This is a genomic window from Chitinophaga sp. (assembly GCF_036569185.1).
Classification (GTDB): Bacteria; Bacteroidota; Bacteroidia; order Chitinophagales; family Chitinophagaceae; genus Chitinophaga.
Window position 1 is genome coordinate 1 of sequence record NZ_DATCRD010000026.1, and the last position, 57671, is coordinate 57671.

Consider the following 57671-nt stretch of genomic DNA (forward strand, 5'->3'; position numbering starts at 1 on the left):
GTGCAGGATATCACCGGGAAGCCGGCGCGGGATTTTGCCTCCTTTGCTGCAGAATACGCCCCGGCGTTCTCCTAGATGCGGAGATTGTCTGACTCAGGATTAAACTGATTACGCTGATTACGCTGATTTTATTTTTTGGGATTTTATAGATGATTTTAAAGGATTGGGGGAGAAAAGGTGAAATATTCGCTTATATCTTCCCAAATCCTTAAAATCAAAAATGATCAAATCAGCGTAATCAGCGTAATCAGTTTAATCCTGAGTCAGACAAAATCCGCGAATTTTTCCGCGAATTATCCGCCCAATTGCTTATTTTAGTCATCAAATCGAGAATCCAGTGGGCAATGAAGAAGCTGTTCTGTTGCAAAGACTGCAGCAAGGGGATACCGAAGCGTATATAAAACTATATGATCAGTACTACCCCTCACTTTACACTTATATACTCCACTTCATTAATATCCCGGAACTGGCCGAAGATGCACTACAGGAAGTGTTTATAAAGATCTGGGAGATTAGGGAGCGCATCAACCCTGAACTATCGTTCAGCGGTTACCTGTACCGTATTACCCGGAACCATGTATTTAAACTCTTAAAGAAGATCAGCGCCGATGCAGCCCTCCGTTTACAGGTGATGCAGGAATTACAGCAGCAGACCGAAGATGCAGATACGCAGCTGCTCTGGAAACAATACGAATCTTTACTGCACCAGGCCATAGCGCAACTGCCACCCCAGCGGCAGAAAGTATTCCGGCTTTGCCGGGAAGAAAGCAAAAGCTACGAAGAAGTAGCCATAGAACTGGGCATTTCCCGTAATACCGTAAAAGAACATATGGTGCTGGCCATGAAAAGCATTAAGTTCTTCTTTTACACCAATACAGACGGTATTCTTCCCCTGCTACTGGTTTCCGGCATCCTGATGAATCCCTCCAGGTAATTTTTTTTCTCCCCCACCCACCCTACCTTCTTTTTTTGGGATAGTAATATATATGCCCACAGGAAAGAACAATGAATATTACCGGTTATTGCTGCAACGCTGGCAACAACGGACCTGTAGTCCGCAGGAAGCCCTTGAGCTGATGGACTACCTGCGGGACGATGCTTCCGGCCGTACCCTCCTGAACGAAATGCAGGCGGCATTCCGGCAGGTAAAGCCTGCTGATGGCACTCACTCCGGCGAGCCCGGCGACAGGGTCAGGAAGGAGCTGTTACAGCATATACAGGGCACGCCGGTAGTACCGCTCTCCCCCCGGAGGAATGATGGCCGGTTTAAACTGGCTGCAGCTGCAGTGATACTCCTGGGCCTCTCCATTCCGGCTGTATACTTTTTGCGGCAGCCGGCAGCCACCAAAGTAGCTACCACCGTGAACAAGACCGCACCGGCAACTGTAATGCCCGGCGGGCATAAAGCGGTGCTCACTCTCGCCAACGGGGAAAAAATAATACTGGACAGCGCCGGTATACAGCAACTGGCACAACAGGGCAACAGCGCCGTTCATAACCAGGGCGGGCAACTGGTATACGTTAAAACACAGGGAACCAACAGTGCGCCCATTTATAATACGCTCACCACCGGCCCCGGGGAAACCTACCCGCTGGTACTGGCCGATGGCAGCAAAATATGGCTGAATGCCGCTTCTTCTATCCGCTTCCCCGCCACCTTTGCCGGGGAAGAACGCCGGATAGAGCTTAGCGGGGAAGCGTATTTTGAAGTGGCGCATGATGCCCGCCGGCCTTTCCGCGTACTGGTGAACCAGGCAACGGTAGATGTATTGGGCACCAGCTTCAATATCAACTCCTACGCAGATGAAGCCACTATCAATACCACCCTGCTGGAAGGCGCAGTGAAGGTAAACAGTAAGAAAGAAAGCATACAACTGGCGCCGGGTGAACAATCGCAGATAAGCCCCAACGGCCATGTAAAAAAAGTAACCGGTGTAAACACCGCTGAAATAATCGCCTGGAAAGAAGGCTATTTCCAGTTCGAGAGCACGGATCTGACCACTGTACTGCGACAGTTCTCCCATTGGTATGATGTGGAGATTGTATATGAAGGCCAGCTCAGGCCCAGGAAATTTTTCGGGATGATCAGCCGCCGCAGCAGCCTGGTGAATGTTTTAAAAATGCTGAATGCCAACGATGTCAATTACCGCTTAGAAGGGAAAAAACTGATTATACAGGGCGATTAAAGCCTGGAGGTGAACAATTATATCAACCAGTATGACGGGAATGTTCATTGTAACAAAGACTTGTAAAAGAAGATAGCACAACCAAACCATTCTCTCAATCAAAACTCAGCACAAGTATGCAATTACGTACTATTGCCAGTTCCCGGTGTAAAAGCAACCGGCGTCCAACCAAACATCTAAAGGTCAGCCAGTTCCTGGCCCTGCTATGTTTCGCTACCACGGCACAGGTGAGCGCAGCCCCGGACCAGGTAGTAAGCCTGTCGATGAAAAATGCTACCGCCAAAGAGGTGTTCCGGGAAATCAACAAACAAACCGGCCTCAATATCCTGGCAGATGAAGCCTTGCTGGAAAAAAGCGGCAGGGCCAATATCACGGTAAGCAACATGCCTGTAAACGATGCGTTGAATCTTTTTATGCGCAACCAGCCCCTTACTTACAGTATTGAAGGAGGCGCTATCATTGTAAAAACAAAACCGGTACTGCAACCGGCTACTACGCCACCGCCGCCCATCGAGGTACATGGCGTGGTTACCACTGATAAAGGTCAGCCGCTGCCCGGTGCTACGGTAACGGTAAAAGGTACCAAACTCGGCACCGTTACCAATACCGACGGCAGCTTTAAGATCAACGCCAACCCCGGCGAAACACTGGAAATTTCCATGGTGGGCTTTAAAACCTGGTCGGTGAAATTTGACGGCAAAACCACCAGCTTTAAAGTAACGCTTTCCGAAGAAGTATCTAACCTTACCGACGTTGTGGTAGTGGGTTACGGTACTACTAAAAAGAAAGACCTCACCGGTGCTATCAGCTCCATTTCCAGTGAAGATATGAACCTCGGCGGCGTAACCAGCAATGCTGCACAGGCCATCCAGGGCCGCGCGGCAGGTGTGCAGGTGAGCCAGTCGAACGCCGCGCCAGGCGGACAAACCATTGTGCGCATCCGCGGTGGTAACTCCATCAAATCCACGAACGAGCCGCTGTACGTGGTAGATGGCTTCCCTTCTGAAACAGGAAAGGACATCAATCCCAATGACATCGATGATATACAGATCCTTAAAGATGCCTCCTCCACCGCTATTTACGGGGCCCGCGGCGCTAACGGCGTGGTAATGATCACTACCAAAAGAGGTAAGAGCGGCCGCGCCGCCATCCAATATGATGGCTATTATGGTACGCAAAGGATCGTGAAGGAATATGATAAAATGAATGGCCTGGAAAATATGCAGGTCACCAATGCCAAAGCCATCGAAAAAGGACAACCTGCCTTTTATACCCCCGCCGACCTGGCCAGCGGGCGTGACAACGACTGGTTTAAACTGGCCACCCGCCCGGGTATCGTGCAAAGCCATAATTTAAGCGTGAGCGGCGGTACTGCGGAAGACAGGGTAGCATTGTCCGGCAGCTACTTCAAACAGGATGGCGCACTGAAAAATACTTCTTTTGAAAGGTATTCTGTGAGATTGAATTACGATAAGCAATTCGCAAAACGGTTTAAAACAGGAGCCAGCGTATATGCTTCACATGCTTATACCAACTTCAAAACCTATGATGGCAACATTGTGCCCTCCAACGTAATGTACGGCGTGATCACCGCCTCCCCGGCTATTCCTGTGTACAACGACGATGGCTCCTACGCCCGGTTCAAAGGAAGGGATAACCCGCTGGCATGGCTCATGGCCCCTACCAACGACCGGTTCGAGAACAAAGTGAACTTTAACGTATATGCCGACTACCAGATCCTGGACGGCCTTAACTTCCGTGTGAACGGCGGTACGGAATATACCACCACCAAAGAAGGTACCTATCTGCCCCGCGACCTGGTAGATGGCGAGAAAGTACAGGGCAAAGCCAGCCTGAATGACCTGGCTGTTTCCCGCAACCTGGTGGAAGCCTATTTTACCTACCGGAAAATATTTAATACCATCCACTCCCTCAATGTAGTGGCAGGGGTATCTTACCAGTCCGATAAATACCAGAAACATTATTCCCTGGTACAGAAATTCAGCACGGATGCTTTCCTTTACCATAACCTGGAAGCAGGTACCGAGCGACTGTCAAGCACCAGCAACACCATACCCTCAAAAATGGCTTCTGCCTATGGAAGAATCAACTACTCTCTGAAAGATAAATACCTGGCTACAGTAACAGTGCGCCGCGACGGATCATCAAAATTCGGAGGTAACAAACGCTTTGGTATTTTCCCATCAGGCTCCCTCGCCTGGAGAGCCGGTGAAGAAGATTTTATCAAAGACCTGAACATTTTTTCCAACCTGAAGGTAAGAGGTGGTTACGGCGTTACCGGTAACGACAGGATCGGCGATTATATTTACATGTCGCTTTTCGGGCCTACCAACGTATCCCTGGGCGAAGGCAGCGATAGCTATGGTGGAACGGTAATTACCCGCCTGCCCAATGAAGACCTGCAATGGGAAAGCACCGCACAGCTGGACCTGGGTATTGATATGGGCTTTTTCAACAACCGGGTTTCCGCTACTATCGATTACTACCGGAAAAAAACCAACCGGCTGATCTTTGATATGCCTATCGGCGACTGGAATGGTTTTGCCGTACAAACGGTGAATGCCGGCAGCATCGAAAATAAAGGGGTGGAATTATCTGTTACTACTGAAAACATCATCAATCACGCATTCACCTGGAACACCACGGTGAACATTGCCTACAATAAACAGAACTGCCTCGACCTCGGCGGCAGACCATACGTGATCACACAAACCGCTAATCTCTATGGCGGCCGTGGTATGGACTTTACCAAACTGGAACCGGGGCGCGAACTAAGTACGTTCTATGGTTACATCTATGATGGCGTCATAAAAACCGGTGAAGCGCATCCTGCACAGCCCAACTCCAAACCGGGCGATCCGAAATTCAGAGATATCAGTGGTCCCAACGGTAAGCCCGATGGCATTATCGATGCCAACGACCGTACCTATCTTGGCCATGCCAACCCGCATTATATCTATGGTATCAATAACAACTTTGCCTATAAAGGTTTTGAACTGAACATATTCCTGCAGGGCGCACTGGATTACAGCCTGTACAACGGTACCGGCCTGGTGCTGGAATCAGGCCCCGGTAAGGCTGCGCTGAACAGGTGGACCACCAACAACGAAAACACCGATATACCGAGAGATGGATACGCCATTGCCTACGGCGGTTTGATGAATTCCCGCTTCGTGGAAAACGCCTCCTACCTGCGTTGTAAAATGCTGATGCTCGGTTACAATATCCCGGTAGCCAAAACTTTCCTGAAAAGCCTGAGAGGCATTAAAGTATACGGCTCCGTACAAAATTTATTCACGATCACTAAATATACAGGATCAGACCCCGAGGTGAACAGCAATCTCAATAGCAGCGGCAGCAACGCCAACCTGTCGTCAGGATTGGATTACACTGCCTTCCCTGCTTACCGCACCTTTACCGCGGGTCTTAAATTGAACTTTTAACCTGTAAATTCCGGAACAAATGAAATACGCATATATCGCACTCACCACCTTGCTGCTCGGCGCCAGTTCGTGCAAGAAACTGGTGGAACCTAAAGTATACAGTTACCTCACGGATGCCAATGCCTTCCTTACGCTGAGCGATGCCAAAGCCGCTGTAAACGGCGTTTATTCAAGGCTCAAACAACCCAGCGGCAGATCAGATGCCTGGATGTACTACGCAGGGTTCCAGGTTACCATTTCAGATCTTACCACGGATATAGGCCATGCCAGTTCCGGCGGAGACGTAGGACTGATGTCCGACTGCCAGTGGGCGCCGGCCAATACCTACCTGGCCTTCGCCTGGCAACATCAGTATAAACTGGTGTCGGACGCCAACATCTCCCTCTATTATATTCCTAAAATGACCAGCATTACAGATGCACAGAAAGAACAGTTCACCGCGGAGCTCCGCTTCCTGCGCGCACTTGGCTACGTGGATCTGACCGATGCTTTCGGACCGGTAATAGTTGTAACGGAAGAAACAGTGGCGAAAAATATCGCGCAACCTGATTATGAAGCCGCATTACCTACCACACCGGTAGCAGACATCAATAAGATGATCATCAGCGACCTGGAATTTGCAGCGGCCCATCTTCCTGTAAATTATTTAAACAACAGCATCTACAGCAGTAACGATATAGGCCGCGCTACCAAAGGCGCCGCATTGTCGCTGTTATGCAAACTCTATATGCGCGAACATGAATGGCAAAAGGCGCTGGACCTTACCACGCAGATCATGACGCTGGGATATGGATTGTATCCAAGCTATGCAGGGCTGTTTGCAGAGAAAAATAAATGGTGCCAGGAAAGTATCTTCAGCGCGCTGGCAGATCCCCTGGTAGATGCCGTGGAAATCATGAACCACTTCGGCCCGATCAATAATCCGCAGGTAACAGACCGCTGGCAGTATTTTGCTTTAACCTGGTATTTCTGGAATACTTTTGGTGCCAACGACGACCGCAAAAAAATGTTCTATTCCGACTACATAGGCACCGATGGTTTGCATTATATGCAGGCTCCTCCGGGACAAACCAATCCGCCGGATGGATACTACTACATGCCGGATGTAGCTACTACCAAATTCGCCGATCCGAATGGCTCCACTACTTACTATGATGGCCACGTATTCCCCATTCTCCGCTATGCGGATATCCTGTTGTGCAGGGCCGAAGCGCTGAATGAGCTGAATGGCCCCAACAGTGAGTCCATCGCGCTTATTAACCAGGTGAAAGACCGCTCCCATGCCACTAATCTCGGCGCAGCCGGTACCTTTACCAAAGAAAGCCTAAGGGATGCTATTTTACAGGAACGGGGCTGGGAATTCTTTTTTGAATGCAAACGCCGGCAGGACCTGATCCGTATGGGGAAATATGAAAGCGTGGTAAATAAATACCTTACTGCGGTAGGAAAAACACCCACCATTAACCTGGCGCGTGACAAATATTTTCCTTACCCGCAGGCGCAAACGGATCTTAATAAAAATCTCAGCAATAATGGTCGCCGTCAATAACGGTTACTGTTTTTCTAAATTATTCAGTATAGATGATCTCATTGAATAAATTACAACGCCTGCTGCCATTGCTGTCAATGGCGGCAGCGTTGTTGCTGTTTACGACCGGCTGCGGGAACAGTGACGGCAACGATATTATTTCCATTACGCTACTGCCGCAGGGACAAAACGCCATCAAGGTAAAAACGGCTATACTGTGCACCGATACCGTAGATGCAGCCGTGGAATACTGGCAGAAAGGACAGGAACAGCAACGCACCGTTACGCCATTATCTGAGCACCGGGTCAGCCATAGCATGGTGCTCACTAACCTGTTGCCTGAAAAGGCTTATGAATACAGGGTTCTAACCGGTCATGGCAAAGATCTTTATCCCAGTAAGACCTATACGTTCAATACATTTGGTTTACCGGTGTGGATGAAAGATATGTTCAGCGTGATATGCCCCGACAGCTCCGTGCTGCCATCCGCTTTTAAGAAAGGCTATGTAATGCTTACCCGCCGCGATGATCCAGGTACTCTTTTCCTGCTGAATGCCAAAGGCAATATTGTATGGTATCACCAGGTAAGCGGCACTGGTTTTAAAGTGGCAAATTTTACGGAGCATAATACTTTTCTCACGCTGCTGGGTGGCCCCGGTTACGAAACCAGCTACGGCGACCAGATCCTGGAATTGTCCATTTCCGGTGATACACTCGCAAATCTCAAAAAAGGCCAACAGGATTTTAAACAAACCATCCATCATGAAATACTGTTGAACCAGGCCAACCAGTTTGTAACGCTTTGCGTGGAAGAAAGGATCTGTGACCTCAGCAGCAAAGGCGGCAGCAAACAGGATACTGTAAAAGGCGATGGTATCCTGGTGCTGGACAGGCAAGGTAAACAGGTATGGAAATGGACAGTGTTTGATGTGCTGGATCCGCTGAACGATAAAAACATCTTAAAAGAAAAACAAGACTGGATGCACGCCAACTGCATTGCGTTTGATACAGATGGCAACTACCTCATTTCTTTTTATAACAACGGGCAGATATGGAAGATAGATGCCCGCACGGGTAAGCGCCTCTGGACATTCGGGAAGAACGGCGACTTTAACCTGCCGGCGGCCTCGCTGTTTGACCAGGCGCATGCACTGCATATCAATGAGCACGGCGAACTGATGTTCTTCGACAACGGTGTCAGCAAAAAAACATCAAGAACACTTTCCTTTAAGCTGGATGAAAACAACAAGCAGGCCACACTTCGCATTAACAGTATCCTGCCACCGGAAAACTACAACGAACGGATGGGCAGCAGCTATTTAGTAAGCGATACTACCCTGCTGCAATGCGCCACCAAAAGGAATACCGTTATACTGACCAATTTCCAGGGAAGATTTCTCTGGCTGCTGAGAACGGGCATGTCGTCGTACCGGGCTTCTTTTATCCCGGCGGAAAAACTGGCGCCCTACATTATTCAGCCGGGTTATGAACAATAATTGTGCACTACAAAAAAAATTATACATGAGAAGCTTCATTGTGATTTGCGGAATCTGTTGCTGGGGGATAGCGATGATATCTTCCTGTGGATCAGCAGTAACAGGAGAAACAAAAGCCGCCACGCCTGTACAACCGGATAGCGTTTCCTATATCAGTATCGATACTGCGCTGATACCCAATGATCAATTCGGCGAATCGGTAAAGTATGGCCGGGAACTGATGCTCAATACTGCCCGTTATATTGGGCCGGATGGCAGCGCGGGAAAATATCTCGGCAATAAAATGAACTGCACCAACTGTCACCAGGATGCAGGCACCAAAGCGTTTTCGTTTAACCTGATGTCGTCGCACGACAACTACCCCCAATACCGCGGCAGGGAAGGCAAAGTGCTTACACTGGCAGAAAGGGTGAACAACTGCGTTATGCGGCCGCATAATGGCAAGCCCCTGCCGCTCGACAGCAAAGAGATGGTGGCATTCCTTTCTTACTTCAAATGGATCAGCAGCTTTGTGCCTAAAAACAAACCTTTTAAAGGCGCTAAAAACCTGCATCTTACTTTCCCCGATATAGCCGCCAACCCGGAAAACGGCCAGGTGCTTTATCAAACCAACTGCGCCCGCTGTCATGGCCCTAACGGGGAAGGCCAATGGAATGCAGATAAAAGCACTTATGTATATCCGCCGCTTTGGGGCAACAGCGCTTACCAGCCAGGCTCCAGCATGCACCGTGTTATCAAACAGGCAGAGTGGCTGAAAAACAATATGCCTTATGATAAAGTATCACCAGGCAAACCCTTCCTCTCCGATAAGGAAGCAATGGACATAGCCGCGTTTGTAAACAATGACAGGATCCATTCCCGGCCCAATCCCAAAAGCTTCGACTATCCGCATATCGCTGAAAAGGCCATCGATTATGACCACGGCCCCTTCGCTGACACCTTTTCGGTAGCGCAGCACAAATTCGGCCCTTACCAGCCTATCATCGACTACTGGAAGGCGAAAGGGTTAAAGCCGGTATACTAGCGGAGGATCGCCTTCGGCGATGCGGAAATTGTCTTGGAACAGGATTAAACTGATTTCGCTGATTACGCTGATTTGATTTTGTAATGATTAAAAAAAGATTTGAGAAGATTTAAGCGGATATATTCGCTTAAATCTTCCCAAATCTTTTAAAATCCAAAGTAATCAAATCAGCGTAATCAGCGAAATCATCATAATCCGGAGTCAGACAAAATCCGCGTTACAAACTCACTACTCCTTTCACCGGTGCCGGCGCTTCCTGGTGCAGATCGAACACTACAATTTCATTGGCGCCTTTTTTCAGCCATGGTGCAGGGCAATACAGGTTCTTCTGCGGGCCTATTTCCCAGTACCGTCCCAGGTTGTGGCCATTCACCCAAACAATCCCTTTCCTGTAACCGGACATATCGATGTAGGTATCACCGGTTTTATCAAGGTTAAAAGTGGCTTTAAAAAACTGTCCTGGTTTGGCAGCGTTATTGGAAGATGCGCTCAGTTCCTGCACAAACTTTTCTGTCATAGGCAAACCATACACCTCCCAGTTCATCAGCGTCATACCGTTAAGGACTACACGATCCGTGATGCCTTTACGGTCTATCAGTGCATCTGCAAAGTTAATGCGGCCCATTCCCTCTACCAGGATCTCCAGTACAGGATTTTGCACATCACTTTTAGGCAGGTCAATTGTTCTTTCTCCAAGGCGGCGGTCAATTTTCCCCACATATTTGCCATTGAGAAATACCGTAGCATAATCGTGCAGGTCTTTGATAGTCAGCTTGCCACTCTTATGCCCGATCAGCGTGGTTTTATACACCATGAACCCGTAGTCCTGCCCGTAAGCCTCAAATGGCTTTGGCTGTGGCGATTTAACCGGTTGCGGTAAATGATCCCATACGGAAGTAAAAGGGGTGAGATTAAATGCAGGGATCGCAATTGCAGGAACAGGTTTTGGAATAGCAGGTAATTTTTTACCCTTCGGGAGATAGGAACCGATCAGTTTACGCAGCGCTTCGTACTTAGGCGTCGCATTTCCCTGTTCGTTGATGGGCGCATCATAATCGTAACTGGTTACATCCGGTTCATAGCCCTTTCCACCGGAATTGGCGCCGGCAGTATAGCCGAAATTGGTACCTCCATGAATAACGTACAGGTTGAAGGAGCGTTTGGTATCCATGAGGAACTTCACTTCTTTGGCAATGCCATCTATACCTGGCCGTTGCCATTGCTCGCCCCAGTGGGTTAACCAACCAGGGTAAGATTCGCTGCTGAAGGCAGGTACGTCGGGGTTTTGTTTTTTTGCAGCCGCAAAATCAGCTTCAGAACCACCGGAGTCCAGTCCTATGGCTGCACCTTCCACGCCACCGGCTTCCAGCATATAGGCTGTGGCGCCATCTGCTGTATAGAATGGTACATTGATGTCATTCTTCACCCACATCTCTTTCAGCGTATTTAAATATTCCTTGTCGTTGCCATAACTGCCATACTCATTTTCAATCTGCACCATTACAATTGGTCCGCCATTGGTTACCAGCAGCGGTTTTATTTCCGCAGCCAGGCGGTCTACATAAGTAGTGACCGCCGCTATATAACGCGGATCCATACAGCGCACTTTTATATCCGGTGTTTGCAGGAGGTAAGGTGGCAGGCCGCCAAATTCCCACTCAGCGCACACATAAGGGCCCGGGCGCAGCAATACCCACATGCCTTCTTCCTGGGCTATCTTAATAAATTCTGCGATGTTGTGATTACCGGTACTGAAATCAAACTGCCCTTTCACAGGCTCATGATAGTTCCAGAAAACATAGGCGGCAATAGTATTACAACCCATTGCTTTCGCCATCCGGATACGATGACGCCAGTACTCATGCGGAATACGGGCCGGGTGCATTTCCCCGCTGATTACCTGGAATGGTTTCCCATCCAGCATAAAATCAGTTTTACTTAATGCAAAAGAATGCTTGCTTTGCGCCTGCACTGCCTGCCCCATCCAACAGGATAACGCCAGCATGCCGCTTAGGATTACTTTCTTCATTGTTCAAATAAGTTGCAGATAAGCGTCCAAAATACGCCAAAAAATTGATTCCGGGTATTTTTTGTAAGCTTACCTGCTTTCTTATTGCACGCTGATGTCTGCCACTACGGCCTGGTGGTCCGAAGCATATACTTTCAGCACTTCGTCGTACCCTGTAACGCTGCTGTAACGGGTTACAGAAAAACGGTTCACCGGCGTGGTCATAATGTAGTCGATGGTGCGGCCGGGATTATCTGAAGGAAAGGTAAAAGCACATTGCTGCAGGCAGCCTGGGCTCATAAAGCTGCGCATTATATCTATAGTGCGGGAACCGGGAATAGCGTTAAAATCACCGCCAAGGATCAGCGGCAATGAAAGCCCTGCCACTATCTTTTTAATCTCCGCAGCCTGCAGTAAACGACTGTCTTCCTGTGCCAGGTGATCCAGGTGGGTGGCCGCAAAGTAAAACTCATGATCCTCTTTCTTTACGCGGATCATGGCTATGGTCCGGAACTCGCCCCCCACATCTGCCGCTACGGGTAAGGCATAGCGCTTGCTTTCGAGGATCGGGAAGCGCGACAGCACAGCATCTCCATACTCCCCTCCTGCCACATCAATGGCTTTTGTAAAGTACCATTCCATACCGGTAAGCCGGGCCAGTTCCTGTGCCTGGTGCACATTAACACCGGTACGTCTTGTATACACGTCTACCTCCTGCAACGCCACCAGGTCGGGCTTTTCACGGTTAATGACCCTGGCCAGGGACTCCAGGTTGGCAGGCGCGCCCGCGGAAGCACGGGCGCCGTAAATGTTGTAAGTCATCACTCTTACCATCGTTTTAGGTGGCGCCGGCTCCGCGGGTGTAGGCTTGTCTTTATCAGACCTGTTACACGAAAGCATAACGCCTGCCAGGCACAGGGACCAGGGAAATTTCTTTATCATAGCCTTATTCAGTTGATCAGAATGCGTTGATCTCCACCATATTGGTCAGGTAGCTGTCGCCCTGGCTGGCATTGACCGTTAATTTTATAAACCGTGCTTCATGTGCGTATGCCAGGTAAACGGTGCTCACTTTATCATTGGCCAGTGTAAAATTTTCTGAATAAATCCAGGTATTGCCATCAGCGCTCAGCTCCACGATAATATTTTTAGGGTTACCTGTAGCTTTTACTTCCCCGGTATTTTTGTCTGTTCTGCCGGTGATGCTGATACCGTGGATTTTCCGGCTCTCCTGCATATCTACTGTAATGTAATGCGGCGGCCCTGGCTTGGCAGCTTTCCATTGAGTGGTCCAGAAAGTATTTATATCCCCATCAAATGCGTGAATAGCATGCCCATTGGAGGCTCCCTCCCCGGTAGGCTCTTCAGAGGAAAAGCCGGTTACTTTCCATTTGCTGCGGTCTATAGCAGGAAACGGGTTGGAAGCATAATGGCCGTTGATCAGGAAATAAGCGGTGCGCAACTTTTCGTTTACACTCATATTCGTTTCAATGGTTACCGGCAACAGGTAACTGCCTACTCCATCCAGTTTGTCTACATGCACTACCAGGTTTAAAGGAGCCGTGCTATACCTACCGGCCGGAATCACTGCGCTGACCTGCTCCAGTTCATAGCTGCCTTCCGGCAACATGGGATAACTGGTGAAATTATTATTATTGAAGTGATCTATGAGCGAAGCATCCACGCTGAATTTCACCGGGATATCTGATGCCGGTGAATGCGGGCCTCCGTAGCAGGCGCCATAAACAATACTGTCTGCTTTTCCGGATATCTCAAATGAGTAAACAGCGGGAGAGATAACTGCCTGTGGCATGTATACCACGGCGGTGCTGTCGGAAATATCTCTCAGTTCCATGCTGTTGTTCCGGCAACTACTCCAGGCGGTAGCCGCGGCCAGGGAATATATCAATAACTTTATTTTCATCTTCATAAAATTGATCATCAGGAAATAAATTACCAGCCGGGATTTTGTACCAGTTTCCTGTCGCGGTCTATTTCCGATTGAGGAATAGGGAACAGGTAATAGTTCTTCAGGAAAACCCTTCTTTCAAATACCGTTCTCTGGTAAAAAACGAGATCGGTGAGTTTGGTGCCTGCATCCACATTCATTCCGTAGAAGTTGCCGCCATCGGTTTGTTCAGCGATCTTCCAGCGGCGGGTATCAAAATAACGCAGGCTTTCCAGCGCCAGTTCCACCCTTCTTTCATGCCTGATTTTTGTGCGCATAGTGGCTTGTCCCAAACCGGCAGCAACATCCGGCACTCCTGCCCTGTTGCGGATCTCGTTGAGATATTTCAGGATGTCGGGGTTACCTGGTTCGTACTCGTTCAATGCTTCTATATAGTTCAGTAATATTTCCGCATAACGCACCAGTACAAAAGGCCGCGCCACGTACTGACTGATCCTGGGGTTACTGTCAGGATGCACGTTTTTCCTGGCTATATAACCGGTGCGGGGAAAATCCCAGGAGCCTTTTTTACCGGTGTTGCCGGTGAAATAAGTTTGAATCACTTTGTCGCCTTCACTTTTATTGATCCAGAGACTTCCGTTATAGCTAACATTTACATAAAAGCGGGGCTCCCGGTTTACATACATGTTGTAAGTCCCGGCAGTAGTGTATTTGGTAGCGGCAGTAGAAAATCCTGTTTCCACGTAACCCGATCCTGCTTCATAAATGCCTTTCCCATTTTTCATTTCAAATTCATCTACCAGTTGCTGTGTAACGGCAACTGCCGCATAGCCGCTTGCTAAACGCGGCGTTACAGAACGTTCCCAGTCTTTCAGGTTATTCGTGGTCCTGGCAAAAATCACTTCTGAATTCCAGGGATCCAGGAATACATCGCGGGTAGACAGGTAGGGATCAAAAACACCGCTGGTATCATTCTTACGGTACAGGGCAAAGCTGAAACCGGTGATCACATCGCGGGCCGCATCAGCCGCCCGTTTCCATTTTTCACGGTCGTATTGTGAACTGATCAGTTGTTTACCATCCAGGTTGCGGAAGCCGGCATAGTCGGCGTTGCCGTTGAACTGCGGACTGGCAGCCAATAACAGCACCCGGCTTTTAATGGCTTTGCAGGCAGCCTGTGTTGCACGGCCATAATCGTTTTCACCCTGTGCGGTAAAGTGTTTGGGTAATTTCTGCGCAGCAAGGTCCAGTTCGGAAACAATATAGTTCACGCATTCATCGTATGAATTGCGGGGCTTCTGCATTTCCTCATCTGTAGGCAGCAGGTCGCCGGCAATGGGAATATCGCCCAGGATAATAGCGGGCCCATACTGGCGTATGATGCCATAGTAAAAGAATGCCCGCAGGAAACGCGCTTCGGCTTTATACTGGTCGATAAGATCCTGCCCGTTGGGAAGCGCCAGTATTTCCTGGTTACCATCTATATGCTGCATAAAATAAGTAGCAGAACGGATGCCCTGGTAAAACTTTGTCCAGTTATTCATATAGTCTGAGGCAGCGCTCCAGTTGCCCAGGTTCATGGGATAGGTATTATAGCCGGAGCCGGGCCTGTCGTACGTAATATCCGCATCATCTGAACAACCTTCCCATGCGGAGGTATTGCGGTAGGCTTCGTTGGGAATAGTGATGTAGATGTTAGCGAGATACTCTTCGGAATATCTTCTCCGGTTAAATACCTGCTCAATGGTAATACGATCGCCGGGTACCTGGTCAAGAAAATTACTGTTACAGGAAACCGTTAGCATGGATGCGCTCACCAATAAAACGTGTGCGATCTTTTTTATTTTCATCGGGAGAGAATTATTAGTTTTTGAATGATGGTTTCTTATCAGAAGTTGACAGCCATCCCGGCAGAATATGATTTGGTACTTGAATAGGCTGCGCCTCTTCCGTTTCCTACTTCTACGTCCCAGAGTTTGAAGGGCGAGAAGGTAAGGATGTTAACGCCCTGCAGGAAGATGTTGGCGGATTTGAGCCTGATGCGTTTCATCCAGGCGTCGGGCAGGTTATAGCTCAGCTGCAGCGTTTTCAGGCGGATATAGTCGCTGTTCTTAATCCACCAGGTGCTGGCGGCGTAGTTGTCGTTCAGCGAACCGGCCATCAGGCGGGGATAGAAAACATCCTGCCTGGGATTTTCTTCCGTCCACCGGTCGTTGATATTACTGAACAGGTTACCCCTGCTGAGGCCCTGTTGGAAAGGCATGGTACCTTCGCCGTTCAGCAGTACATCCACATGGGCTGCACCCTGGAACAGGGCCGAGAGTGCAAACGCTTTATACCCGAGTGTAAAACCAAAGCCGTAAACAATTTCAGGTACATCGCCGTAGCCGATTGGCGCCTGGTCGTAAGAGTCGATCACACCATCGCCGTTAATGTCTTTATACTTAATGTCCCCGGCACGTACATCGCCTGGCTGCCGCGGTGAGTTCTGTACTTCTTTATCGCTTTCAAAAAGGCCCAGTGCAATGTACCCGAAGCGTTGTCCTACGCGTAGCCCTTTACTCTCAAGCCATGGGTATTTCCAGCTGGGATCATCGTTTTCCACCACCTTGTTCCTGTTATAGGTGAAATTGCCCAGCAGTTGCAGGGAGAAAGCGCCGATGCGGCGGTTATAGGTTACAGACGCATCTATCCCTTTGTTATCGATCACGCCTACGTTTCCAAACGGCGCGTTGATCATGCCTACATAAGCCGGCAGGGATTTGCGGCGCAGGAAAATACCACTGCGGTATTCCCGGAACAGGTCTACCTGTAAAGTGAGATCGTCGTGCAGCAGCCCTATATCGAAGCCCAGATTGGTTTTACGGGAGGTTTCCCATTGTACGTCCACTGCGTATTCTCCAATTTCCTTACCGGTAAATTTCTGGTTGATGCTCTTACCAAAATAATAATCGCTGGTATTGGCTACGGTAGCCAGGTAGGCAAACCTTCTGCCGTCGATGTTGCTGTTACCCACTATACCATGTGAGAAGCGGATCTTGAAAAGTGATACTGTATTTTTTATACCGGAGAAGAAATTCTCTTCAGATACTACCCAGCCCAAACCGGCGGAAGGGAAAAAGCCATAGCGGCTATCAGGATAAAAGTTTTCTGACCCGTTGTAACCAAAGTTCACCTCAGCAAAATACCGGTTACGGAAGCCATAGGTAAAGCGCCCCGCCAGCCCCTGGAAGCGATATGGTAAAGAGGTTTCCAGGTCACCTGCATAAGTATTGGCCTTATCGCTGCGGTTGTAAAGCAGCATACCGGATACATCATGTTTGCCAAAGCTCCTGTTATAGTTGAGGCCCAGCTCAGAATAGAACGTGCGCTCACCCTGGTTGCTTTTGGTATACTGGAGAAATTCGGTGCCTATTGCTACCTGGTCGAAGGTAAGGTTTCCATTTGCATCACGGCCGTTGGCCAGCCAGGTATCAGGTATTTTCGTATAGCGGTTACTGGTATAGTTATAGGCGTCAAATGAAAACATACCGGTTACAGACAATCCTTTCGTAAGAAAAGGCAGCTCCTGGGTAAGCCGCAGGTTAGAATACACCTGGCTTCTCCATTGGTTGGCATAGCCGCCCTGGGTAAGACTAGCCCATGGATTGGATAAACTGCCGGAGCGTATATCGGCTACTTTCCCATCCGGGTAACGGGTGGGGATCTGTACCGGCGTCATAAAATATGCATCCGTAAAAATTTCGGATACACCGGTGGTGGGCAGGTTCACATTACTCAGGTAGCCCTGTATACCTAGTTTAACAGTAGTGGTGGAAGATGGTTTCAGCGTAATATTGGAAGTAACATTATAACGTTTCAGGAAGATAGAGGAATTATATTTCGTAAGCTCATCTGTTTTATACATCCCCAGCTCATCATAGTAACCAAGACCAATATAGTATACCGACTTTTCAGAACCGCCGCTGATGTTGGCATTCGCGTTCCTCACTTTTCCGTTGTTACGGAAAAGCTCTGCAAACCAGTCGACATTCGGATACAGGTAAGGATCGCTGCCGTCGGCGGTTTTCTGTATCGCTTCATCGGAATATACCGGTGCGCTGCCCCGTGTGGTCAGGGCTTCATTCGATAATTTCATATAGGTAGGCCCATCTGCAAAGGAAGGCAGTTTGGCAAATTGTGTGATGCCTTCTGTATAACGCAGGTTATACGCAGGCTTTCCCGGCTTACCACTTTTTGTGGTGATGAGGATAACGCCATTGGCGCCACGCACCCCATATACCGCTGTAGCAGATGCATCTTTGAGCACAGAGAAGCTTTCAATATCTTCCGGATCTACGTTGGAAATACTCCGGGGCACGCCGTCTACCAGTGTTAGCGGGGCGCTGAACCCCTGCGTAAAAGTGGAGATACCACGGATATAAATATTGGCATCATTGTAACCTAATTCCCCGCTGCGTTGTACGGATACCATACCGGCCACGCGGCCACCGAGTGATTGCGTAAGATTGGATACAGGTTGTTTCAGCTCCTTTGGTGAAATAGTAGCCTGCGCGCCTACCAGGCTGATCTTCTTCTGTTCTCCGAAACCTACTACCACTACTTCTTCCAGGGCAGAGGATGCTTCCTGTAATACCACATCTATCTTTTCCCGCTGATGCACAGGGATCTCCTGTTTGCGGAACCCAATGAGGCTAAACACCAGTACAGCATCATCATCTACCGATAAAATAAATTTCCCGTTGGCATCAGTACCCGTGCCCAGGCGGGTGCCTTTAATGGCAACCGTGACGCCTACCATTGGCTGACCGGTGGTATCAATTACGATACCGGTGATCTCTCTTTTACCTTCTGCCAGCTGGCTGCTAACAGGCAATTGCTCTTTTACAGCCACCGAAATATTCTGGCCGGATGTTCTGAACTGCAGTCCGGTGCGGCTTTCTATGTCCTGCAGCAACCTCGCTACGGCCATATTTTTGTAGTTCACGGTTAACTTCTTTCCAAAGGCTTCCAGCGATTTGTCGTACAGAAAACGGAAAGAGGTTTGTTTTTCAACAGCACGGAAAATGGTAGTCACGGACGCATCTTTCAGCTGGATAGTGACAGTTTGTGTTTTCGGGTCCTGCACCTGCGCATGTACCGGCAACATATAAACGGCTGCCGCCAGGAATGAGCACAGGATGACCCTCACGGCCTTTTCCAGGCCGCGTGAAGCGGGCAATAAAATTAGGATCATACGTTAGGTTTTGTTAGCGTAGTATGTATTAAAACAGGATTAAGCGATTTACTTTTTATTGATACGGATTATATTTCCCTGGCGATGATATTGCAAATGATAAATAAAACAGATAGACTCCAGTACTGATTCCAGCGAGGTATTGGCCTGTTGCCCTGACAATACATGCCTCCCTGTTTCCGGTGCATCCAGCACAATGCGGACACTGTACCATCTTTCCAACGCAGTGGTTACTTCCGCCAGCGTAAGGTTATTCATATTGATAATTCCCTGCTGCCATGAATTCATATTATGCGGCTCCTCCCGGAAACTGGCAAACTGGTTGGCGGCGCTGTCGTAGCTGGCTTTGCTTCCCTTACCAAGCACAAGCTCCTTCCCCGCCGGCGCCGTTACTTTTACCTTTCCGCTGGCCACACTCACTACCAGCTTTTCACCGGGATAATGTTTCACATTAAACGATGTGCCCAATACTTTCGTTTGTACGTTACCGGTATATACTATAAAAGGTGTATTGTCCGGATGGATTTCAAAAAACGCTTCGCCTTCCAGTATTACATCCCTGGACGTTGCTGCAAATGTGTTACTGTAACGGATAACGGAGCGTGCATTCAATATAACGGAAGAACTATCGGGCAGGGCTATACGTTTTATTTCCCCATCACCTGCCGCAATGACGGTATACACCGGTTGATGACGTGGCCATAATAATACCAGTCCCAGCAACACCAACAACATGGCGGCATACGGTAACCAGCGACGGAAATAACCGCGTTTCACCGTTGTATCTTTTTGCACAGCGGACTTTACCACTTTATTTTTCAACTCCGCCGGCAAGGGTTGCGGCTCGCTTTGCAACCATTCTTCCGCCGGCATCAACACGCGATGATCCTGCTCTTCAAGTAACTGTAAAAGTAAACGGAGCTCATCTCCGCTGGCGGTATCATGTTGTACTTTATCTATCAGCTCCTGTAACAGGCCGGCGTCACGTTTCATCATATACAGTTAACTTCTGCCTATATATACACTAAAAAAAGAGGGGCTACTTAGTGGAAGAAAAAAATTATTTCAGGAAGAACAAGATCAGTAAGATGATATAGGAATCTTTCAGTTCAGCCTTTATTACTTTCAGGCTGCTATGAATATGAGATTCAACCGTACGTACAGAGATGCCCAGTTTATCGGCAATTTCGCGGTGCGACAATCCTTCTTCCCTGCTCATCCGGAAAACCGCACGCTGCTTGTCTCCCAGCGAATCCAGCACATCCTGGTACTGCCGGTACAGCTCATTGTAATCCAGTCGCTGCAAAATACCGTCTGCCGGTTGCAGCAGTGCATTTTCCGGGTCTGTGGTCATCAGCCGGCGATTCACTTTATTACGGATAAAATTCAGGATATGATTTCTGGCAATGGTGAATAACAATACCTGCACATCAGCAGTCTCATCCAGTTTTGTGCGGAAGTGCCAGAGTTTGAGAAAAATATCGAGCAATAATTCTTCTGCATCTTCCTCAATTCCCACCTTCTTCCTGCAATAGCCCAAAACCCTGGGCCCCAGCAGATCCAGCAGGGAGCTAAGCGCTTCTTCATCGCCTTCACGGAAACGACGCAACAGGATTGGTGAAATAGAAGTAGTAGAATTGTCCATGCAGGAGACAAAATTAATAAGCCATTGTTAACGTAAGGTTATGATATGATTAACAGCGTGCGGTCGATTATTTTTCATTGTTCGTCTGGTGGAATTCGCCCATCAATATTAATAAAAATAATTTTGCGGAGAAAGAAATTTCAGATGGGAGCCAGGGAAAAAAGCAGGGGTATTTTTGGGGAGAAATGGAGTGACAGCTTTTTATCTGCCAGGAGAACAAACAAGGGAAACCGGTAATGGTAACCGGTTTCCCTTGAGCTATTTAAATATTGCCTTTCTTCAGTTCTTTCACTGCATGATCGCATGCCCGCGCAGTAAGCGCCATATAAGTGATAGAAGGATTTACGCAGGAAGAGGAGGTCATGCAGGCGCCATCTGTTACAAATACATTTTTGGCGGCATGTACCTGGTTGAAATCATTGAGCACAGATGTTTTTGGGTCCTTACCCATGCGGGCAGTTCCCATCTCGTGGATACAATGTCCTGGCGGAGGAGCGCCATCATAGCCATGCACATTTTTCAATCCGGCTGCTTCCAGCATTTCAATCGCGCTGGCCTGCATATCCTTGCGCATGGCCATTTCGTTTTCTTTGAACTCACAGTCGATATCCAGTGTGGGCAATCCGTATTTATCTTTCTTATTTTTATTCAGCGTCACTTTATTCTCAAAATACGGAAGGTGCTCGCCCCAGGAGCCGATGCCCATGGACCATTTACCGGGCTCGCCCTGGGCTTCTTTCAACTGAACGCCGATACCGTCCATATTTATACCCCGGCCTCTTCCGGCCCCGCCCTGGTAGCCAAATCCGCGCACATAATCTTTCTGCATGGTGTTGGCGTTGGTGTTGCGGAAGCGTGGAATATAAACACCGTTTGGCCTGCGGCCGCTGCTGTAGTATTGGTCTTCAAAACCATCGAAATCACCACCGGCGCCTACACCGTAATGGTGATCCATGAGGTTATGCCCCAGTTGTCCGCTGTCGTTTCCAAACCCGTTCGGGAACCTGTCGGATACCGAATTGAGCATGATCCAGCTGGTGCCCAGTGTAGATGCGTTCAGGAAAATAATATCTGCATAATATTCTACCGTTTGCAGGGTATGGGCATCCATTACCCTTACGCCGGTAGCTTTGCTTTTATCTTTATCATATAATACTTCCAGTACAATAGAATCCGGGCGCAGGGTCATATTACCTGTGCTGGCTGCTGCAGGCAGCGTAACGCCATTGCTGCTGAAATAACCGGTGAACGGGCATCCGCGTGCACAAAGACTGCGGTACTGGCAGGGACCGCGGTTGTTTAATCCTTTGGTGAGATGTGCCGCGCGGCCAATGGTCATGATACGGTCGTTGTACTTTTCTTTGATGCGCGCAGCTACATGCTTTTCGAGGCAGTTCATTTCCATAGGTGGCAGGAACACGCCATCGGGCAGCTGTGGCAGGCCTTCCGCCTGGCCGCTCACACCAATGTATTCTTCCACATATTTATACCAGGGCGCAATGTCTTTATAACGGATGGGCCAGTCTACACCATGACCGTCCTTTGCGTTGGCTTCAAAATCCAGGTCGCTCCAGCGGTATACCTGCCGGCCCCACATGAGGGAGCGGCCACCTACATGGTAACCCCGCAGCCAGTTGAATGGCTTTATCTGATTGTAAGGATTCTCGTTGTCATTCACCCAGTACTGTTGGGTGGCTTCATCAAAAGCGTAGCACTGGCTCTGGATGGGATGATTCTCCCTCATTTCGTTGGAGGTATGAAGATGGTGCGGAAACTCCCACGGCGCTTTCATAGCGGTGGTGTAGTCTTTGATATGCTCTACATTGCGGCCTCTTTCCAGCACCAGTGTTTTCAGTCCTTTTTCGCTCAGCTCTTTGGCGGCCCAACCGCCGCTGATACCGGAACCTACCACGATGGCATCATAGGTATTTTCTTTTTCTGCCTTGATATTAAGATTCATGTTGTTGTGTATTGAAGCTAAAAGCGGCCAGGGATCAGCTTTTCAAAAGCTATCCCTGACCGCTACGTACTTATTGTTTCTTTAAATATTGCCTTTCTTTAACTCCTTTACAGCATAGTCTACTGCGCGTGCAGTTAACGCCATATAAGTAAGAGAAGGGTTTACGCAGGAGGCAGAGGTCATGGATGCACCGTCTGTGACGAATACATTCTTCACCGCGTGCATCTGGTTAAAGCCATTGAGCACGGATGTTTTAGGATCGCGGCCCATACGTGCAGTGCCCATTTCGTGAATGGCCATACCCGGATAGGATCCGTTATCGTATGTTTTCACGTTTTTAATACCGGCTGCTTCCAGCATTTCTGCAGCATCGTTCATCATATCGACGCGCATTTTCTTTTCGTTCTCCTTGAACTCTGCATCAAATTTCAGCACCGGCTGGCCCCATGCGTCTTTCACAGAAGTATCCAGGGTTACCTGGTTGGCTTCATATGGCAGGCATTCTCCGAAACCGCCTAAACCAATGCTCCATTGGCCTGGTTCGGTGAGCATTTCCTTGAAGTCTTTCCCCACGCCCATTTCAGCGATACCGCGGCTCCAGCCGCTGCGACTGGCGCCTCCCTGGTAACCGAATCCGCGGATGTAATCACGCTTATCACTTCCGATGTTACGGTAACGGGGAATGTAGATCCCGTTGGCACGGCGGCCAAAATAGTATTTATCCTCGTATCCTTCTGCAGTACCGGAAGCGCCTGTACGGAAATGGTGATCCATCAGGTATTTTCCCAGTACGCCGCTGTCGTTGCCCAATCCGTTGGGGAAGCGGGAAGAAGTGGAGTTTAGCATTACAAAGGTGGAGCCCAGGGTAGAACCATTGATGAAGATGATTTTTGCGTAGTATTCCACCATCTCTTTGCTGTGCTTATCGATCACCTTTACGCCGGTGGCTTTCCCTTGTTTCTCATCATAAATGATGGAATTTACGATGGAGTCCGGGCGCAGTGTAAGGTTACCGGTAGCCATTGCCGCAGGCAAGGTAGACGATTGGGTGCTGAAGTAAGCGCCGAACGGACATCCGCGGCTGCAAAGATTCCGGTACTGGCATTTCTCACGGCCGGGAAGCGGCTGGGTAATGTTGGCTACGCGTCCCATGGTGATAATACGGCCCTTATATTTTCCTTCAACCGCCGCCTTTACATCTTTTTCCACGCAGTTCATTTCCATGGCTGGCATAAACTGGCCATCAGGCAGCTGTGGAAGCCCTTCGCGGGTACCACTGATACCGGCAAATTTCTCTACATAATCGTACCAGGGAGCAATATCTTTATAACGGATAGGCCAGTCAATGGCGATACCGTCTTTCAGGTTGGCTTCAAAATCAATATCGCTCAGGCGGTACGACTGCCGGCCCCACATAATAGACTTACCCCCCACGATGTCCGGGCGGTACCAGTCGAAACGTTTTACTTCGTTATATGGACTTTCCGAATCGTTGATCCAGTATTTTTCGTTGTGCTCGCTGTATGGATAGTCGCGGCTCAGTTTAGGATGCGTTTCCCGCTGGTCTACCGTGATGCGCCCGCGGTGTTTGAACTCCCATGGGTCTTTGGTAGCTGTTTCATAGTCTTTCACATGTTCCAGCGGCTTGCCACGATCCAGCATCAGTACTTTTAAGCCTTTTTCTGTCAGTTCTTTGGCAGCCCATCCACCACTCACGCCAGAGCCGATAACAATGGCATCATAAGTGTTTTCTGCCTGCGCTTTTATATTCAGGTTCATTTTAGTCAGGATTTAAAAGTGAGAAGAAGATTACACTGCCCAGGCTTTTTCTCCTTTGGTATAAGGAGTGCAGCCTTCGTATTTACCCGGAACCGGAACATAACGCAACGCTTTGGTGGCGCCTGGTTCGGAGGTGAAATAGCCCAGCAGGGTTAATTCCTTCAGGTACTGGAAGTAGTGAGTGGGATCTCCTTCTTTTTTGTCTTTGCGCTTGTTATAGTCTACGCGCTCTTTTTCAATCCCTGTAAGGAGCTCTGTACGCTGCTCCGGGGTAATATCCATGAAGCCCTTTTTGAATTGCTTCTTACTGGCCTCATCAATTTTTGACAACCCATCCAGGAATACCTGCTGGTCTTCCTTCTTGTAGCAGTCGTTCATCATCACAATGATAAAGTCTTCTACTTTGGCATCTTTTGCACCAGGAGTACTGGTTTTGGGTATGATGGTTTCCGCTATCTCCGCCAGCAAAGCTTTGGTTTCCGGCTTTTGCAGATCGTAATTCTTAGGAGCTGATCCTGTACAGCTTTCCAGGGCTGATAACGTGGAAGCGGAAATGGCAGTACCCAACAAAATAGCCACATTCCTTATTGCGTCTCTTCTGTGCATAAATAGTAAATTGATTTGACCTCCGAACAAGTTGGAAAAAATTCTTCTAAAAACCAAATAAAGAAGGATGAAATATCGGTTGGCGCTGAAAATAACGGGAAATAAAAAAGATGGGTAGATGTAAGCCGGTTCTGCGACTCCCATCTACCCATCGGCCTGCACGGCATAACAGCCGTTACAGGATGTATTTTCCTTTATCGTCTACCAGTACAACCGGCAAACGGTGATGTTTTTCGAAATAATCATAAGCTGTTCTCAGTTCCGCCCAGAATTGTTTGGAAGAACTGTCGGTCAGCGAAAAAGTACCCAGGTAATTCATTGAGCCCGGGTTACCGAATTTAACCGGGAATACATGCACCGGTATAAAGTCCTGGCCTGCATTCTTGGCATTTACCGCTAAAATATATACCTCATCGATAAATTCATCGGTTAAAGGAATACAGCCCACAGTAATACAGTTGCCATGGATATAAATATCGCCGCCCGGGTTCTTCGGATCGCTCAGGATACGGTCGGAGAAATTAGGATAGTTGATCCCCAGGGACAGGTGGTAGTTACTGTTCGGGTTAAAATCGTTGATATAGTAGAAGCCTTCCGGTACCTGCCGGTCGCCTTCTTTGCGTTTTGGGCCCATTTTACCGGAAAGTGTACATACCCGGTATGATTTGAACAAACGGAAGGTATCCTGGGGATTATTCTTTACCCAGATCTCCATTTCACTGTCCAGTTTAAAGGAACGGACAAACATATATTTTGCCGGGTAAACAAGCCCTTTCTTTTCGAACTCCTTTTTCAGCAACTCTTCCTTTTCACGGTATGCCTCCCCTACTTTGGGAAACATCTTCTGGTTGTCGAGGAAAGATTGCTGGGCAAAAACTTTACCGGCACCCAACACCATCAGGACGATTACAACAAGTCGCTTCATAAACTATTCAACAAAATTTTAATATTTATACCAGGTTTATATAAGCAAGATAAAACAATAACAGGGCAATAATAAAATATATTATTATACTTACTTTCCTGTTGGCTATCTTCAATATATAATGTGTATGCCCCTGGTAGATCAATATGGCCGTAAAGGCCTGAAATATCCCGGACAGCAGGAACAATACACCGAACAGCGTTTGCATCCCCATAAAAACGGAACTCTGATTTTAATATTGTAAAGTTACGCGTTTCTTGCTTTACTGTAGCTTTATCCATTCCAGTTTTACGGTAGCCTCGTCCACACCGGAGCTGAAAGTAGCGCGCACCGGGTACTTCCCGCTGTAGGCGTAGGTATAGGTATTGGTAACCACCCTGGATGTATTGGGACTGCTGATGCTTTCGGTAAGCACGTTGTGGGCCGACAGGCTGCCGGCGCCTGCTTCCATTAAAATGGCCAGTTCAGGGTGTTGTTGGTGGGGGTTCTGTTTACGGTCATAGGTGTAGCTGACAGAAGACGTATATACGAACTTACTGTAGCCTGGCTGTTTGCCATAGGTATCCATTCTTTCCACATCCCCATCCTGGTTCCAGGTGTACTGCAGGTATCCGTTGTTTTCCCAGGCTGCTTTGGCAGCATTGCGACCAAACTGGTAGCGCCTGGCTATTTTACCGCTTTCGTCATACGCCAGGGAATCGTAGGCATACACGGCATTATTCCGGAAGTAGCTGATCTTCGATACCTTGTCATTATTATACTCAAACGACAGGTAAGGATCGCCGGTCACCGCTTTTTCATCGGCAGCCGACAGGCACTTTACCAGGCGGCCATTTTCATATACCGGCAGCTGGATATCGCTGTAGGTATCATTTTCCGACTTTCGTAGCTGTGTGATCCTGCGGATAGACTTATCGGCATTGTATTCCAGCAGGGTTTGCCCGGCCGGGGATACCACCTTGTGCAGGTACGTTTGCTGATCGCCTCCGTTACGGTTGTTTCCGTTACGGAAAGCAGTAAAGATAGTGAACGATGTCACCAAAGTGGCATAGATAGCCCCACGGGCTATGGAAGTTGTGAGCATAGGTTACAAATATTAAATATAAATATACTGTATAAAAATAACTAAAGTGTGGCAAATGTGGGAAAAGATGCAATATATACGCGCCTTTTTAGAGAGCGGTTTTCAATAACAATTCATTTACATATTGTTAACATTCGTATATGTGTTTTTGCCGCCTTCGGCGGCATGCGGATTTTGTCTGACTCAGGATTATGATGATTTTAATGATTAGCCTGATTTTCTTTTGGATTTTTTAAAGGATTGGGGAGATATGAGCAGATAGTGCATTTTTATTTCCCTGCTTATTTTAAACTCAAAATGAATTTTAATTCAAAAAAGCAGCATACTAAAACTAAAGGGAGACACAAGCGGATAATTCCACTTCCATCTCCCTTCTATTTCCAGATGTTGGTAAATCAAAGTATCAGCGTACCAGGCGCTACTTTCAAGCTAAAAAGGGAGATACAAGCGGATACTTCCACTTCTATCTCCCCTATTTTAAATTCAAATGCGGTCAGATCAAAATATCAGCATACCATGCGCAGATCTTTAAATATCTGGCAAATATTTCCGCTTATATCTCCCCAATCCTTTAAAAAATCCAAAAGAAAACTCAGGCTAATCATTAAAATCATCATAATCCTGAGTCAGACAAAATCCGCGCGCCGCCAAAGGCGGCAAGGAGAATTACAAATTCCCCCGCAGCGCCTGTTCCCGTTCAATAGATTCAAACAATGCCTTGAAATTGCCTTTACCAAAGGACTGGGCTCCCTTACGCTGAATAATTTCAAAGAATACAGTAGGCCGGTCCTGGATAGGCTTGGTAAAGATCTGCAGCAAGTATCCCTCGTCGTCGCGATCCACCAGGATGCCTAACTTTTGCAGCGGCGCTACTTCTTCATCGATCTTACCTACACGGTCCAGCAGCGTTTCATAATATGCCGGCGGTACTGTAAGGAACTCTACGCCCCTGTTCTGCAGCTCGGTCACGGTATGCACAATATCGTTGGTGGCAATGGCCACGTGTTGTACGCCCGGCCCGCCGTAGAAATCGAGGTATTCTTCGATCTGCGACTTCTTCTTGCCTTCCGCCGGCTCATTGATCGGGAATTTCACACGGCCGTTACCGTTACTCATCACTTTACTCATGAGGGCAGAATACTCGGTGGAAATGTCGCTGTCGTCGAAAGAGATCAGGTTCCTGAAACCCATTACCCGTTCGTAAAATTCCACCCAGGTGTTCATCTCATTCCAGCCCACATTGCCTACGCAGTGGTCTACATATAACAACCCGGTTTCAGTGGGCCGGTAATCGGTTTTCCACTCCCTGTAACCGGGCATAAACAATCCTTTGTAGTTTTTACGCTCTACAAACAGGTGCACGGTATCGCCATAGGTATGAATACCGCTGCGCACTACTTCGCCGGATTCGTCTTTTTCCACCACCGGCTCCAGGTAAGGCGTGGCGCCGCGTTTCACGGTTTCTTCGTAAGCGGAGCGGGCATCATCTACCCACAGTGCCAGCACCTTCACCCCATCGCCATGTTTGGCAACGTGACGGGCTATTTCCGTATCCGGCAACAGGGAAGTAGTAAGCACAAAGCGCAGCTTATTCTGCACCAATACATAAGATACCCTGTCTCTCACCCCGGTTTCAGGGCCTGCATAGGCCACCGGCTGAAAGCCAAAAGCTGTTTTGTAATAATGTGCCGCCTGCTTGGCGTTACCTACATAAAACTCTACATAATCGGTACCATTGAGGGGTAAGAAATCCTGCTGACCGGTTAAGTTGTCTGCATTCACTAATGCTGTTTCCATAACATTCAATTGTTTTGGTTTTATAAGTTGGTTGGTTTTCGTTTAATCATTTATTCTGCCCAGCTCATTACATAGCCGCTGTCTTCAATGCCCAGTGCAGCTTCTGTGATCTGCAACGGGTGAAAAGTATCTACCATCACTGCCAGTTCTTTTGTTTCCTTTGCGCCAATGCTTTTCTCCACTGCACCGGGGTGAGGCCCATGCGGAATACCCGCAGGGTGCAGGGTGATCATTCCCCGTTCCACATGTTTACGGCTCATAAAATCGCCGTCTACATAATATAACACCTCATCACTATCAATATTGCTGTGGTTATACGGCGCAGGTATAGCCAGCGGGTGATAATCAAATAAGCGCGGGCAAAAAGAGCATACCACAAAATTGTTCCCTTCAAAGGTTTGATGCACCGGTGGCGGCTGGTGTACCCGCCCGGTGATCGGTTCAAAATCGTGGATGGAAAAGGCAAACGGGTATTCGCATCCATCCCATCCTATCACATCAAAGGGATGGTGTTTATAATGAATGGGATAAATCACCCCCTTCTTTTTAATACGGATCAGGAAATCGCCTTCTTCATCGATGGTTTCCAGTTGCTGCGGCTGCCGGATATCCCGCTCGCAATAAGGGGAATTTTCCAGCAGTTGCCCATATTTGCTCAGGTATCTTTTGGGATAACGGATAGGGCTAAACGATTCTACGATAAACAGGCGATTACCTTCACTTTTGAAAGTGATCTGGTAAATAGTACCGCGGGGAATCACGAGATAGTCGCCATAACCAAACTCCAGTTGCCCATACTGCGTTTTCAACACGCCGCTGCCTTCATGTACAAAGATCATTTCATCGGCATCGGCATTTTTATAAAAGTATCCTTCCATACTTTTACGGGGCGATGCCAGTACTATATGCAGGTCGCTGTTGACCAGCACGGCTTTGCGGCTTTCTAAAAAATCGTCTTCCGGCCTGATATTGAACCCCATGAAACTGCGGTGTTTCAGCATCTTTTCTTCCGCTATCTTTGGCGCAACGGAATAAGGTTCGTCTACTTTCACGATCTCCGTAGGCGGGTGACAGTGATACAACAGGCTGGAGTGGGAAGAAAAGCCCTCCGTGGAAAACAACTGTTCCGAATACAGCTGGCCGTCCGGTTTGCGGAACTGGGTATGGCGCTTATGCGGTATCTGTCCGAGTTTATAATAATGTGGCATGACAGGTGGTTTGAAAAAATTGTTCCGGTGTATGATTAAATTGAATGGTGTATGATTCCTTGTACCGGTGTATGATCTATATTTTTATATACAGTGCAACCTGCAGAAAGCAGCTGAAAACTTACATATACATGCGCAGGAATAGCAACTGAATACTATTACAAAGTTACGGTATATAAAACACGAAGAATGGCCGGTAGCGGCCGTTGGGAAAGGTTATGCCAAAGTCGAATCCATGGCAAGCGTGGCCATGAGGAAGTAGTAGTTAAGCTGACTGTTGCTTGTATATTTCAGTGAAATGGACAAGTGGCAATTGTTTAGGTGACTAAGGTAAGGAAAAACTGCGATTCCAAAATTTTTTTGTGCCGGGGTGATGATCAGCGGGAATAATAATACATTTCTTTCCGGGAGATAGATAACGGGAATAACGCCTTTTAATATCATTCTTTTCACCTACTTCCAGATTAAATAAGTCATAATATTGTCATGCAACTGTTATTTTAAAGAATAAATAGAATCACAAAATTGTAACTACAGGCAGTTTATTTTGAACATATCTATAAATTATCTTCATAAAATAAATTAAAAACTAACAAAACAGCATAATTTTAAAACATTTCTAAAAATACACACTGCACTTTTATTTACCAGTGTAATTATAGACTTTTGTTACACAATCGTCATATTTCAATAGTGATACCGTTTTATACATACCAGTTCTCTTCGGTTTCTGCCTCCAGGCGGATAGCGGGCACTATGGCGACCACGACCACCACCATTACAACCCCACTGCGGGGTTAGTTTTCACATATGATCCAACGACCACAAGGGTGGTACATAACCGGGAGGGCCCGGACTTATCTACGTATAAATTCTCCATATGCAAGTATTAAAATTTGGCGGCACTTCAGTGGGAAGCGCCAAAGCAATAGAACAGGTTTGCAAAATCCTCCAGCAATATAAACCTGCCGGTAAATATGCGATCGTAGTGTCTGCACTCGGCGGAATAACGGATAAGCTTATACGCTGCGGACAACTCGCAGAACAAGGCAACGAAGATTATAAAAATGTGATCCAGGAAATTGAAGCCCGTCACCTGGATACTATCCGCGAGCTATTCCCTATTACCGCGCAAAGCGGGCAAATCAGCCAGCTGAAGAAAAAACTCAATGCACTGGAAAACCTCTGCGATGGGATCTTCCAGGTGGGGGAACTAAGTCCCCGTACCCTCGATAAAATAATGAGCTACGGCGAGCTCATGTCGTGCGTAATAGTGGCCGAAAAATTAAAACAGCAGGGTTTCGCCGCTTCCTGTAAAGACAGCCGCGAGCTGATCGTTACAGATAACAACTTCGGCCACGCCGCCGTTAACTTTGTTGCCACCAATCACCATATTACACAGTTCTTTGCACAGTCGCCCGCCGACTATGTAGTATTCCCCGGTTTTGTAGCGGCTACCCCCGATGGCGAAACCACTACTCTCGGACGTGGCGGCTCCGACTACACCGCCGCTATCATTGCCGCTGCGATAAATGCCTCCGTACTCGATATATGGACAGACGTAAGCGGTATGATGACCGCCGACCCGCGCATCGTGTCACAGGCCATTCCCATCTCGCATATCTCCTATGTAGAAGCAATGGAGCTGTCGCACTTCGGCGCTAAAGTCATCTACCCTCCTACCATCCAGCCGGTAATGAGTAAACGCATTCCCATCTGGATCAAAAATACCTTTGCCCCGGAAGATCACGGCACCCTTATACAGGACAGCGCCGACCGCAGCTTCCCGGTAACAGGTATCTCCGGCATCCCTAACATTGCACTGCTCACCCTTGAAGGAAGCGGTATGGTGGGCATCCCCGGCTTTTCCAAACGGCTGTTCGAATCCCTCCTACGGGAACGCATCAACGTTATTCTCATTACCCAAAGCTCTTCTGAGCATTCTATCACCGTTGGCATTCATGAAGCAGATATGCTGAAAGCCAAAACCGCGGTGGACAGCGAGTTCTCGCAGGAAATAAGCGAAAAGAGCATTGAGCCCCTGCTGGTGGAAAAGGATCTCTGCATCGTAGCTGTTGTAGGTGATAAAATGAAGAACCATCATGGTACCAGCGGTAAGCTCTTTGGTACCCTGGGCAGGAACGGTGTTAACGTTAGAGCCATTGCACAGGGATCTACCGAAAAAAATATTTCCGCTGTAATCAACAAAGCCGATATCAAAAAAGCGCTGAACGTCATGCACGAAACCTTTTTTGAAACTCCGCTCAAACAGGTGAACCTCTTTATCGCCGGCGCCGGCAACGTGGGCAGCAAACTGCTGGAACAACTGGAACAACAGCAACATTACCTCCAGCATGAACTCGGCCTTCAGATCAGGGTTACAGGACTGGCCAACAGCCGGCATACCCTCATCAGCGATACCGGCATCAACCTGCGTACCTGGCGCGAACAGCTGGAACATGCCCCGCATATCAGCACGGCCGATTTTGTGCAGCAGATCAAAAACCTGAACCTCCGCAACAGCGTATTCGTGGATAATACCGCCAGCAGCGACATTGCAGCCGTATACCACGAATTCCTGCAGCATGGCATTTCCGTGGTGACCTGCAATAAAATTGCCTGCTCATCCGATTACGCGTATTATAAGCAACTGAAAGACCTCGCCCGTAAATACAATGCTTCCTTCCTGTTTGAAACCAATGTTGGAGCAGGACTACCGGTCATCAATACACTGAATGACCTGATCCGCAGCGGCGACAAAGTACACAGCATAGAAGCCGTGTTATCCGGCAGCCTCAACTTCGTGTTCAACCATTTCCTGAATGGCACCAGCTTCCGTGAAGTAGTGAAAGCTGCACAGGATGAAGGGTACACCGAACCGGATCCACGCATCGATCTTAGCGGCAAAGATGTGATGCGGAAGATCCTTATCCTTGCCCGCGAAAGCGGCGCCGCTATTGAAATGGATGAAATCACCAACTACTCATTCCTGCCCGATGAATGCCTCAATGCACCATCCGTGCCCGCTTTCTACGAGGAGCTGGATGTACATGCCAGCCATTTCCAGGGATTGCGCGAAGCCGCAGACGCAGAAGGTAAACGCCTGAAGTTTGTAGCCCGCTATGTAGATGGTAAAGCCTCTGTGGGCCTGCAAAGCGTAGCGCCGGATCACCCGTTCTTTAAACTGGAAGGCAAGGATAATATCGTGCTGTATACTACCAGCCGCTATAAAGACCAGCCACTGATCGTAAAAGGCGCCGGCGCCGGTGCAGACGTTACTGCCTCCGGCATATTTGCGGACATCATCCGGAGCGCAAGACTGTAAACTTTCCATGAATTCAGTTGCAATCCTGACAATCAATTATTAAATTAAACTAACTTAAAGGTGATATGGACAGTATAAAAGTATTTGCGCCGGGAACAGTGGCCAATGTAGCCTGTGGCTTTGATGTAATAGGATTGGCGCTGGATGCGCCCGGAGATGAAATGATCCTCCGGAAGAGCAGCCAGCCGGGTGTTCGCATCACCGCTATCCACGGTGCAGACCTCCCCCTGGAAACATCGCGTAACGTTGCCGGTGTTGCCGTTCAGGCGCTCCTTCAAAAATATGATCAGCCGGATACCGGTATAGAAATAGAGATCTTCAAAAAGATCCATCCCGGCAGCGGTATCGGCTCCAGCGCCGCCAGCAGCGCCGGCGCGGTAGTAGGTGTAAACCACCTGCTGGGAGAACCGTTTACCAAAAAACAACTGGTGAGGTTTGCCATGGAAGGAGAACGGCTGGCCTGCGGCTCTGCACATGCCGACAACGTGGCTCCCGCCATCCTCGGCGGTTTCACACTGGTAAGAAGTTACCGCCCGCTCGACATTACCACCCTTCATACGCCGGAACATTTATGGGTCACCGTTATACATCCGCAGATAGAAGTAAAAACCTCGGACGCACGCGAAATACTCAAACAAAAAGTGCTCATGACAGATGCCATCCGTCAGTGGGGCAACGTGGGCGCACTGGTAGCAGCACTTTACCAGGATGATTATGACCTGATCAGCCGCTCGCTCGAAGATGTGATCGTGGAACCTATCCGTTCCATCCTCATCCCCGCATTTCACGAGCTGAAACTGAAATGCAAAGAAGCCGGCGCCCTCGGTGGCGGTATCTCCGGTTCCGGTCCCTCTGTTTTTATGCTCAGCAAAGGAGAAGAAAATGCCCGCAAAGTAGCGGCTACGATGGATAGCGTTTACGCACCACTTGGCGTGGATTATAAAATCTACGTTTCCCAGATTAACACCGCCGGTGTAAAAGTGATTGACTAACTAATTAACAACGTTTTATTCATGCAGTATTTCAGCTTACAGAACAAGCAGCACCAGGTAAATTTCGAAACAGCAGTAGTACAGGGATTGGCGCCCGATAAAGGATTATATTTCCCCGAACAGATACCGGCACTGGACAAAGATTTCATTACTAACCTGCACCAATATACGGACCACGAAATCGGACTAAAAGTAATCCGCCCGTTCATAGGCGACGAAATACCCGAAGAAGCATTAAAAAAGATAGTAGCAGACACCTTACACTTTCCTTTCCCGGTACAAAAAGTAACCGGTCATACCTACGCACTGGAACTCTTCCATGGCCCTACCCTTGCGTTCAAAGACGTAGGCGCACGCTTTATGGCCGGCTGCCTCGGCTATTTCCGCCGCAACAGCACTACACCGGTAACCGTACTGGTAGCCACTTCCGGCGATACCGGCGGTGCAGTGGCCAGCGGCTTTTACAACGTGCCCGGCGTGGAAGTAGTGATCCTCTACCCTTCCAATAAGGTAAGCACCCTGCAGGAAAAACAACTCACTACCCTCGGTAATAATATTCATGCACTGGAAATACAAGGCACCTTCGACGACTGCCAGCAGCTGGTGAAAACCGCTTTCCTGGACAGTGAGCTCCAGGCCCGCCGGCCGCTTACCAGCGCCAACTCTATCAATGTGGCCCGCTGGCTGCCCCAGATGTTCTATTATTTCCTGGCCTATAAACAAATGAAAGCCGCACATCCCAAACTGGTATTCTCTGTGCCAAGCGGTAACTTCGGCAACATCTGCGCAGGTATGATGGCAGCCGCTATGGGATTGCCCATAGCGCACTTTGTAGCGGCCACCAATATCAATGATACCGTGCCCCGCTTTATGGAAAGCGGTAAATATGAACCAGGCAAAGCACTCCCTACGCTTTCCAACGCCATGGATGTGGCAGATCCCAGCAACTTTGTACGGATCCTGGAACTGTTTGGAAACAGCCTGCCTTCTCTCGCAGAAAAACTGACCGCTTACAGCTTTAATGATAAACAAACCGCGCAGACTATGGAACAGGTGTGGAAGGAAAATCATTATATGCTGGATCCCCACGGCGCCGTAGGTTTCATGGGATTGCAACGCTACCTGGAACGTTCCCCGGAGCTGACAGGCGTTTTCCTGGAAACCGCCCACCCGGTAAAATTTGAAGATACCGCCCCTAAATCTATACGGGAAGAAATATATACGCCCGCAAAAGTGATGTCTTTATACAGTAAAGAAAAACAAGCCACCCTGCTGGCGGCCGACTATCCCGCTTTCAAAAACTGGTTAATGCAATAAGGATTCTGTAGTTTTGGCGCCAGTATGAAGTATTTACCTATCCTCCTGTTATTTGCGGGTGCACAGGCATGTAACAATGCCGGCACCCGGCAGCAGCAAGCTGCCAGTCGCCCCGACTCTGCGTTGTACAGCGATATCATCCGGCCGGTAACGGATTCTATTTCCCGGTTTCCCGACCATCCAGACCTGTATTACCACCGCGCACTGCTGCTGTTTAATACCAATCCTGCCCTGGCGCAGGCCGACTTTGAAAAGGCGGCTTCCCTGTCGCCGGGGAACACCGATTACTGGGCCGGCGCCGGCGAAGCTGCCCTGATCGTGAACGACTTTCAAAAAGCCGCCGCCAATTTCAGGAAGGCGCTAACTACCGCTCCCGGCTATACGTACCTGCAATACCGCCTGGCCACCGCCCTCGTGGAAAATAAACAATACACAGAAGCAGACAGCATTGCTAACGTGCTCGCACAAACGACAGACGCCCGCGATAAAGCATACTACCTGAAAGCCCGCATGGCGGAAGATAAACAGGATACCACCACGGCTATACATCATCTCACCGCTGCGATCCGCGCCGCCGGCAATCAACCCGAGTTTGAAGCCGTGATGGAGCTGGGCGACCTGCTCCGGGCCAGGAAAGCAACCGCCGCCCTCGATTATTACCAGCAGGCATGGCAACAGGACACCACCAACGCTTACCCTTTATATGAAGCGGCGCAGTTCCAGGAAGAACTGGGCAACCAGCCTGCAGCGCTCAGCGCTTATCATAAATGTATAGTAGCAGACCCCGGGTTTGAGCCGGCCTACCTGGCACTTGGAAAAATATACAGCAATAAAAAAGACTGGAAAACGGCCTACACCTATTATAACCTCGCAGCCAAATCAGCCCCGACGGATGCCTGGGCGTATTATTACCGCGCTACCGCACAGGAACAACTGGGCAATATAAAACCGGCTGTGGAAGATTATACAAAAGCAGCTTCCTTTAAGAAAGATTTCAGCGAAGCAAAAGCTGCACTTAAAAGATTGAGCCGGTAATTACTTAAATTTACATCATTCAAAAATAGAGCATTTGGAACAACAACCTGTTTTAGTGGCGCCATCTTTACTGGCAGCGAATTTCCTCGAACTGGGAAAAGAAGTGGATATGGTAAACCGCAGCGAAGCCGACTGGTTCCATCTCGACGTAATGGACGGACGTTTTGTGCCCAATATCAGCTACGGCCTGCCCGTAATTGCACAGATAAAGAAAAAGGCACAGAAACCATGCGATGTGCACCTCATGATCGAAGAACCCGAAAAATACGCGGCAGATTTCAAAAAGGCCGGGGCAGATATACTCACCGTACATTTTGAAGCATGTATCCACCTGCACCGGAATATCCAGCAGATCAAAGGCCTGGGTATGAAGGCAGGTGTGGCATTAAACCCTCATACGCCGGTTGGAATGCTGGAAAACGTGATCCGGGATATAGACGTAGTGCTGATCATGAGTGTGAATCCCGGGTTCGGCGGACAAACGTTTATTGAACAAACCTATCAGAAGATCAGGCAGCTGCGGCAGCTGATCACAGACAATCATGCACATGCGCTCATTGAAGTAGATGGCGGTATCAGCACAGATAACGCAGGGCAGCTCATCCAGGCAGGCGCCAATGTACTGGTGGCCGGCAGCGCTATCTTCTCGGCTGCCGATCCTGCAAAAACCATTCATTTGCTTAAGACAGGTGCGCAATAATTTCTTTTGACAAGGGCTTCGTCAGATACCCGGTAACAAAACTGTAAGCGTTTACCCGCTCCTTGTCTTTTTCATCAATAGACGAAGTCAGTACAAAAATCCTGATCTGCTTCGGTAACTGATCCTGGAACTCGGCATATTCTTCCAGGAACTCCCATCCATCCATCACAGGCATATTGAGATCCAGCAAAATAAGATCCGGTAAGGCCTGCACATCTCCCGCATTTTCACGGAGAAAATCCAGTACATCCTGTGCATCCGAAAATACGCGGATATGACTACTGATAGCCTGACGTTCAATCATGATTTTCGCAATCTGCTGGTGAATCGGGTCATCATCTACAATAAAAATCGTATTGATTAACTTCATAAAGGGGGTTTATTCTGACCTAAAAGTAATAATAAATTTGGTTCCCTCTCCGGGATGACTTTCTGCCTTTATACTGCCACCCATCGCTTCTACCTGCGTTTTGGTGATAAACAGGCCAATCCCCTTCGCATCCTTATTCTTATGAAAGGTTTTACGGAAGCCGAAAAGCTTGTTGCCAAAACGCTCCATATCTATCCCCACCCCGTTGTCCTGCACGCTCAGGATAATGTTATCATTTTCCCTCCAGCTTCGCAGATGTAATGCAGGCGTACGTTCCGGCGAGCGGTAACGGATCGCGTTGGTAATAAAATTTTGTAAGATACTGTCGAGGTACACCCGCGGATATTCAATCACCGGCTCCTCGTCAAAATCATAGGTGATCCTGATATTACTGGTTTCAATATCTACCAGTAAAATATCCCTTACCTTTTGCAGCCTGTCGGCAAACAACAGCTTCTCTTTCTCCACATTCACATCCTTCCTGATCTGCACTACTTCTACCAGGTCGTTCAGCGTCTCATCAATCTTTTTGATCACCTCATGTACCATCCCCAGGTAAAGATCCCTTTCCTGCTGGGCGGTAGCTTCATTATGCATCTGCATCAAAGCCTTCAGGTTGGCAATGGGCGCCCGGAGGTTATGGGAGGTAATGTGCGCAAAATCTTCCAGTTGCTTGTTCTGGTTCAGCAGGTTCTTGTTCAGGTTCGACAGCTGATCGTTCGCTTTCCTGAGCTCCTTCTGCATTTTCCGGCTGTCGGTAATATCACGCATAAACACGGAAATGCCCCCATCCTGCATGGGAGTAAGCAGGAAGTCGTACCATTTGTCGACCCCGGGGAAATAGATACCAAACGACTGCGAGGCCTGCTGCTGGATACATTCCTGCAGCCTTGCATAGAACACAGTACCGCTCAGCCGTGGAAACTCCTCGAAAATATTGCTGCCCATGGCTACGGGGTGCCCTATCATTTTCTCCGCCTTCCGGTTCAGGAAATTCAGGCTACCTGTTTTCTCCATAGCGGCATACCCCATATCAATGGTATCAAAGAAAAGCCGCATCAGCTCTGTATTCCGGGTAAGCGCATCCCTGATCTCCAGTTGTTCGGTGATGTCCTGTATCACTCCATACATACGCACCAGCCGCCCATCTACATAACCCGGCTGCCCAATGGACCGTACCCTTTTTACCTGTTGACCTGAGGTAGTGACGGTAAGCTGCGCATCAAATGGCTTCCCTGTTTCAATGCATTGCCGCATCAGCGTTTCAAGCTGCGCCCTTGCTTCAGCGGTATAGTAGGTCATTGCCTTTTCAAGGTCAACAGGTGTATCCAGCGGGCAGTCGTGGATGTGGTACGACTGGTCGGTCCATCGCACTTTGCCGCTATCGATATCCAGTTCCCAGCCTCCTATTTTGCCGAGGGTGCCTGTTTGCTGCAGGAACTCCTGGTTCTTTTTGATCTCCAGCTCCTGCAGTTTCTTGTCGGTGATATCATTCACCAGCGCTACCACTATCATCTCCTTGTCAACCGGCTCTACCACGGGGAACACGGTGAGGTCAAGATACACCTCCCTTCCTACGGTGGTCCAGCGGTTGTCCTGCGAGAAATCGATCCGTTTCTCCACCCTCAGCGATTTATGTTGTTCCAGCGCCTGTACAAACAGTTTGTCCAGTTCAAACATGGTGGCCAGCTGATCGTTCATTACGTTAAAAGGCTGTCTGCCGGCAGGGTGTGGCGAGTTAAAGAAAAAGCGTTGTGTTTGATTGATCCGCCGGATAAAGCCAAAATTATCAAACTGGATATAACCGATCGGAAGGTTCTCGATGATATTGTCGAGAAGCCTTTCGCTTTTCTGCAGGCTAAGCTCTGATAATTTTTTTTCCGTGATATCGTCCAGTATAAGGAAGATATTGTCCATATTCCGCTGCTGGTCTGTAAGCGGGAATATGGTAGCTTCAAAGTATACGGGATACAGCCTGGTAATGTTCTCGTGGTGTTTTTCCTCATAGCTGAGCAGGATTTCGCGTTTGATGGTTTTCCCTGTTTTACGGGCTTCTTCAAACATTCCTGCGAGGCCGTTAAGCCGGTAGAAAGGATCCTGCAGCCATTTATAATCCGGGTTGGTGAAGAAAGCGTGATGCTCGCCCCAGATCTGGCGTTGCCGGCTGTTCATATCCATGTTATCGCCTTCGGGGGAAAACTGTTGTAACCCCAGGGGGAGGTTTTCCAGTACCTGGCCGTAGTAGGCTTCATTCCGTGTACGTTTGATTTCAGTAAGTTTGCGGGCAGTGATATCGATGCCTATAAGTATGCAGTGTGTGAAAGCGCCCGCTTCGCTGAAGAAGGGGTTGATGCCTGCTTCCAGCCACAATGGCGTATCTGTGTCGTTAATAAAAAAGCAGAGCTGTTCCTGCACCGGCTTTCCTTCCGTCAGGGTCTTCCACAGGTCTTGCCAGTGTTCCGTGTTAGCGGGCCGGAAGAGTGCGGTAAACGGTTTGCCGGTAAACGGTCCTTCCAACGGCTGCAATGCAGCTATCACCTGCGTATTCACCGCAGTTACCCCTCCTGCCGCATCTATGGTAACAGAGAGTGCAAAGGCATTAATAGCGGTTTCAAGATGCTGTAAGTGGCTGTAATGCTGTTCCAGCATAACTACATTCATATGATAGCAGAATCTAAAATCGTTGTGACCGGAAACACCTAAAGTAGGCATTATATCATAAAAAACACTATCGGACAGGTAAAAGTAATAAAATGTTGGGTAAAGGTCAATTCACTATAAATGTGGCATTAACAAGGGAAGGAGTGAATTGGTTGGATCATTTATCCACCTGTTGTGGATTTTCAGTTTTCTGAAATTGTTAAACGATCAATATCTTTGGGATAACTTATTACATTATTATTATTTAAATATTATCAGAAGAAGTTCTGATTATCATGGGTTCGGAGAGTGGCAACCAATAATGGAAGCGTTACAGCAGCATTTGCAGTATTTTGGTATTGAAAATAAAAAGATGGGAGCTGTTCATCGTAATCCTGATAAAGTAAGAGAGTTGTGTATAACCGCTCAGGAAAAGGGTTTGGCGTAATTGTTGCCGCAACAGCCTTACCGGGAGTTGTATCAGCTTACACTTCGCTGCCTGTTCTTTGAGTTCTTTTAGATGGTGGTTTACCGGGGTGTTGATGACACCGGTGGCGTATCCTGGTTTTGGGCAGTAAAGGTATTGCCGGTAAAACAGAAGCCTTCAAACGAACGGGTACAGAATTAGTGATAGCTTAACAATTGCGTCTTCCAGGTTATACAAGATTTAAATATATTCGGATTGAAAAATACCGATCATTTCCTGGACAATTAAACCTTAGAATCATTGACTGAATCCATTATCAATTTAGACAGTATTAATCCCATTGAGTTTTTCGGCGTTAACAACGGAAAGCTCGATCTGCTGAAAAAGAAATTCCCATTGCTTAAGATCCTGTCCAGGGGTACCCAGTTAAAATTGAGTGGGGCACCGGAAGAAGTGGCTACAGCGGAGGAAAAAATCGGTCAGATCGTTAAATACCTGGAGCGGAACGGGAACCTGACGGAGAACTATTTTGAACAGATTCTTGGAGATGAAGAAGGCACCAAAGTCGACAATTTCAGCGAGCGTAATCCCAATGAGGTATTGGTGTTTGGACCCAACGGCAGAACCGTAAGGGCCCGTACCTCCAATCAGAAAAAGATGGTGGCGCTGGCGGAAAAAAACGACATCATTTTCGCTATAGGTCCTGCCGGTACCGGTAAAACCTATACCGCCGTAGCCCTGGCGGTTCGTGCTCTCAAAAACAAGGCAGTCAAAAAGATCATTCTAACCCGCCCTGCGGTGGAAGCAGGCGAAAGCCTTGGGTTCCTCCCCGGAGATCTCAAAGAAAAGATCGATCCATACCTGCGGCCATTGTACGATGCGCTGGATGACATGATCCCCGCTGAAAAGCTCAGTTACTACATGACCAACCGCGTCATTGAAATTGCACCATTGGCGTATATGCGTGGACGTACCCTGGATAATTCCTTTATTATCCTCGATGAAGCGCAAAATGCCACCGATCTGCAGATCAAGATGTTTCTAACCCGTATCGGCGCATCTGCGCAGGCCATCATTACCGGTGACCTTACACAGATAGATTTACCCAAAAATCAGCAATCCGGTCTGGAAAGGGCTACCCGTATTCTTCGTAATATCGATGGTATCGGGCATGTGGAACTTGATGAGGAAGACGTGGTAAGACACCGCCTCGTAAAAGCCATCATCAAGGCTTATGAAGCCAATAAAGAAAAATAAGGCATTTTAATATCCTGCCTGTTTTGATATCCGGTTATCTGCCTGGCCGCAAAGCAGCCACCAGGCCGGTAACCAGATATCAAAATAGCAATAATCTGAATATTTAACTCTTTGTTAACGGCGATTGCCGTAAGTTCACCTGTTTTTATCCAAGGGAAACATTCAGTTCTGAAGCCTGTGAATGTGCTGAGCTATAGCTGATCGACTTTGCAGTATTGAAGTTTACCCCTATTTTTGTTGTGATATATTATAATTTATCGACCGCATGACCAATTTTTTTCGAATCATGACACTGGCATTGATTACAACTTTGCTGTTAGGCAGTTGTAAGAAAAGGGCTTCCCCGGAAGAGGTGGCGCTGGCGTTTATGCATGCGATTCAGGATTCGAACTACGACCAGGCCAGGGATTATGCCACAAAAGAATCCCAACAGGTACTACAGATCTATGCCATCTTTGACGGCCGCCGCAGCGGTGCTGAAAGAGAAAAAATCAAAAACGCCCACATCGAGGTAGTTAATATCGAAGAGAACGGCGACAAAGCAGCGGTTACTATACTCAATTCCTCCGCCCATCAGAAAGAAGTCCTGCAGATGGTGAAAGAAAACGGCCAGTGGAAAATCTCCCTGACCTTCGATAGCATCATCCCCAATTACACCCCCCAAACCGGTGGTAATGCAGCCCTGGACTCTACTACTGTACCAGCCGACAGCGCACCTGCCAACGGCCTGACGGTGCCAGGAAGCTAAAGAATAATCCCCTCTTTTGTATTTTGCACAAAAAGGAAAGGATAATTTTTAGCTATTAACGGCTAGTTCCCTTAATTTTGCCACGCATTAATGATGCGGATGTGCGGCTTATTCCTGTTTTTACTTACCGGAAACCCGACCATATCTTCATGAAAAGTGAGGTGAATACCTTATTTACTTTTCGACATTAATCCAATATTGAACAATAAACCTTAAAGTAAAGTAGATTATTATGATGACAAATCCCTGGCACAGTGTGAGTCCCGGCTCTGAAGTGCCCAATGTTGTAAATGCAATTATAGAAATTCCAAAGGGATGCCGAGCTAAATATGAACTGGATAAAGAAAGCGGTTTGCTGAAACTGGACCGGGTCTTATATTCTTCTGTATATTATCCTGCCAACTATGGCTTTATTCCACAGTCTTACTGCGATGACCATGATCCGCTGGATATCCTGGTGATCTCCCAGATCGAATGTGTGCCCATGTGTATTATCGACGCTAAAATAATCGGTGTAATGCAAATGGTAGATGGCGGTGAAGCGGATGATAAGATCATCGCGGTGGCAGCCAATGACATGAGCGTGAACCACATCAACGATATCACAGAATTACCTCCTCACTTCATCGATGAAATGCGTCATTTCTTCGAAGAGTACAAAAAACTGGAAAAGAAAACCGTAGTGGTGGAAGAATTCCAGAACAAGGAAAAAGCCAAGCAGATTATCCTCAAGAGTTTTGACGACTACCGCAAGATCTTCAAGCAAAGCTGATTGTATCGCCTCCGGCGATACGCGGATTTTGTCTGACTCAGGATTAGGCTGATTTTACTGATTGGCTTGATTTGATTTTTTGGAGATTTTATAAAGGATTAAGGGAGATAGAAGCGGATATATTCGCTTTTATCTCCCTTAACTATAATTAGAAAAGTCAGGCTAATCAGCCTAATCAACCATCTGCTCCTGTCTTCCCGATCCTTTAAAAACCCAAAACAAAACTCAGGCTAATCAATAAAATCAGCCTAATCCTGAGTCAGACAAAATCCGCGTACATCGCCGAAGGCGATCTTTAGAAATACCGCTTTATTATACGCAGGTGATGCGTGCGTAGCCCCGAATCCGCATTGATGATCCCTTCATTGTCTATCGGATCTATACGTACTTTACCGGAAGAGTGAATGATTTCATGATCGTTCAGCAAAATGCCCACATGGGTAATCCGTCCTTCCTCGTTATCAAAAAAAGCAAGGTCTCCCAGGCGCGCTTCCTGCAGGAAATCGACAATATGCCCCTGCGTAGCCTGCTGATATGCATCCCGCAAAAGCGGTATACCGGATAGTTTAAATACATTCTGGGTAAAGCCGGAACAGTCTACCCCAAACACGCTTACGCCTCCCCAGAGGTAACCGGTGTTCAAAAACTGCATTGCAGCACCTTTTATCGCCTCCGTATCTGTAACACCAGTATGGGTAAGCGGCAGCGGTTTATCTTCAAATTTCACCGTAATATTTCCCCATTGCGTGGAAGTATCACTGTTGGCCTTCACCAGGCAACCAAATGGCACCAGCATGAGCCTGCCGTTCATAGTAACCCGGTTTATCCAGCCTGGAAAATAAGCTGTTGCCGGCGCCAGGTACAACTCCTCCTCCACCGGTTCCAGGTGAGCAGCCGTAGCCCAGCCTGAGTAGCCGTCGTATTGATTTGTCACTTTCACCCAACCGTCGGCAGCCGTTTCAACGATTTCCACCCCGGCTCCCCACAACAACTGGGAAATCATCTCGCTTTTATGTGAAGCAGTACTCCTTAATGGCGCAACTGGCACAATGACAATGGCGTATGGCATATTAATTGTATAAATCCGTTTTATTATTCAATAATCTTATGCGCTGAATGAACTTTTTCTGCTTTTGTACGTAAATATAAAGTAATAAGTTTATGCAACAACAGTTAACCAATTTATCAGACAAGGAGTTAATATCACGCGCCAGGAAGCAACTTGACCGCGAGGCAGAAGGGGTATTGATGGACAGGTACAGTCATTTACTGGTTGCTGTTACCATCCCCTATCTGAACAACCAACCCAACCTGGACCCCAATGTTGTTTTTCCCACCCTGTTGCAAAGATTAAGCGCCAGCCTTAAAACACAAACCATTTATAAAGTCAGTGAATGGCTCCTGCATATACAGAAAGGCTACATGGGGAAACCTGAAAAGAATACCCCCTTCTATCCATCCCGCGACGGAAGAGATCTCCTGCATATCGAAAATACGGTAGATAAAGCCGCCACCAACATCATCGACCGCCAGGACCTCATTGTACGGCTGGAACAGGCGCTCCAGCGCTTAAGTGCCGACGATAATGCACTCATTACGCAATTCTATCTCGAAAATAAATCCTTTGCCGACCTTACTGCTGCCACGGGGCTTCCCCGCGAAAAATTAAGATCGCAACTCAAAGCCGCCAAAGGAAAACTTGCCAAGCTATTTATGAACCAGGGATATGTTAAGTAACAAACCGAATAATGATAAAGTACTGAAGATCTTTTCTGCTATCCGGTGCCTCAGCAGGGATCAGCTGCCCCGTTATATGGAAGGCAGGCTGACCGATGTGGAAAGACACCTGGTGGAACAGCACCTTACCGACTGCGACCTATGCTACGATGCATTGAATGCATTGGAGAAAGAAGAAAGTACCGAGAGATACCAGGACTTTACCAATAAACTTCAACGCTACGTGCAAAACAGCGTACAACCTGTTTCACACGTACAAAAGGTAGCGCAATACACCCGCAAAGAAAGGAACAAGGAACATATGCTTACCTATTTCTGGATCGTTGCTTTTATTGGTTTGGGGATTGGCAGTGTGTATGTGTTGCGCGGGCATATGCGGAACCAGCCTCCCGCACGGGTGATGGCGGCATCATTACCGCAGAAAGACTCCGTACAGGAACAAGTAGCCACCGGCGTTCCACTGGTTACAGCCGCACAGAATGATCCGGTAACAACACCGGCCCCCGCAGCCCCGGCTACAGGAACAACAGTAAAACCGGTAACAACCCCGGCTCATGTTGATTCTGCCGCCCTGAAAAGAGCAGCAGCGTTAAAAGCCCAGCAAAAAAAGGCGGCGGCAGACAGTATCAGGAAACAAACCCTGCTGCAAAAGCAAGCCGACTCCCTGAAAAAGGACGCCGCAGATAAAGCCGCTGCAAAGGCAAAAGAAGAGGAAAAAAAGCCGGAACCCAAACCGGAGCAGAAACCTAAAGAAAAAGAACAGGCCCCGCCACCGGAACCAGCTAAGAAAGAAACGCCCCCAACTGCAGTAAACAGTGATGAATATCTTTACAAAGCAGCAATGGTATACCAGCAACAGGGCAATCTTAACGAAGCCATCGACAGGTACAAAAGGATAGAATCAGTTAGCTCAGGTAAATATGTGGAAATGGCCCGCTATCAACTCGCTATCTGCTATCGCAGCAAAGGCCAGGGTGGCAAGGCGCGCCGGATGTTCAAAGAAGTGATCCGGATGAACGGTTCCCTGAAAAATGCCGCCCAGCAGGCATTGGATAGTATGTAAAAAACAAAATATCAATATAATTATGGATTTTTGCAAGTGCTGCATCTCATATGCAGCATTCTATTTATTAGCCTGTGACTAATCCAGATATACAACAACTAACAGACCAGGAGCTGCTGCAACGGTTCAAAGCTGATAATAACAGTGATTGGATAGGTGTGCTGTTTGACCGTTACGCCCTGCTTTTGCTGGGTATGTGCATGAAATACCTGAAGAACGAAGAAGATGCCCGCGATGCCGTGCAGCAAATCTTTCTCAAGATGTTATCCGACATCAACAAGCACGAGATCCAGTATTTCCGGGCCTGGATTTACCAGGTAACAAAAAATTACTGCCTGATGCAGCTCCGGCAAAAACATATGAAATACAAGGAAGAAATTTCTGACAAACATATGAGCGGCATGGCCGCTGATCCCGAAGATAAGCAGGTATACCAGGAAAAGGATATCTTGCTGGAAAATATGGGCCAGGCTATGAACCAGCTGAACCCGGAACAGAAGATCTGCGTGGAACTGTTTTACCTGCAAAAGAAATCCTATCAGGAAATTGCCGATCAAACCGGGTATAGTCTCCTCCAGGTTAAGAGCTATATTCAGAATGGGAAAAGGAACCTGAAACTTTTATTGGAAAAACAACAACGCGCAAACAAAAGTTAATTTGCATCAATAGTGATATGAACGAGCATTTCAACGATATCTTTGTAACTACTGGCTGTCCTACGCAACAGCAGCTGCTTGACTATGTGCAGGGCAAGCTGTCTGCGGAAGAGCAACATGAAGTGGAAATGCACCTGTCTGATTGTGAGCTTTGCAGCGATGCATTGGAAGGATTGGCGGCTATAAAAGATAAAGACAAGATTCCCGGATGGATTATTGAAATGAAATGGAGCCTGCTTAAAAAATTACACAAACGCTACAGGACCAGGAGAAAATCAGAAAATTATATATCCCTTGCCGTTATTATTGTCTGCATCCTCTTCTTACTGCTCGCATTGTTCTGGGCATACCATTTTTCTGTAAAACATTAGTGGAGGGGAATCCGTTCCCCTCCAAGGTAATTAATATAATTTCCTATCCCCTTTTTCTTTCCATCTCCGGAAAACATCCAATGCTGCCGGATCAGGCAACGCTATCAGCGGAATCTTTTTCTCTGCATGATCCTTCTCTATCTCCCGGTAAATAAAAGAATCATCAAAATCTATAGCAGCAGCATCTTCTTTTGTATTGGCATAATATACGCGCTGTGGCCTGGCCCAGTATATAGCGCCCAGGCACATCGGGCAGGGCTCACAGGAAGTAAATATTTCGCAATCATGCAACTGGAAAGTACCCAGCTTTTTGCAGGCCTCCCGTATGGCCACCACTTCTGCATGGGCAGTGGGGTCCGTATCTGTAAGCACCTGGTTCCATCCCTCCCCTACAATTTCATCACCCCGGACTACCACTGCGCCAAAAGGGCCACCATCGCCGTTATCCATTCCCTTACGCGATAAAGCAATGGCATGCTGCATAAATCTTCTTTCTCTTTCTCCCGGCATACTTTAAGTTTTGATCTGATCAAATTTAACGAAACCCGGCCACACATAAAAAAGCCCCGCGAAGAATCGCGGGGCTTATCGTTAACTATGTATCGTCGTATTTAGAATTACTTGTTCCTGATTACTACTACGCCATCAAACACATCGATCAACACCGGTTTGGATTTATCAATATCTCCTGCAAGTATCTTCTTACTTAAGAGGTTAATGATTTCCTTTTGTATGAGGCGTTTCAGCGGTCTTGCACCAAACTGCGGATCGTAACCCTGTACAGAAAGATACTCAAGCGCATAGTCTGAAAATTCCAATATCATGCCATTTTTCGCTACCATGTCCTTCAGTTGCTGTAACTGAATGTTAATTATTCCCTTAATTTCATTTCTCATTAAAGGCTGGAACATGATCACCTCATCCACCCTGTTCAGGAACTCGGGACGAATGGTTTGTTTCAGCAGGGACATCACCTCATCTTTCGTTTTATCTACTACCTCTTCCCTGTTGGTATCGTTAATGCTTTCAAAATTTTCCTGGATAATATGGCTGCCCATGTTACTGGTCATGATGATAATGGTGTTTTTGAAATTCACCACACGGCCTTTGTTATCGGTTAACCGGCCATCATCCAATACCTGCAGCAAAATGTTAAACGTATCAGGATGGGCTTTTTCAATTTCATCGAGCAGCACCACAGAGTATGGCTTACGGCGCACGGCTTCGGTAAGCTGCCCGCCTTCATCATATCCCACATATCCCGGAGGGGCTCCTACCAGGCGGCTCACGGAGTGTTTTTCCTGGTATTCACTCATGTCTATACGGGTCATCATGTTTTCATCGTCAAACAGGTATTCAGCGAGTGCTTTCGCCAACTCTGTTTTACCAACGCCTGTAGTTCCCAGGAAGATGAATGAACCGATAGGTCTGCGCGGATCCTGCAATCCTGCGCGGCTGCGGCGTATAGCATCGGATACTGCTATGATGGCTTCATCCTGTCCTACTACGCGCTGATGCAATTCTTCTTCGAGATGCAGTAATTTATCTTTTTCACTCTGCATCATCTTCGATACCGGGATGCCCGTTGCTTTGGCTACGTTTTCCGCGATATCTTCTGCGTCTACTTCTTCTTTAAGAAGACGTTTATGGTTGGCCGATATTGTATTCAGTTCTTCTGTCAGATCTGTTACCAGTTTTTCCTGTTCCTTTACTTTACCATAGCGTATTTCCGCTACCCGTCCAAAATCGCCGTTGCGCTCTGCCTGTTCAGCTTCCAGCCGCAGGTTTTCAATAGCTGATTTTGCGTTCTGGATCTGGTCTACCACTTCTTTCTCTGCCTGCCATTTTGCTTTGAACGTATTCCGTTCTTCTCCCAGCCTGGCTATTTCTTCTCCTAACTCACGTAACTTATCTTCATCATTTTCCCGCTTGATCGCTTCCCTTTCAATTTCCAGCTGCCGGATCCTTCTTTCCAGTTCATCCAGTTCTTCCGGCATGGAATTCATTTCCAGCCGCAGTTTCGCCGCACTCTCGTCGATCAGGTCAATGGCCTTGTCCGGTAAAAAACGGTCTGTTATATAACGATGCGATAATTCTACCGCAGCTATAATCGCTTCATCTTTGATGAGCACGTGGTGATGGCTTTCATACTTTTCTTTCAGTCCGCGCAAAATGGAAATCGCATCTTCCACGGAAGGCTCATCAACCAGCACTTTCTGGAAACGGCGTTCCAGGGCTTTATCTTTCTCAAAATATTTCTGGTACTCATTGAGGGTGGTAGCGCCAATGGCACGGAGCTCACCTCTTGCCAGGGCAGGTTTCAGGATGTTGGCAGCATCCATGGCGCCTTCCATAGCACCTGCGCCTATCAGCGTATGGATCTCATCTATGAAGAGGATGATCTCCCCATTACTTTCTGCTACTTCCTTTACCACGCCTTTCAATCTTTCTTCAAACTCTCCACGGTACTTGGCGCCTGCCATTAAAGCCCCCATATCAAGGGCGTATATGATCTTTGATTTCAGGTTCTCCGGTACGTCGCCATTGATGATCCTGTGGCCTAATCCTTCTACGATAGCCGTTTTACCTACGCCGGGTTCGCCCACCAGGATAGGATTGTTTTTAGACCTGCGGGAAAGGATATGCAGTGTTCTGCGGATCTCTTCATCACGACCTATCACCGGGTCGAGCTTTCCTTCCCGGGCCATTTCATTCAGGTTCTTGGCATATTTCTGAAGGGTATTATATTGGGTACCGCCAGTTTGGGAATTCACGGTATCGCCCTTACGGAGCTCCCTGATAGCAGTTTTTAGTCCTTTTTCAGTAAGCCCTGCATCTTTAAGCAGTTTGGCGGTATCATCGTTACCACCCAGTATGCCCAGGAGCAGGTGCTCCACGCTTACAAATTCATCCTTAAATTCTTTGATAGCCGCTCCTGCGCGGAGGATTGCGTTATTGGCATCACGGCTCAGCGTTTGTCCGCCTTCCCCGCCTGCTATACGAGGGTATTTATTGATCTGCTCATTTAACTTGTTGTTTACAAATGAAGTATTTACATCATTCTTCTTCAACAGGTATTCAATCGGGCTGTCTTCATCATTTAATAAAGCTTTGAGCAGGTGCCCGGTTTCAATAGATTGATTCTGATTATTAAAGGCCAGTTGCTGGGCCTGTTGCAGTATTTCCTGCGATTTTATAGTGAAATTATTCAAGTTCATATCTGTTTGTTTTTCTCCTTTTTTGATGTTATCAAACGTCTCGTGGTAACAACAAATGCTGATCCAATGTTCTGTCTCCGGAAATTATGACATATAAAAGAAAGGATTACTGCATTTTTAGCAGAAAACTAGCCAGGTAACTGCAATTTTTTCATTAAAACCGCTGCTTTACTTCTATTCTTTTACCCGTTGTTCCTTTTCGCTGATCCATTCATGACCGCATCTTCCGCCGGCAAGCCATGAAGCTTCAGTGTTCAGCCGGAATTTTCCGGAAAAGTTAACGGTTACGGTATCGGATACACTGAGTCATTAGTGGCAACGCAGCGACCACTCACAATGCACATATCTTTTTAAAAATCAACATATTACCAATATCGCTTTATGTGTTTAAACTTATATCCGCCTGTTTATTCTTACGGGAATCAAACAACCCGGCAGGCTCCGTTGTTATAAAGATCCCTGAAGTACAAACTGTACATTCCTGCTTACGGCCGGATGATTTAGCATTAAAAACTGGTCACCAGATTCTTCATCACTAAACCCTACAATTATGTCTTTCGATTTACTGGAAAGCGCCAAAAGTATCTTCAACAGCAATGTCGTTAGTCAGGCTTCCTCACAACTTGGAGAAAGTGAAGGCGGCATTCAGAAAGCCATCAGTGGTATTATACCGGTTGTATTAACCGGCCTTCTCAACAAGGCCGGCTCCTCCGGAAGCGCAGGCAGCCTGCTCGACCTTGTAAAAGGAGCAGCCGGCGACGCCAATCCATCTGCCATTTCCGGTGCGCTGCAGGGCGGCGCAGGGGGATTGCTCAGCAAAGGCGCCGACCTGCTGCGTAATTTGTTCGGCGACAAAGTAGGCGCTATTACCGGCATGTTATCTTCCTTTGCCGGCATCAAGGAATCATCCGCCAATACATTGCTGCAATCAGCCACTCCGGCCACACTCGGCACAGTAGGGCAATACGCAGCTCAAAACAACCTCTCTCCCAACTCCTTCCTTTCACTGCTTGATTCGCAAAAAGATAAAATACTCGGCGCTATACCAGGCGGTTTAAACATTGCCGGTATACTGGGCCTGGCCAATATCGGCGATCTCGGTAAAAAATTAGGCAGCCTGCTTCATATGGACACGGCTGCCACCACCGGCGGTGCTGTAAACATCAAGCCGGAAGCAAGATCCGGTGGCAGCAGGTGGATATGGTCGTTGCTGCTTATCCTGGTGGCAATTATCCTGCTGTGGTACCTGATGCGCGGTTGCGGCGGTAATAAACGCGATAGCGTTCCTGCCACCGACAGCGTTACTACCAGCCAGCTGGCAGATTCAGCAACTATGACCGTTACTGAAGGCGGTCCGGTGGTAACCCGTGAAAGCATCAAAGTAACATTGCCCGATGGGGTTGTACTGGACGCATACAAAGGCGGTATAGAAGACCAGCTGGTAGTATTTCTTAAAGATAACAGCCGCCCGGCTGGTAAAGATGTATGGTTCGATTTTGATAATCTCAACTTCAAAACCGGCAGTGCAGAGCTTACAGAAGAAAGTATGAAACAGGTGGGCAATATTGCCGCTATCATGAAAGCCTTCCCCAAGGCTAAAATAAAGATCGGTGGCTATACAGACCGTACCGGCGACAGTACCATTAACCTCCGCCTTTCCAAAGAACGTGCAGAGTCAGTAGTTACCGCATTGAAGAAGAGCAATACCAACGCCGCACAGTTGCTTGGCGCTGAAGGCTATGGTTCACAGTTTGCGAAGGCAGCTGCGGATGCACCTGAAGAAGAAAGGAAAAAAGACCGGCACATTTCGGTAAGTGTACGCGAGAAATAACATCGATAAATACGAAGGGAAGGCTTGATCGCCTTCCCTTATTCTTTCACCAGCACCAGCTTGCTCCTGTCGGACCTGAGCATAGTGGCATAAAACTTCACCAGTTCAGGATAATCCGCCGCAGGAAATGTTCCTGCTTTACTTTCCACTTTTCGTATATAGCTCAGCGTATTTCCCTTAATGCTCACCACAGCGCTGTAACTGCCAAACTTAGCGGTTAAGGCCACCGGCGCCGGCAGCGACTCCGGTTTATAACCCGCCGGTAATGTGATGGTCACGCTATCCACATCGCGGTAGGCAAAGTCAAATTTAATATCCGACTTACGGGGAATGTCTGCTTCCAGTTTCACGCCGCCACGTGTAAGGATATTGGGGACAAGGAACATTCGTTTACCCGTTACCGTTGCATAGTTATTTCCTTTGATACCCAGTTTTTCTTCAATGGAAGGTATCGGTGTTTCCAGTTCCGTACAGTTATAATCATTGATATCATAGCTGGAGAGATTCAATCCCTTACGAAGTACCTGCAATTGCTTTTCACGGCTCAGCGAATGCAGCATATCATGCAAATGATCCTGCTGAAGCCCGCTGTAAACAGTGGTGGCCTTTATATCAATATTCCCGGTACTATCAATAACAGCGTTTACATGGCGCAACTGTTCATTGCAGTCCATTCCATACACCGGTGTGTGGATCAATTTGCTATCCTGCGCATCTACCAGCAATACCGGCCGGTTGTCGGTGAAGTATCCCAGGTAACCCGCAGGCACTGTATTACTGGTACATTCCAGCCAGGTAGTGTCTTTTGCATCCGGTACACAAAGAATAACATGGTTAAATTGTGAAGAGGGGAAGTCTTCCGGCAATGTATGCTCATCCCTTCCCGCTTTTACCAGCACACAGTTTGACCTGATACCCGCTTCCTTCAGTAATGCCATCATATAATTAGACAATGCCTTGCAATCGCCGTAGCCATTTGCTGCCACAGAGGTTGCATCAAAGGTTTGCCATCCTCCTATTCCCAGCTGGATACTGATATAACGGTTATTTTGTTGCAGGAATTTATACAACACCCTGATTTTTTCATGGCGGTTGCTGATACCATCTGTGAGTTCATGTACTTTTGCTTTGATATTATCAGGCAATACATCCCTGCCTTCGTTAAGCTGGTATATGAAGTTTCCAAAATCCTTCCAGGTGGTCATTTTGCCCTTATAGCGTCCCATCTCGAAATCTGTTGGAGCCAGGAAAACGCTGGGGGTGCGCTGGTATAATTCCACCGGGTAATCCTCATGCCTGAGAGGGGCCAGCTGGTTAACCTCCCAGGTAAGGGCTTTGCTGCCTTTCTCTGAAGTGGTTACCGGTTTGCCTTCATAACAATAACTGCGGTAACGCAATTCATAGTTCTCCGGGAAAATGATGGTAAGCCGGCTCTTTTCCACGGCGGTTGAAATGTTGTCCTGTGGCTGCCAGTCCGGTATCCAGTTCATTGTGCTAAAGCGCATTTCTATTGAGTATTCTACCGTATACGGATATACGTTATAATAGAAATTATGCAGCTTTGCTCGGGCGTCAGACATCAGGCTGCCATCTCCTACGGCGCTCACATCACGGATCTCGCTTTGCTTCAAACGTTTCAGCAGCTTGCCATCGGCGTCATATAATGCCCCACTGACGGAACGGATTTCCCGTAGCTTATCATAGTACGCCTCCAGGCCCACTTCTTCCGCGCCCGCTTCATCCAACACGGTAACTACTGTATGTGACACCAGGCGGATATCGGTAAGATCATTCACTTTCACCGTTTGCTCATCAATCCTTTTTACAAGGTGCGCATTCTTCTTCAGCGAATCAGGAATGGTTCCTGCAGGGTAGACCGGGTCGCCGGCCCATGCCGACTGCGATACCACCGACAGCAACAGCAGGGTACTTATCATTAAGCGCTTGCCCATAACTTACTTTTTCTTTTTTAAGACAATCTGTTCTGCTTCTTTCTTTACAACCAGGTCGTAAAAATCGCGAAGCGTGGCATAATCTTCCGGGTCAAAATTGGCTCTGTTCAATTTTACACGGCAACGCAGCTGTACACGGTTTTCTGTTTGCTGGATAAGATACTGGAACTGCCCCTCATTTTCATTATAATTGGCCATGGCAGATTTAGGTAATTCATCTACTACGTACCCGTCCGGCACCTCCAGGTTAAAGGAATAAACTTCATCATATACGCTGTTCATCTCCACCGGGAACTTACGCTCCATTGCCTTAAAGGGGTTGCTCTTATAGGCCTCCGACAGGAGGGGGTTGATATATATTACATCTCCGTCGCCCACCTGCATTTTGAATTCATACTTCACCATCACCGGTGATTCCAGTTCTTTCAGATCCTCTATCGATTTATTCTCCAGTTCTATATCCCCGGTATATGATTTTGACACCTGTTTAAAAAACTCGTCTGCACTCTCTTCTTTTACTTTCGTTCTTATTTTATAAGAACCAAAGTAAGTAGGCCGTTGCATAAAAGTTCCGCTGATCATGCCATTTTCGATTTTTCCAAGCATCACACTGGTAAACTGCTGCTCTTTCAGGGAATCGGCACCCAGTATCACCGGCGTGGCAAAATCATCCAGGGCGCGCGCTGCGCCGTTATAACACTCCGCCGGTAATTTCCCGAAGCCCAAAAGAGGCCTGGAGGCATCCAGTTTAATGTATTCTTCTCCCAGGTTCACACCGGCAATCACGTAATTAAAGTGAGTATACAGCGGGTAAAACTGGAATACGTATCCATTGTCGCGGGTGCTCAGCAACAGCGGCGTGGCAAACAGGCCGGCTTTCTTCAGCATAGCCACCAGCAGCATATTGATATCAGACACATTCCCGTTCTTTGAATTAAACACGGTTTTGAGCGATTTGTCCATCCACAATGCGCTGTGATCTGTACAGGTAAAATTATCGCGTACCCAGGCATAAATCTTCTGTACTTTCTCCTTATCGGTTTTGGCATCTTTTACCAGTTCTGTTACCTGGTCGGAAAGGAAACCATTATTGGCATTCAATACACCGCCCAGGTCTTCATCCTTCATCAGGTCTTTCATCAGTTCCTCCCAGGTGCTCTGTACCGGCTTGCGGGGCTCTCCCGGCCAGTTGTAAGCGGATAACTGGAATTCCACCCGGTTGATATAGTTATCGATCGTAGTGATATAACTCTCTTCATTAATCGGCGGCACATCCTTCAATGCCCATTTGTAAGTTGTTATAGAAGGCGTAACAGTTACGAGGTTAGACGGACCGGTGGATCCGCTCGATTCATTACGGAAGGTAAAGGTGGAGCGGGAAAATGTTTTGGTTTTAACCACGTATGGCTCATATCCCTGTGGGATCAGCATATAGTCGAAATACTCGGGAATTGCCACGCTGTACTCGCTCCACAACCGGGGATACTGCCCCTGGAAATTCCAGGCGCGCAGATGCCGGTAATAGGGCGAGGCAATAGTATAAACGTATTCAATGATAGTGCCCTCCTTTACTGCGGGCAGGGTAAACTTTTTTACGAGCAGGTTCTTATCCTGCTTATCATTGAATACATTTTTGCTCTCCATTTTCGTTTCCACTATTTCCCCGTTCTCAAGGTTATAGGCAGTAGCTTTCAGGTTGAGCAGTTTTTCTTCTGATGTGCCTGATTTGTAGATGGGTACCCGGACAGTGGCCACATCATAACCGTTCTTGTCCATAATTTTGATACGGCGGTGTACTTTATACACCAGGCGCAGATCATTTCCATCCGACTCAAAAATGGAAGAACCGATCTCAGACAGGATGATAGCGTGCGCGCCGGTATCCTTCTCTGATCTTTTAACATCAAATTCTTCTTTGGAAACCTTACCAAATTTCATCTTGCTTCCATCCTGGGCAAAGGTGGAAAGGGCGAACAAACAGCCGGCAACAAGGGCCAGCAAAACAAAGGTATAGCGCATACAGTTAACGGGCATATGGGATATATATGCGGGGCTAAGATATAAATAATATGCTAATTTTGCCCGGATGACCCATACTTTATTCATAAAAGAGCTGGCGAAGGAATTAGGATTCGACCATTGCGGCATTGCGAAAGCGGAACAGCTGGACGACGATGCGCGCCGGCTGGAAGCATGGCTGAATAAAGGAATGCATGGCAGCATGCAGTATATGGAAAATCATTTCGATAAAAGGATAGATCCACGCAAACTGGTAGACGGCGCCAGGTCGGTGATCACGCTGCTGTTTAACTACTTTCCTTCCGAACAGCAACGCTCCGATGCCCCGCGTATCTCCAAATATGCTTATGGCCAGGACTATCATGAGGTGATCAGGGCGCGACTGAAAACGATGCTGCTGCGGATGCAGGAACGTATCGGCCCTGTGCAGGGCCGGGGCTTTGTAGACTCTGCGCCGGTACTGGAGCGGGCCTGGGCCGCCCGCAGCGGGTTAGGCTGGGTGGGTAAAAACGGGAACCTGATCCATAAACAGGCGGGCTCCTTCTTCTTTATTGCCACACTGATCACTGATATTGAACTGGAATATGACGGGCCTGTGGCCGATTACTGCGGCTCCTGCACCCGCTGCCTGGACGCCTGCCCCACAGAGGCGCTGGTAGCGCCCGGCCTGGTGGATGGCAGCAAGTGTATTTCTTATTTTACCATAGAGCTGAAAGAACAGCTGATCCCTGATAAAATGAAGGGACAATTTGATAACTGGATGTTTGGCTGTGATACCTGCCAGGATGTATGCCCCTGGAACAGGTTCTCCAAAGCCAACCGGGAAGCGGCATTCACGCCTCTGCCAGCCATCCTTGATTTTTCTACCCGCGACTGGGAAGAACTGACGGAAGAAGCCTTTAAAAACATCTTCCGTCATTCCCCTCTTAAGCGCAGTAAATTTGAAGGTATCCGGAGAAATATCAATTTCCTGAACAGTTAGCGATTGGCGGCTTTAATCAGCCACTGAGCCAGGTCTGTGGCGGCTTCATAGTTCTGGAAAGATGCCGGCAGGATCTTTCCAGCCACATATTCGTTATAAAACCAGGGGTCGCCAACGGCAAATACCTTTCCCCTTCCAACTTCCGCCACCGCCATAATCACATGGTCGCCGTCTTTGTAAACCGCCCGTGCAGGCGCTTTCAGGGTTAAGGTAGATAGTTCCTTGATATATACCTGTCTTCCTGCAGAAAATATTTCATGCCCTGCAGGGATGTGGAAAGTGCCCTGTTCAAAGTTCCTCCCTTGCACCCGGTTACGGCTATCCCCGTTAAAATGAATACCAAATTTCCCGCTCAGCAGGTTAAAGTGCTCAAATTCGGCATTGGCCGAATCGTTCTCCAGCAA

Annotated in this window: 44 protein-coding genes (1 of these 44 running past the window's edge); 21 read left to right on the forward strand and 23 right to left on the reverse strand. The window is 47.9% G+C overall.

All coding sequences use genetic code 11. From position 1 onward, the window contains the following. The first annotated feature begins 337 nt into the window (after positions 1–337). The 6 genes from VIM72_RS01770 (at position 338) to VIM72_RS01795 (ending at position 9698) form a co-directional block, all read left to right on the forward strand. A complete protein-coding gene (locus VIM72_RS01770; protein ID WP_332001152.1) occupies positions 338–934 on the forward strand; it encodes an RNA polymerase sigma-70 factor in 597 nt (198 codons plus the stop codon). 52 nt (positions 935–986) lie between these two features. Further along, a complete protein-coding gene (locus VIM72_RS01775) occupies positions 987–2186 on the forward strand; it encodes a FecR family protein (protein ID WP_332001153.1) in 1200 nt (399 codons plus the stop codon). 116 nt (positions 2187–2302) lie between these two features. Further along, a complete protein-coding gene (locus VIM72_RS01780; RefSeq protein WP_332001154.1) occupies positions 2303–5650 on the forward strand; it encodes a TonB-dependent receptor in 3348 nt (1115 codons plus the stop codon). Between the two features lie 19 nt (positions 5651–5669). Continuing rightward, complete coding sequence (locus VIM72_RS01785; RefSeq protein WP_332001155.1) at positions 5670–7199, forward strand: RagB/SusD family nutrient uptake outer membrane protein; 1530 nt, start codon at positions 5670–5672, stop codon at positions 7197–7199. 32 nt (positions 7200–7231) lie between these two features. Next, on the forward strand, positions 7232–8674 hold the full coding sequence (locus VIM72_RS01790) for an aryl-sulfate sulfotransferase (RefSeq protein ID WP_332001156.1): 1443 nt from the start codon (positions 7232–7234) through the stop codon (positions 8672–8674). Positions 8675–8699: 25 nt separating this feature from the next. Then, complete coding sequence (locus VIM72_RS01795; protein ID WP_332001157.1) at positions 8700–9698, forward strand: c-type cytochrome; 999 nt, start codon at positions 8700–8702, stop codon at positions 9696–9698. Between the two features lie 217 nt (positions 9699–9915). Here the strand turns inward: VIM72_RS01795 and VIM72_RS01800 are convergent, their stop codons facing one another. The 15 genes from VIM72_RS01800 to VIM72_RS01870 all read right to left on the reverse strand — a co-directional run bounded on the left by VIM72_RS01800 (position 9916) and on the right by VIM72_RS01870 (position 29855). Then, a complete protein-coding gene (locus VIM72_RS01800) occupies positions 9916–11727 on the reverse strand; it encodes a beta-galactosidase family protein (protein WP_332001158.1) in 1812 nt (603 codons plus the stop codon). Positions 11728–11808: 81 nt separating this feature from the next. After that, complete coding sequence (locus tag VIM72_RS01805; RefSeq protein ID WP_332001159.1) at positions 11809–12648, reverse strand: endonuclease/exonuclease/phosphatase family protein; 840 nt, start codon at positions 12646–12648, stop codon at positions 11809–11811. Between the two features lie 16 nt (positions 12649–12664). Further along, entirely contained in the window at positions 12665–13630 is a 966-nt protein-coding gene (locus tag VIM72_RS01810; protein ID WP_332001160.1) for a BT_3987 domain-containing protein, read from the reverse strand. 29 nt (positions 13631–13659) lie between these two features. After that, positions 13660–15465, reverse strand: coding sequence for a RagB/SusD family nutrient uptake outer membrane protein (locus VIM72_RS01815; RefSeq protein WP_332001161.1), 1806 nt, complete (start codon positions 15463–15465; stop codon positions 13660–13662). Positions 15466–15503: 38 nt separating this feature from the next. Then, positions 15504–18851, reverse strand: a complete 3348-nt coding sequence (locus VIM72_RS01820; protein WP_332001162.1) for a TonB-dependent receptor — start codon at positions 18849–18851, stop codon at positions 15504–15506. Between the two features lie 48 nt (positions 18852–18899). Continuing rightward, on the reverse strand, positions 18900–19847 hold the full coding sequence (locus tag VIM72_RS01825) for a FecR family protein (protein ID WP_332001163.1): 948 nt from the start codon (positions 19845–19847) through the stop codon (positions 18900–18902). A gap of 64 nt (positions 19848–19911) precedes the next feature. Next, on the reverse strand, positions 19912–20496 hold the full coding sequence (locus tag VIM72_RS01830; protein WP_332001164.1) for an RNA polymerase sigma factor: 585 nt from the start codon (positions 20494–20496) through the stop codon (positions 19912–19914). A 262-nt stretch (positions 20497–20758) separates the two neighbouring features. Then, positions 20759–22456 (reverse strand): GMC family oxidoreductase, encoded by a 1698-nt coding sequence (locus VIM72_RS01835; RefSeq protein ID WP_332001165.1) that lies wholly within the window; start codon positions 22454–22456, stop codon positions 20759–20761. An 81-nt stretch (positions 22457–22537) separates the two neighbouring features. Next, positions 22538–24235 (reverse strand): GMC family oxidoreductase, encoded by a 1698-nt coding sequence (locus VIM72_RS01840; RefSeq protein ID WP_332001166.1) that lies wholly within the window; start codon positions 24233–24235, stop codon positions 22538–22540. 30 nt (positions 24236–24265) lie between these two features. Beyond that, on the reverse strand, positions 24266–24841 hold the full coding sequence (locus tag VIM72_RS01845; RefSeq protein ID WP_332001167.1) for a gluconate 2-dehydrogenase subunit 3 family protein: 576 nt from the start codon (positions 24839–24841) through the stop codon (positions 24266–24268). Positions 24842–25016: 175 nt separating this feature from the next. Beyond that, complete coding sequence (locus VIM72_RS01850) at positions 25017–25766, reverse strand: L,D-transpeptidase family protein (protein WP_332001168.1); 750 nt, start codon at positions 25764–25766, stop codon at positions 25017–25019. Continuing rightward, complete coding sequence (locus tag VIM72_RS01855; protein WP_332001169.1) at positions 25763–26047, reverse strand: hypothetical protein; 285 nt, start codon at positions 26045–26047, stop codon at positions 25763–25765. Before VIM72_RS01855 ends, VIM72_RS01850 begins: the two co-directional genes overlap by 4 nt. Continuing rightward, positions 26029–26850, reverse strand: a complete 822-nt coding sequence (locus VIM72_RS01860) for a hypothetical protein (RefSeq protein ID WP_332001170.1) — start codon at positions 26848–26850, stop codon at positions 26029–26031. The genes VIM72_RS01855 and VIM72_RS01860 overlap by 19 nt, the downstream gene beginning before the upstream one ends. Before the next feature lie 666 nt (positions 26851–27516). After that, complete coding sequence (hppD, locus tag VIM72_RS01865; RefSeq protein WP_332001171.1) at positions 27517–28647, reverse strand: 4-hydroxyphenylpyruvate dioxygenase; 1131 nt, start codon at positions 28645–28647, stop codon at positions 27517–27519. Between the two features lie 50 nt (positions 28648–28697). Then, positions 28698–29855: a homogentisate 1,2-dioxygenase gene (locus VIM72_RS01870; RefSeq protein WP_332001172.1), complete on the reverse strand. Its 1158-nt coding sequence runs from the start codon at positions 29853–29855 to the stop codon at positions 28698–28700. An 880-nt stretch (positions 29856–30735) separates the two neighbouring features. Between VIM72_RS01870 and thrA the strand changes: the two genes are divergently transcribed. The 5 genes from thrA (at position 30736) to rpe (ending at position 37224) form a co-directional block, all read left to right on the forward strand. Then, positions 30736–33180, forward strand: coding sequence for a bifunctional aspartate kinase/homoserine dehydrogenase I (thrA, locus tag VIM72_RS01875; protein WP_332001173.1), 2445 nt, complete (start codon positions 30736–30738; stop codon positions 33178–33180). A gap of 65 nt (positions 33181–33245) precedes the next feature. After that, the gene (locus VIM72_RS01880; RefSeq protein WP_332001174.1) at positions 33246–34172 is read left to right on the forward strand and encodes a homoserine kinase; all 927 of its coding nucleotides are present in this window, start codon (positions 33246–33248) and stop codon (positions 34170–34172) included. Positions 34173–34193: 21 nt separating this feature from the next. After that, positions 34194–35489, forward strand: a complete 1296-nt coding sequence (thrC, locus tag VIM72_RS01885) for a threonine synthase (protein ID WP_332001175.1) — start codon at positions 34194–34196, stop codon at positions 35487–35489. Between the two features lie 24 nt (positions 35490–35513). Then, positions 35514–36524 (forward strand): tetratricopeptide repeat protein, encoded by a 1011-nt coding sequence (locus VIM72_RS01890; RefSeq protein WP_332001176.1) that lies wholly within the window; start codon positions 35514–35516, stop codon positions 36522–36524. Between the two features lie 34 nt (positions 36525–36558). Beyond that, a complete protein-coding gene (rpe, locus tag VIM72_RS01895; RefSeq protein ID WP_332001177.1) occupies positions 36559–37224 on the forward strand; it encodes a ribulose-phosphate 3-epimerase in 666 nt (221 codons plus the stop codon). Here rpe and VIM72_RS01900 read toward each other — a convergent pair. Further along, on the reverse strand, positions 37205–37594 hold the full coding sequence (locus tag VIM72_RS01900; RefSeq protein ID WP_332001178.1) for a response regulator: 390 nt from the start codon (positions 37592–37594) through the stop codon (positions 37205–37207). The genes rpe and VIM72_RS01900 overlap by 20 nt on opposite strands. A gap of 9 nt (positions 37595–37603) precedes the next feature. After that, entirely contained in the window at positions 37604–40255 is a 2652-nt protein-coding gene (locus tag VIM72_RS01905) for an ATP-binding protein (protein ID WP_332001179.1), read from the reverse strand. A gap of 196 nt (positions 40256–40451) precedes the next feature. Between VIM72_RS01905 and VIM72_RS01910 the strand changes: the two genes are divergently transcribed. From VIM72_RS01910 to VIM72_RS01925, 4 genes are all read left to right on the forward strand, one after another. Continuing rightward, positions 40452–40682, forward strand: coding sequence for a hypothetical protein (locus tag VIM72_RS01910; protein WP_332001180.1), 231 nt, complete (start codon positions 40452–40454; stop codon positions 40680–40682). 279 nt (positions 40683–40961) lie between these two features. Continuing rightward, positions 40962–41918 carry a PhoH family protein gene (locus tag VIM72_RS01915; RefSeq protein ID WP_325636919.1) on the forward strand — a complete coding sequence of 319 codons (957 nt, stop codon included), beginning with the start codon at positions 40962–40964 and terminating at the stop codon, positions 41916–41918. Between the two features lie 286 nt (positions 41919–42204). Next, entirely contained in the window at positions 42205–42666 is a 462-nt protein-coding gene (locus VIM72_RS01920) for a DUF4878 domain-containing protein (protein WP_332001181.1), read from the forward strand. 232 nt (positions 42667–42898) lie between these two features. Next, positions 42899–43438: an inorganic diphosphatase gene (locus VIM72_RS01925; RefSeq protein ID WP_332001182.1), complete on the forward strand. Its 540-nt coding sequence runs from the start codon at positions 42899–42901 to the stop codon at positions 43436–43438. A gap of 295 nt (positions 43439–43733) precedes the next feature. On the opposite strand, the gene VIM72_RS01930 is transcribed toward VIM72_RS01925, so the two are convergent. Further along, positions 43734–44507, reverse strand: coding sequence for an SH3 domain-containing C40 family peptidase (locus VIM72_RS01930; protein WP_332001183.1), 774 nt, complete (start codon positions 44505–44507; stop codon positions 43734–43736). Between the two features lie 92 nt (positions 44508–44599). Here VIM72_RS01930 and VIM72_RS01935 point away from each other — a divergent pair, with 92 nt between their 5' ends. From VIM72_RS01935 to VIM72_RS01950, 4 genes are all read left to right on the forward strand, one after another. Further along, a complete protein-coding gene (locus VIM72_RS01935; protein ID WP_332001184.1) occupies positions 44600–45175 on the forward strand; it encodes a hypothetical protein in 576 nt (191 codons plus the stop codon). Then, a complete protein-coding gene (locus VIM72_RS01940; protein WP_332001185.1) occupies positions 45165–46238 on the forward strand; it encodes a tetratricopeptide repeat protein in 1074 nt (357 codons plus the stop codon). The genes VIM72_RS01935 and VIM72_RS01940 overlap by 11 nt, the downstream gene beginning before the upstream one ends. Before the next feature lie 74 nt (positions 46239–46312). Next, positions 46313–46894 (forward strand): sigma-70 family RNA polymerase sigma factor, encoded by a 582-nt coding sequence (locus VIM72_RS01945; protein WP_332001186.1) that lies wholly within the window; start codon positions 46313–46315, stop codon positions 46892–46894. Positions 46895–46911: 17 nt separating this feature from the next. Continuing rightward, a complete protein-coding gene (locus VIM72_RS01950) occupies positions 46912–47265 on the forward strand; it encodes an anti-sigma factor family protein (RefSeq protein ID WP_209860471.1) in 354 nt (117 codons plus the stop codon). A gap of 30 nt (positions 47266–47295) precedes the next feature. On the opposite strand, the gene VIM72_RS01955 is transcribed toward VIM72_RS01950, so the two are convergent. After that, positions 47296–47775: a nucleoside deaminase gene (locus VIM72_RS01955; RefSeq protein ID WP_332001187.1), complete on the reverse strand. Its 480-nt coding sequence runs from the start codon at positions 47773–47775 to the stop codon at positions 47296–47298. Positions 47776–47882: 107 nt separating this feature from the next. Beyond that, a complete protein-coding gene (gene clpB / locus VIM72_RS01960; protein WP_332001188.1) occupies positions 47883–50483 on the reverse strand; it encodes an ATP-dependent chaperone ClpB in 2601 nt (866 codons plus the stop codon). A 550-nt stretch (positions 50484–51033) separates the two neighbouring features. On the opposite strand from clpB, the gene VIM72_RS01965 reads away from it, so the two are divergent. Continuing rightward, complete coding sequence (locus tag VIM72_RS01965) at positions 51034–52314, forward strand: OmpA family protein (protein WP_332001189.1); 1281 nt, start codon at positions 51034–51036, stop codon at positions 52312–52314. Between the two features lie 38 nt (positions 52315–52352). On the opposite strand, the gene VIM72_RS01970 is transcribed toward VIM72_RS01965, so the two are convergent. Continuing rightward, positions 52353–54266 (reverse strand): DUF3857 domain-containing protein, encoded by a 1914-nt coding sequence (locus VIM72_RS01970; protein ID WP_332001190.1) that lies wholly within the window; start codon positions 54264–54266, stop codon positions 52353–52355. A 3-nt stretch (positions 54267–54269) separates the two neighbouring features. Continuing rightward, positions 54270–56300, reverse strand: coding sequence for a DUF3857 domain-containing protein (locus tag VIM72_RS01975; protein ID WP_332001191.1), 2031 nt, complete (start codon positions 56298–56300; stop codon positions 54270–54272). Positions 56301–56352: 52 nt separating this feature from the next. On the opposite strand from VIM72_RS01975, the gene queG reads away from it, so the two are divergent. Continuing rightward, positions 56353–57267 (forward strand): tRNA epoxyqueuosine(34) reductase QueG, encoded by a 915-nt coding sequence (queG, locus tag VIM72_RS01980; protein ID WP_332001192.1) that lies wholly within the window; start codon positions 56353–56355, stop codon positions 57265–57267. On the opposite strand, the gene VIM72_RS01985 is transcribed toward queG, so the two are convergent. Further along, positions 57264–57671, reverse strand: the 3' portion of a protein-coding gene (locus VIM72_RS01985) for a hypothetical protein (RefSeq protein ID WP_332001194.1). It continues 393 nt past the right edge of the window; 408 of the gene's 801 nt are visible here — the last part of the coding sequence; its start codon lies off the right edge, out of view; it ends in the stop codon at positions 57264–57266. The genes queG and VIM72_RS01985 overlap by 4 nt on opposite strands.

Excerpts from the sequence above, each read along its gene's own strand:
- VIM72_RS01775 (WP_332001153.1), top strand. The coding sequence starts at position 987 with ATGCCCACAGGAAAGAACAATGAATATTACCGGTTATTGCTGCAACGC.
- VIM72_RS01780 (WP_332001154.1), top strand. The coding sequence starts at position 2,303 with ATGCAATTACGTACTATTGCCAGTTCCCGGTGTAAAAGCAACCGGCGT.
- VIM72_RS01785 (WP_332001155.1), top strand. The coding sequence starts at position 5,670 with ATGAAATACGCATATATCGCACTCACCACCTTGCTGCTCGGCGCCAGT.
- VIM72_RS01790 (WP_332001156.1), top strand. The coding sequence starts at position 7,232 with ATGATCTCATTGAATAAATTACAACGCCTGCTGCCATTGCTGTCAATG.
- VIM72_RS01795 (WP_332001157.1), top strand. The coding sequence starts at position 8,700 with ATGAGAAGCTTCATTGTGATTTGCGGAATCTGTTGCTGGGGGATAGCG.
- VIM72_RS01800 (WP_332001158.1), bottom strand. The coding sequence starts at position 11,727 with ATGAAGAAAGTAATCCTAAGCGGCATGCTGGCGTTATCCTGTTGGATG.
- VIM72_RS01805 (WP_332001159.1), bottom strand. The coding sequence starts at position 12,648 with ATGATAAAGAAATTTCCCTGGTCCCTGTGCCTGGCAGGCGTTATGCTT.
- VIM72_RS01810 (WP_332001160.1), bottom strand. The coding sequence starts at position 13,630 with ATGAAAATAAAGTTATTGATATATTCCCTGGCCGCGGCTACCGCCTGG.
- VIM72_RS01815 (WP_332001161.1), bottom strand. The coding sequence starts at position 15,465 with ATGAAAATAAAAAAGATCGCACACGTTTTATTGGTGAGCGCATCCATG.
- VIM72_RS01820 (WP_332001162.1), bottom strand. The coding sequence starts at position 18,851 with ATGATCCTAATTTTATTGCCCGCTTCACGCGGCCTGGAAAAGGCCGTG.
- VIM72_RS01825 (WP_332001163.1), bottom strand. The coding sequence starts at position 19,847 with ATGATGAAACGTGACGCCGGCCTGTTACAGGAGCTGATAGATAAAGTA.
- VIM72_RS01830 (WP_332001164.1), bottom strand. The coding sequence starts at position 20,496 with ATGGACAATTCTACTACTTCTATTTCACCAATCCTGTTGCGTCGTTTC.
- VIM72_RS01835 (WP_332001165.1), bottom strand. The coding sequence starts at position 22,456 with ATGAATCTTAATATCAAGGCAGAAAAAGAAAATACCTATGATGCCATC.
- VIM72_RS01840 (WP_332001166.1), bottom strand. The coding sequence starts at position 24,235 with ATGAACCTGAATATAAAAGCGCAGGCAGAAAACACTTATGATGCCATT.
- VIM72_RS01845 (WP_332001167.1), bottom strand. The coding sequence starts at position 24,841 with ATGCACAGAAGAGACGCAATAAGGAATGTGGCTATTTTGTTGGGTACT.
- VIM72_RS01850 (WP_332001168.1), bottom strand. The coding sequence starts at position 25,766 with ATGAAGCGACTTGTTGTAATCGTCCTGATGGTGTTGGGTGCCGGTAAA.
- VIM72_RS01855 (WP_332001169.1), bottom strand. The coding sequence starts at position 26,047 with ATGGATAAAGCTACAGTAAAGCAAGAAACGCGTAACTTTACAATATTA.
- VIM72_RS01860 (WP_332001170.1), bottom strand. The coding sequence starts at position 26,850 with ATGCTCACAACTTCCATAGCCCGTGGGGCTATCTATGCCACTTTGGTG.
- hppD (WP_332001171.1), bottom strand. The coding sequence starts at position 28,647 with ATGGAAACAGCATTAGTGAATGCAGACAACTTAACCGGTCAGCAGGAT.
- VIM72_RS01870 (WP_332001172.1), bottom strand. The coding sequence starts at position 29,855 with ATGCCACATTATTATAAACTCGGACAGATACCGCATAAGCGCCATACC.
- thrA (WP_332001173.1), top strand. The coding sequence starts at position 30,736 with ATGCAAGTATTAAAATTTGGCGGCACTTCAGTGGGAAGCGCCAAAGCA.
- VIM72_RS01880 (WP_332001174.1), top strand. The coding sequence starts at position 33,246 with ATGGACAGTATAAAAGTATTTGCGCCGGGAACAGTGGCCAATGTAGCC.
- thrC (WP_332001175.1), top strand. The coding sequence starts at position 34,194 with ATGCAGTATTTCAGCTTACAGAACAAGCAGCACCAGGTAAATTTCGAA.
- VIM72_RS01890 (WP_332001176.1), top strand. The coding sequence starts at position 35,514 with ATGAAGTATTTACCTATCCTCCTGTTATTTGCGGGTGCACAGGCATGT.
- VIM72_RS01900 (WP_332001178.1), bottom strand. The coding sequence starts at position 37,594 with ATGAAGTTAATCAATACGATTTTTATTGTAGATGATGACCCGATTCAC.
- VIM72_RS01905 (WP_332001179.1), bottom strand. The coding sequence starts at position 40,255 with ATGAATGTAGTTATGCTGGAACAGCATTACAGCCACTTACAGCATCTT.
- VIM72_RS01920 (WP_332001181.1), top strand. The coding sequence starts at position 42,205 with ATGACACTGGCATTGATTACAACTTTGCTGTTAGGCAGTTGTAAGAAA.
- VIM72_RS01925 (WP_332001182.1), top strand. The coding sequence starts at position 42,899 with ATGATGACAAATCCCTGGCACAGTGTGAGTCCCGGCTCTGAAGTGCCC.
- VIM72_RS01930 (WP_332001183.1), bottom strand. The coding sequence starts at position 44,507 with ATGCCATACGCCATTGTCATTGTGCCAGTTGCGCCATTAAGGAGTACT.
- VIM72_RS01935 (WP_332001184.1), top strand. The coding sequence starts at position 44,600 with ATGCAACAACAGTTAACCAATTTATCAGACAAGGAGTTAATATCACGC.
- VIM72_RS01940 (WP_332001185.1), top strand. The coding sequence starts at position 45,165 with ATGTTAAGTAACAAACCGAATAATGATAAAGTACTGAAGATCTTTTCT.
- VIM72_RS01950 (WP_209860471.1), top strand. The coding sequence starts at position 46,912 with ATGAACGAGCATTTCAACGATATCTTTGTAACTACTGGCTGTCCTACG.
- VIM72_RS01955 (WP_332001187.1), bottom strand. The coding sequence starts at position 47,775 with ATGCCGGGAGAAAGAGAAAGAAGATTTATGCAGCATGCCATTGCTTTA.
- clpB (WP_332001188.1), bottom strand. The coding sequence starts at position 50,483 with ATGAACTTGAATAATTTCACTATAAAATCGCAGGAAATACTGCAACAG.
- VIM72_RS01965 (WP_332001189.1), top strand. The coding sequence starts at position 51,034 with ATGTCTTTCGATTTACTGGAAAGCGCCAAAAGTATCTTCAACAGCAAT.
- VIM72_RS01970 (WP_332001190.1), bottom strand. The coding sequence starts at position 54,266 with ATGGGCAAGCGCTTAATGATAAGTACCCTGCTGTTGCTGTCGGTGGTA.
- VIM72_RS01975 (WP_332001191.1), bottom strand. The coding sequence starts at position 56,300 with ATGCCCGTTAACTGTATGCGCTATACCTTTGTTTTGCTGGCCCTTGTT.
- queG (WP_332001192.1), top strand. The coding sequence starts at position 56,353 with ATGACCCATACTTTATTCATAAAAGAGCTGGCGAAGGAATTAGGATTC.